48 protein-coding genes, 2 tRNA genes and 1 pseudogene (1 of these 51 running past the window's edge) are annotated in these 57,671 nt (G+C 64.4%); 26 read left to right on the forward strand and 25 right to left on the reverse strand.

Translation table 11 applies throughout. The features are described from left to right. The first annotated feature begins 81 nt into the window (after positions 1-81). Positions 82-1,662, forward strand: a complete 1,581-nt coding sequence (locus QQS14_RS08545) for an ArnT family glycosyltransferase (RefSeq protein ID WP_285906563.1) — start codon at positions 82-84, stop codon at positions 1,660-1,662. A 28-nt stretch (positions 1,663-1,690) separates the two neighbouring features. Here QQS14_RS08545 and QQS14_RS08550 read toward each other — a convergent pair whose 3' ends face one another. Beyond that, positions 1,691-2,581: an alpha/beta fold hydrolase gene (locus QQS14_RS08550; protein ID WP_285906564.1), complete on the reverse strand. Its 891-nt coding sequence runs from the start codon at positions 2,579-2,581 to the stop codon at positions 1,691-1,693. 16 nt (positions 2,582-2,597) lie between these two features. Beyond that, the gene (locus QQS14_RS08555) at positions 2,598-3,377 is read right to left on the reverse strand and encodes a prepilin peptidase (protein ID WP_285906565.1); all 780 of its coding nucleotides are present in this window, start codon (positions 3,375-3,377) and stop codon (positions 2,598-2,600) included. A gap of 134 nt (positions 3,378-3,511) precedes the next feature. Here QQS14_RS08555 and QQS14_RS08560 point away from each other — a divergent pair, with 134 nt between their 5' ends. The 3 genes from QQS14_RS08560 to QQS14_RS08570 are packed head-to-tail and all read left to right on the forward strand — an operon-like array spanning position 3,512 to position 7,079. Continuing rightward, positions 3,512-4,801, forward strand: a complete 1,290-nt coding sequence (locus tag QQS14_RS08560; RefSeq protein ID WP_285906566.1) for a phenylacetate--CoA ligase family protein — start codon at positions 3,512-3,514, stop codon at positions 4,799-4,801. A gap of 23 nt (positions 4,802-4,824) precedes the next feature. Beyond that, on the forward strand, positions 4,825-6,360 hold the full coding sequence (locus QQS14_RS08565) for a sialidase family protein (protein ID WP_285906567.1): 1,536 nt from the start codon (positions 4,825-4,827) through the stop codon (positions 6,358-6,360). Further along, entirely contained in the window at positions 6,357-7,079 is a 723-nt protein-coding gene (locus QQS14_RS08570; protein WP_285906568.1) for a dienelactone hydrolase family protein, read from the forward strand. Before QQS14_RS08565 ends, QQS14_RS08570 begins: the two co-directional genes overlap by 4 nt. Here the strand turns inward: QQS14_RS08570 and QQS14_RS08575 are convergent. Both QQS14_RS08575 and QQS14_RS08580 read right to left on the reverse strand, forming a co-directional pair. Then, on the reverse strand, positions 7,058-7,921 hold the full coding sequence (locus QQS14_RS08575) for a tetratricopeptide repeat protein (RefSeq protein ID WP_285906569.1): 864 nt from the start codon (positions 7,919-7,921) through the stop codon (positions 7,058-7,060). The genes QQS14_RS08570 and QQS14_RS08575 overlap by 22 nt on opposite strands. A gap of 79 nt (positions 7,922-8,000) precedes the next feature. Next, a complete protein-coding gene (locus QQS14_RS08580; protein WP_285906570.1) occupies positions 8,001-8,501 on the reverse strand; it encodes a hypothetical protein in 501 nt (166 codons plus the stop codon). Between the two features lie 100 nt (positions 8,502-8,601). On the opposite strand from QQS14_RS08580, the gene QQS14_RS08585 reads away from it, so the two are divergent. From QQS14_RS08585 to QQS14_RS08620, 8 genes are all read left to right on the forward strand, one after another. After that, positions 8,602-8,901, forward strand: a complete 300-nt coding sequence (locus QQS14_RS08585) for a hypothetical protein (RefSeq protein WP_285906571.1) — start codon at positions 8,602-8,604, stop codon at positions 8,899-8,901. 240 nt (positions 8,902-9,141) lie between these two features. After that, positions 9,142-9,405 carry an RNA-binding regulator gene (locus QQS14_RS08590; protein ID WP_285906572.1) on the forward strand — a complete coding sequence of 88 codons (264 nt, stop codon included), beginning with the start codon at positions 9,142-9,144 and terminating at the stop codon, positions 9,403-9,405. A gap of 87 nt (positions 9,406-9,492) precedes the next feature. Then, complete coding sequence (gene infA, locus QQS14_RS08595) at positions 9,493-9,711, forward strand: translation initiation factor IF-1 (RefSeq protein WP_013513878.1); 219 nt, start codon at positions 9,493-9,495, stop codon at positions 9,709-9,711. Positions 9,712-9,854: 143 nt separating this feature from the next. After that, positions 9,855-11,510, forward strand: coding sequence for a DEAD/DEAH box helicase (locus tag QQS14_RS08600; RefSeq protein WP_285906573.1), 1,656 nt, complete (start codon positions 9,855-9,857; stop codon positions 11,508-11,510). A 644-nt stretch (positions 11,511-12,154) separates the two neighbouring features. Beyond that, the gene (locus tag QQS14_RS08605) at positions 12,155-14,584 is read left to right on the forward strand and encodes a methyl-accepting chemotaxis protein (protein WP_285906574.1); all 2,430 of its coding nucleotides are present in this window, start codon (positions 12,155-12,157) and stop codon (positions 14,582-14,584) included. A 193-nt stretch (positions 14,585-14,777) separates the two neighbouring features. Next, entirely contained in the window at positions 14,778-18,521 is a 3,744-nt protein-coding gene (locus QQS14_RS08610; RefSeq protein ID WP_285906575.1) for a DUF748 domain-containing protein, read from the forward strand. Positions 18,522-18,530: 9 nt separating this feature from the next. Next, a complete protein-coding gene (locus QQS14_RS08615) occupies positions 18,531-21,356 on the forward strand; it encodes an ABC transporter substrate-binding protein (RefSeq protein WP_285906576.1) in 2,826 nt (941 codons plus the stop codon). Next, positions 21,353-22,906, forward strand: coding sequence for a response regulator (locus QQS14_RS08620; RefSeq protein ID WP_285906577.1), 1,554 nt, complete (start codon positions 21,353-21,355; stop codon positions 22,904-22,906). Before QQS14_RS08615 ends, QQS14_RS08620 begins: the two co-directional genes overlap by 4 nt. Here the strand turns inward: QQS14_RS08620 and QQS14_RS08625 are convergent, their stop codons facing one another. The 4 genes and pseudogenes from QQS14_RS08625 to ispH all read right to left on the reverse strand — a co-directional run. Continuing rightward, positions 22,907-25,783 carry a bifunctional diguanylate cyclase/phosphodiesterase gene (locus tag QQS14_RS08625; protein ID WP_285906578.1) on the reverse strand — a complete coding sequence of 959 codons (2,877 nt, stop codon included), beginning with the start codon at positions 25,781-25,783 and terminating at the stop codon, positions 22,907-22,909. It abuts the gene before it with no gap. Between the two features lie 135 nt (positions 25,784-25,918). Beyond that, entirely contained in the window at positions 25,919-26,911 is a 993-nt protein-coding gene (moaA, locus tag QQS14_RS08630) for a GTP 3',8-cyclase MoaA (RefSeq protein ID WP_285906579.1), read from the reverse strand. Next, entirely contained in the window at positions 26,904-27,284 is a 381-nt protein-coding gene (locus QQS14_RS08635) for a molybdenum cofactor biosynthesis protein MoaE (RefSeq protein WP_285906580.1), read from the reverse strand. The genes moaA and QQS14_RS08635 overlap by 8 nt, the downstream gene beginning before the upstream one ends. Before the next feature lie 430 nt (positions 27,285-27,714). Then, positions 27,715-28,560: pseudogene (ispH, locus tag QQS14_RS08640) on the reverse strand (4-hydroxy-3-methylbut-2-enyl diphosphate reductase); the annotation flags it as partial. Between the two features lie 124 nt (positions 28,561-28,684). Here ispH and QQS14_RS08645 point away from each other — a divergent pair. Next, complete coding sequence (locus QQS14_RS08645) at positions 28,685-29,314, forward strand: TetR/AcrR family transcriptional regulator (RefSeq protein ID WP_285906581.1); 630 nt, start codon at positions 28,685-28,687, stop codon at positions 29,312-29,314. Between the two features lie 125 nt (positions 29,315-29,439). Next, complete coding sequence (locus tag QQS14_RS08650) at positions 29,440-30,276, forward strand: glutaminyl-peptide cyclotransferase (RefSeq protein ID WP_285906582.1); 837 nt, start codon at positions 29,440-29,442, stop codon at positions 30,274-30,276. A 46-nt stretch (positions 30,277-30,322) separates the two neighbouring features. Here the strand turns inward: QQS14_RS08650 and lgt are convergent, their stop codons facing one another. Continuing rightward, positions 30,323-31,120: a prolipoprotein diacylglyceryl transferase gene (gene lgt, locus QQS14_RS08655; protein WP_285906583.1), complete on the reverse strand. Its 798-nt coding sequence runs from the start codon at positions 31,118-31,120 to the stop codon at positions 30,323-30,325. 119 nt (positions 31,121-31,239) lie between these two features. Here lgt and QQS14_RS08660 point away from each other — a divergent pair, with 119 nt between their 5' ends. The 3 genes from QQS14_RS08660 (at position 31,240) to QQS14_RS08670 (ending at position 33,413) form a co-directional block, all read left to right on the forward strand. Next, positions 31,240-31,986 carry a hypothetical protein gene (locus tag QQS14_RS08660; RefSeq protein ID WP_285906584.1) on the forward strand — a complete coding sequence of 249 codons (747 nt, stop codon included), beginning with the start codon at positions 31,240-31,242 and terminating at the stop codon, positions 31,984-31,986. A 14-nt stretch (positions 31,987-32,000) separates the two neighbouring features. After that, a complete protein-coding gene (locus QQS14_RS08665; protein ID WP_285906585.1) occupies positions 32,001-32,663 on the forward strand; it encodes a hypothetical protein in 663 nt (220 codons plus the stop codon). A gap of 138 nt (positions 32,664-32,801) precedes the next feature. Then, the gene (locus QQS14_RS08670) at positions 32,802-33,413 is read left to right on the forward strand and encodes a 3'-5' exonuclease (RefSeq protein ID WP_285906586.1); all 612 of its coding nucleotides are present in this window, start codon (positions 32,802-32,804) and stop codon (positions 33,411-33,413) included. An 11-nt stretch (positions 33,414-33,424) separates the two neighbouring features. On the opposite strand, the gene arfB is transcribed toward QQS14_RS08670, so the two are convergent. Next, the gene (gene arfB, locus QQS14_RS08675; RefSeq protein ID WP_285906587.1) at positions 33,425-33,847 is read right to left on the reverse strand and encodes an alternative ribosome rescue aminoacyl-tRNA hydrolase ArfB; all 423 of its coding nucleotides are present in this window, start codon (positions 33,845-33,847) and stop codon (positions 33,425-33,427) included. Positions 33,848-33,963: 116 nt separating this feature from the next. Between arfB and QQS14_RS08680 the strand changes: the two genes are divergently transcribed. Further along, a complete protein-coding gene (locus tag QQS14_RS08680; protein ID WP_285906588.1) occupies positions 33,964-34,452 on the forward strand; it encodes a YchJ family protein in 489 nt (162 codons plus the stop codon). A gap of 82 nt (positions 34,453-34,534) precedes the next feature. Here the strand turns inward: QQS14_RS08680 and dxs are convergent, their stop codons facing one another. From dxs to QQS14_RS08750, 14 genes are all read right to left on the reverse strand, one after another. After that, positions 34,535-36,436 carry a 1-deoxy-D-xylulose-5-phosphate synthase gene (gene dxs, locus QQS14_RS08685; protein ID WP_285906589.1) on the reverse strand — a complete coding sequence of 634 codons (1,902 nt, stop codon included), beginning with the start codon at positions 36,434-36,436 and terminating at the stop codon, positions 34,535-34,537. A 21-nt stretch (positions 36,437-36,457) separates the two neighbouring features. Further along, on the reverse strand, positions 36,458-37,351 hold the full coding sequence (locus QQS14_RS08690) for a polyprenyl synthetase family protein (RefSeq protein WP_285906590.1): 894 nt from the start codon (positions 37,349-37,351) through the stop codon (positions 36,458-36,460). Beyond that, positions 37,341-37,583, reverse strand: a complete 243-nt coding sequence (xseB, locus tag QQS14_RS08695) for an exodeoxyribonuclease VII small subunit (RefSeq protein ID WP_285906591.1) — start codon at positions 37,581-37,583, stop codon at positions 37,341-37,343. Before xseB ends, QQS14_RS08690 begins: the two co-directional genes overlap by 11 nt. Before the next feature lie 33 nt (positions 37,584-37,616). After that, entirely contained in the window at positions 37,617-38,603 is a 987-nt protein-coding gene (locus QQS14_RS08700; protein ID WP_285906592.1) for a M23 family metallopeptidase, read from the reverse strand. After that, a complete protein-coding gene (xseA, locus tag QQS14_RS08705; RefSeq protein ID WP_285906593.1) occupies positions 38,600-40,027 on the reverse strand; it encodes an exodeoxyribonuclease VII large subunit in 1,428 nt (475 codons plus the stop codon). Before xseA ends, QQS14_RS08700 begins: the two co-directional genes overlap by 4 nt. A 266-nt stretch (positions 40,028-40,293) precedes the next feature. Continuing rightward, entirely contained in the window at positions 40,294-42,033 is a 1,740-nt protein-coding gene (locus QQS14_RS08710; protein ID WP_285906594.1) for a proline--tRNA ligase, read from the reverse strand. A gap of 3 nt (positions 42,034-42,036) precedes the next feature. Further along, positions 42,037-43,107 carry a flavodoxin-dependent (E)-4-hydroxy-3-methylbut-2-enyl-diphosphate synthase gene (gene ispG, locus QQS14_RS08715; RefSeq protein ID WP_285906595.1) on the reverse strand — a complete coding sequence of 357 codons (1,071 nt, stop codon included), beginning with the start codon at positions 43,105-43,107 and terminating at the stop codon, positions 42,037-42,039. A gap of 164 nt (positions 43,108-43,271) precedes the next feature. Further along, entirely contained in the window at positions 43,272-43,712 is a 441-nt protein-coding gene (locus tag QQS14_RS08720) for a 4Fe-4S binding protein (protein ID WP_285906596.1), read from the reverse strand. A 12-nt stretch (positions 43,713-43,724) separates the two neighbouring features. Beyond that, the gene (locus QQS14_RS08725) at positions 43,725-44,804 is read right to left on the reverse strand and encodes a hydrogenase large subunit (protein ID WP_285906597.1); all 1,080 of its coding nucleotides are present in this window, start codon (positions 44,802-44,804) and stop codon (positions 43,725-43,727) included. 11 nt (positions 44,805-44,815) lie between these two features. Then, positions 44,816-45,184, reverse strand: a complete 369-nt coding sequence (locus tag QQS14_RS08730) for an NADH-quinone oxidoreductase subunit C (protein WP_285906598.1) — start codon at positions 45,182-45,184, stop codon at positions 44,816-44,818. A 24-nt stretch (positions 45,185-45,208) separates the two neighbouring features. Continuing rightward, positions 45,209-45,652 carry an NADH-quinone oxidoreductase subunit B family protein gene (locus QQS14_RS08735; protein WP_285906599.1) on the reverse strand — a complete coding sequence of 148 codons (444 nt, stop codon included), beginning with the start codon at positions 45,650-45,652 and terminating at the stop codon, positions 45,209-45,211. Between the two features lie 3 nt (positions 45,653-45,655). Further along, positions 45,656-46,504 carry a respiratory chain complex I subunit 1 family protein gene (locus tag QQS14_RS08740; RefSeq protein WP_285906600.1) on the reverse strand — a complete coding sequence of 283 codons (849 nt, stop codon included), beginning with the start codon at positions 46,502-46,504 and terminating at the stop codon, positions 45,656-45,658. Continuing rightward, complete coding sequence (locus QQS14_RS08745) at positions 46,504-48,396, reverse strand: NADH-quinone oxidoreductase subunit 5 family protein (RefSeq protein WP_285906601.1); 1,893 nt, start codon at positions 48,394-48,396, stop codon at positions 46,504-46,506. The genes QQS14_RS08740 and QQS14_RS08745 overlap by 1 nt, the downstream gene beginning before the upstream one ends. Before the next feature lie 330 nt (positions 48,397-48,726). Then, the gene (locus tag QQS14_RS08750) at positions 48,727-49,404 is read right to left on the reverse strand and encodes a phosphoadenosine phosphosulfate reductase family protein (protein WP_285906602.1); all 678 of its coding nucleotides are present in this window, start codon (positions 49,402-49,404) and stop codon (positions 48,727-48,729) included. Between the two features lie 84 nt (positions 49,405-49,488). Between QQS14_RS08750 and QQS14_RS08755 the strand changes: the two genes are divergently transcribed. The 4 genes from QQS14_RS08755 to QQS14_RS08770 all read left to right on the forward strand — a co-directional run bounded on the left by QQS14_RS08755 (position 49,489) and on the right by QQS14_RS08770 (position 52,214). Next, the gene (locus tag QQS14_RS08755) at positions 49,489-49,944 is read left to right on the forward strand and encodes a pyridoxamine 5'-phosphate oxidase family protein (protein ID WP_285906603.1); all 456 of its coding nucleotides are present in this window, start codon (positions 49,489-49,491) and stop codon (positions 49,942-49,944) included. Positions 49,945-49,995: 51 nt separating this feature from the next. Beyond that, positions 49,996-50,072, forward strand: a tRNA-Arg gene (locus QQS14_RS08760). 218 nt (positions 50,073-50,290) lie between these two features. Next, positions 50,291-50,377, forward strand: a tRNA-Leu gene (locus QQS14_RS08765). Between the two features lie 151 nt (positions 50,378-50,528). Then, entirely contained in the window at positions 50,529-52,214 is a 1,686-nt protein-coding gene (locus QQS14_RS08770) for a site-specific integrase (RefSeq protein ID WP_285906604.1), read from the forward strand. A gap of 152 nt (positions 52,215-52,366) precedes the next feature. Here the strand turns inward: QQS14_RS08770 and QQS14_RS08775 are convergent, their stop codons facing one another. Then, positions 52,367-53,128 carry an integrase domain-containing protein gene (locus QQS14_RS08775; RefSeq protein ID WP_285906605.1) on the reverse strand — a complete coding sequence of 254 codons (762 nt, stop codon included), beginning with the start codon at positions 53,126-53,128 and terminating at the stop codon, positions 52,367-52,369. 235 nt (positions 53,129-53,363) lie between these two features. On the opposite strand from QQS14_RS08775, the gene QQS14_RS08780 reads away from it, so the two are divergent. The 4 genes in view from QQS14_RS08780 to QQS14_RS08795 are tightly spaced (at most 1 nt apart) and all read left to right on the forward strand, a layout consistent with a single transcriptional unit that may run on beyond the window. Then, complete coding sequence (locus QQS14_RS08780; RefSeq protein WP_285906606.1) at positions 53,364-55,319, forward strand: type I restriction-modification system subunit M; 1,956 nt, start codon at positions 53,364-53,366, stop codon at positions 55,317-55,319. Then, positions 55,319-56,311, forward strand: coding sequence for a virulence RhuM family protein/type II toxin-antitoxin system death-on-curing family toxin (locus QQS14_RS08785; protein ID WP_285906607.1), 993 nt, complete (start codon positions 55,319-55,321; stop codon positions 56,309-56,311). The genes QQS14_RS08780 and QQS14_RS08785 overlap by 1 nt, the downstream gene beginning before the upstream one ends. After that, entirely contained in the window at positions 56,311-57,657 is a 1,347-nt protein-coding gene (locus QQS14_RS08790; protein ID WP_285906608.1) for a restriction endonuclease subunit S, read from the forward strand. Before QQS14_RS08785 ends, QQS14_RS08790 begins: the two co-directional genes overlap by 1 nt. A 1-nt stretch (position 57,658) precedes the next feature. Further along, positions 57,659-57,671, forward strand: the start of a protein-coding gene (locus QQS14_RS08795; protein WP_285906609.1) for a hypothetical protein. It continues 749 nt past the right edge of the window; the window shows 13 of its 762 coding nt (coding positions 1-13); it begins with the start codon at positions 57,659-57,661; the stop codon falls past the right edge of the window.

Raw genomic sequence — 57,671 nt, forward strand, 5'->3', positions numbered from 1 at the left:
CCCGCTCCCTTCCCCCGGCCGCCGGAGGCATGTCCACACTTGCCATGGGGGCGGAGGTATTATACCTGACTCTTCACAATCATGCAGCCCATCAATGAATCATATTCTCCGCGCCTGGACGTGATCGCCTTTGTGGTGATCGCGGTTTCGTTCGTGGTCCGGTACTGGTTTGTGGCCACGGGGCAGCTCAATCTGGTGCAGGACGAGGCCCAGTATTGGGACTGGATTCGCAGGCCGCAGCTTTCGTATTATTCCAAGGGGCCGCTCATCGCCGGGATCATCGGGCTGTGGTGCAAGGTCTTCGGCAGTGTCGAGCTTGGGGTCCGGTTTGGCGCGGTGATCGGCATGAGTGCCATTCAGGCGGCGTTGTATGTGGGTGTTTCGCGGGTCTGGCGCGAGTATCGGCTGGCGGTGTATGTGCTTTTCGTGGCTGCCACCATGCCCTTGCTCAACGGACTGGGCATCCTGATGACCACGGACAACCCGCTCATCTTGTGCTGGACCGTCGCCTTCTTCGCCCTGGCCGCAGCCACGCGCAACAGGCCGGACCGCGTGCCTTCGAACGTGCCCTTCGTGGTTCTCGGGGTGTGCGTGGCCGTGGGCATTCTGGCCAAGTACATGATGCTCGCGTTTCTAGGGCTGGCCGTGGTGTATGCGGCGATTCTTCATCTGCGCGGCCAGTTGCCGCCCCGGTTCTGGCTCCGGTTCGTGCTGGCGGGTGTGGCGGGCGCGGCGGCGGGCATGCTGCCCATTGTCCTCTGGAACATGCAGCACGACTGGGTGGGCTTCAAGCATGTGGCCAAGCTCTCAACGGGCGAGCCCAAGCCCTTTACGCTGCGGGTGCTGCCCTTCCTTGAGATGCTCGGGGCGCAGATCGGGCTGATGGGGCCGTGGTGGTTCGTCTTCGTGATGGTGGGCGGCTGGCGCGCGGTGCGCAAGGGCTTTTTCGGGCCCATCGGCTCGTTCGATCACGCATACCGGCGCGATCTGCAAGCCGCGCTCTTCTTCTGGCCGCTATGGGGGGCCATCACCCTGTGGGCGTTCAAGACCAAGACCGAGGCCAACTGGACCGCCGCCGCCTTCATGGGCGCGAGCGTGCTGGGCGGCATGGCCCTCAAGGGCTGGTGGGAGAACCCGCACCGCTCGCGCAAGGCGCGGCTGGCCCTGGCCGCCACTGCTGCTTCCGTGACCCTGCTCATCTTTGCCTCGCCCCTGATTCCGATTCCAGACGCCTGGAACATCACCAACCGGCTCAAGGGCTGGGACGACCTGGGCCTTGAAACGAGGCGGTTGATGGAAGCGGAGTTCGAGCACCCGGACCGGGCCTTTCTGTTCAGCGACAAGTACGACATCACGGCCGCCCTGGCCTTCTATGCCCCGGGCCAGCCCATCACCTTCTGCCTGTGGGGCTCTGACCGGCGCATGAACCAGTACGACATCTGGCCCGGCCCGGGCCTGGAGCGCGCCGGGTGGGACGCTGTCATGGTCCGCAAGAATTTCCAGGGCGAGGCCCCGGAGCCGGTCCACGCCCTGTTCGAGTCCGTGAGCCCGCCCATCCATTACACGTCCACCTTCCGGGGCAGCCCGGCCAGGGAATTCACCCTGTACCTGTGCCGGGGCTACCGGGGCGAATGGCCGCGCGAGCCGTCCGGCCGGTACTGATTCGAGAGGCCCCTCCGAGTCTGACGAATCAGTCCAGCAAGTCCTGTCTTGTACCCAGAAACGTCTCCACCACCTCGGCCATGGCATCGGGATTCTGGTACATCAGCCAGTGCCCGCCGCCGTCGAAGCGGACCAGCCATGCCCCGCGAATCAACGCGGCCATGGTCACGCTCTGTGCCACCGGGGTGACGTTGTCCTCCTCGCCCACAAGCAGCAGCACCGGGCCACGTAGTTCGGGCAGCCTGTCGGCCGTGCCGGGCCACTGGCGCATGCCCTGACGCTGGCGGGCCATGGCCTCTGGCGAAGACGGTAGGGCCGGGACCGGCAGTCTGCCGTACACGCCGGGGTTGCGTCGCACCCACTCAGCCGGAAACAGGCTGGCCAGCAACTGCTCATGGCTCATAGCGTCCATGCGGTCCAGGGCGTCGAGCACCGGGCCGGGCTGGCAGGCCGAGCCGTAGAGCACCAGCTTGCCCACCGCATCGGGCCGGGCCAGGGCCATCTCCTGGGCGATGATGGAGCCCATGGACCAACCCAGGACATCGGGCCGGTCGAGATTCAGGGCCTGGATGAGTCCCAGGGTGTCCCGGGCCATGCGCTCCATGGTCGCGGGTGCGTCCGAAGCCGAGGAATGGCCCATGCTCCGGTTGTCGAAGAGAATGACCCGCCGGGTCTTGGCCAGCCGGTCCACGAGGGTGGCGTCCCATATGTCCATGGTTCCGGCATAACCCATGATCATGAGCAGCGGCGGACCGGTGCCGATGGTCCGGTACGCGAGGCGCACGTCCTCCACCTGCGCGAAGTGGACAGGCAGGGCCGTGACCGGCGCCACGCGATGCTGGCCGCAGGCGGCCAGCAAAACGAGCAGGGCCAGAATCGCCAGCGCGGAGCGGAGAAGCGGGGAATGGCGGAAAATCATGAAACGGTTTCCCTGATCACAGGCCGAGCCAGCGCATGACGTACTGACCGTAGAGGACATGGAGCATGCAACCCAGGCTCAGGAACGGGCCAAAGGGGATGCGGGTGCGGAGCCCCTTGCTCCCCGGCCGCAGCAGATACACGGCGCAGGCCGCGCCCGAGGTCACGGCCGCGGCCAGGATGACCACGGGCAGCCCGCTCAGGCCGGTGATGGCCCCGATCATGAGCATGAGCTTGACATCGCCGGTGCCTATCCCCTCCTCCTTGCGCCACAGCCGGTAGACGTGCTGCATCAGCCAGAAGAATCCGGCCCCGCAGGCCGCCCCGGCCATGCTCTCGCGCCAGCCCGGCTCGGGCAGGATGAAACCCGCGGCCAGGGCCAGAACCGCGCCGCCCAGAGTGATGCGGTCCGGCAGCATCATGGTCTCGAAGTCGATGAAACTCCCGGCCACCAGCATGACCCCGAGGACGAGATACACGGCCCATTCCAGCCCGGGGCCGAAGTGGTGGGCCAGGGCCAGGGACCAGGCCAGGCACGACAGTTCCACCAGCATGTACTGGCCGCCGATGGGCGCATCGCAGTGGCGGCACCGCCCCTTGAGCACGAAAAAGCTGACCACCGGAATGGTGTCGCGCCAGGACAGCCCGTGGCCGCAGGTGGGGCAGGCCGAACGCATCGGCCTGAGCATGGGCCGCTCGTCGATCCACCGCTGGATGAATATGGTGGCCATGCCCCCCAGCTCCAGGCCCGCCACGCCTGCCACCAGGAAGAACAGCCAGCTCGGTACGCTCTCCATGATTCTCCTTTCCAGGCTTGATGATCGGCCGCTTTTGCTGCATGAATACCCACTGGGCGGCCACCCCAAGAGCTACCGGATTCTCGCGCCCCGCACAAGGGGCGCGGCCGTCGAACGCACCCAAGGAGTCAGCAATGCGCCATCGCTTCATACCGGACCTGACAGAGGACCAGATCGCGGACATCCAGCTTGAGGGGCTTGTCTGGACCGTGAACCACGCCTTTGGCGGCAGCCCCTTCTACCGCTCGCGCCTTGAGGCCATGGGCATCGCGCCCGGCGACATCGCCTCCCTGGACGACATCCGCAAGCTGCCCTTCACCACGGCCGATGACCTCAAGGACGGCTACCCCATGCCCCTGCTCTCGGTGCCCGAGACCGAGGTGGTGCGCATCCACGGCTCAAGCGGCACCACGGGCAAGCGCAAGATCCTGGCCTACACCCAAAACGACATCGACACCTGGAAAGACATGTTCGCCCGCTGCTACGAGCTGGCCGGGCTGACCAGGGAAGACAGGGTGCAGATCTGTGTGGGCTACGGATTGTGGACAGCCGGAGCCGGATTCCAGCTTGGCTGCGAGCGCTTCGGGGCCATGGCCCTGCCTGTCGGCCCCGGTCTGCTGGAAATCCAGCTCCAGATGCTGACGGATCTGAAATCCACCTGCCTGTGTTCCACCGCGTCCATGGCCCTGCTCATGGGCGAGGAGGTGCAGAAGCAGGGGCTGGCCGACCGCCTCGCCCTGAAGCGGGCCATCTTCGGCGCCGAAACCCACACGCCCAAGATGCGCCGCCAGTTCGAGGAGTCCCTCGGGCTTGAGCACAGCTTCGACATCATCGGCATGACCGAACTCTACGGCCCGGGCACGGGCCTTGAGTGCGAGGCCCACGAGGGCATCCACTACTGGGCCGACCTCTTCATCCTCGAAATTCTGGACCCCGAGACCCTCGCCCCCGTGGCCCCGGGCGAGGTGGGCGAGATGGTCGTCACCTCGCTGCGCAAGGAGGGATCGCCCCTCATCCGCTACCGCACCCGCGACCTGACCCGGCTCATCCCCGGTCCCTGCCCCTGCGGGGTGTCCATGCCGCGCATCGACCGGATCATGGGCCGCAGCGACGACATGTTCATCTTCCGGGGCGTGAACATCTACCCCGGCCAGATCGGCTCGGTGCTCGAAGGATTTCCCGAGCTCTCGGCCGAGTACCAGATTTCCCTGACCCGCCGCGATGGCCTGGACCACATGGCCGTGCGCGTGGAGCGCACCTCGGACGCCAGCGATGGCAACGACGAGGGGCTGGCCCGGGCCGTGGCCACCGGCATCCGCAAGCACATCCTGGTGCGCAGCGAGGTGGCCATCCTAGGCCCTGGCGAACTGCCGCGCAGCTTTGCCAAGACCAAACGGGTCCAGGACGAACGCGGCGAGGATTAGCCCGGCTCTGCCGCCTGTAAATCATGCCCAGCCTGACCAACGCCACGGACCGCCACACGGTCATCGACCGCCGCGAAGGCCACTACCTCTGCTTTCCAGACGTGGTCCGCACCGGCGGCCAGCGCCTGCTCGTCGTTTACAACGAATACGACCAGCATGTGGGCACACGCCGCGCCCTGCTCATCAGGGAGAGCCTGGACGGAGGCCGCAGCTTCGGCGAGGCCATGCGCATGGACGTACCCCGGAGCCACTGCCCGCGAATTGCCTCGCTGCGCGATGGCCGACTGATGATGACCGACGACTCCGGGCCGCGCCTCTACACCAGCCACGACGCGGGCCGTACCTGGGACACGATCACGCCTCGCAAACTGCAGCACGGCCTGCTGGACAGGCCCATCGAGCTTGAGGATGGCGCGCTGCTGACCACGGGCCACCTGCACCGGGGCAGCGTCGCCCATCCGGCCATCCGGCAGGCCAACACCGAGCAGATGGTCTACCGCTCCGAGGACTCGGGCCGCACCTGGACCGCCCTCTCGGTCATCACCCGCCAGCGCAACCTCGTGCTCTGCGAGGCGTCCATGCTTCTGCTGCCCGATGGCCGCCTGCTGGCCCTCATGCGCGAGAACAGCTTTGTCTACGAGCCCATGTACCTGTGCGTCAGCCTTGATCTGGGCCGCACATGGTCAGACCCGGTCCCCACCCCGCTCATCGGCCACCGCGCCACCCTGGGCCTGACCGAGGGCGGCAGGCTGCTCGTCACCTACCGCAACGTCGGCCCTGACAGCGGCACCTGCGCCTGGCTCGGCTCCGAGTCTGAACTGGCCGGGGATTTCAGGGTCCACGGCCGCCACCCGGACCCGGCCAATCCGATCCTCTCGCCCGATGGCCTGCGCGTGCTCGGCCAGGCCGGGCCGGACAGCGTGGTCCGCTACGCCCTGCGGCCCATGACCGATCCCCGCTCGGCCACGGCCACCCTCACGGCCGAGGTGCGCGTGGACCAGGCCGGGCCAAACGGCTGCGGCCTGCGCCTGGGCGTCTGGTTCCGGCTCTTTCCCGACCGCATCGAACCGGACGGCGAATCCCCTGCGGTGGCCATCGAGCCGGGACGCTTCCACACCATCCGTCTGGACTACGCCCAAGGGCGCGTCGCCCTCTCGGTCAACGGCCAGCGCCGGGCCGAGCTGCGCGTGGACGAGGACCACGCCGACACGCGGGCCATCCTCTTTGGTGCACCCTATCCCTTTGAGGACAACGCGGTGGACTGCACCTGGAAACGAGTGACGCTGCACATCGACGAACCGGCCATGCAGCGCGCCCACGCCTGGGAGTGGGACGCCCGGGACGGCCTGCCCGATCAGTGGGCCCGGGACCATGTGCTGGAACTGATGAACGACCGATACGCCGCATCGCCGGACTTCGGCTACTCGGGCTGGGTGTCCCTTGGCAACGGCGACTACTTCTGCGCCTTTCACCACGGCGGCGGCCACGAGCCGGGCTACCAGCCCATGCACTCGGCCCATGTGCTGGGCACACGCTTTTGCGCGGACGATTTCAGGTGATCACGCGCACCCCCCTGCCATATGCCCACGGCCCGGTCCGGCTCATGGGCAGGCTGGTCCATGACCAGACCCTGGCCCGGGTCGCCCCACTGCCCGGCGTGCTGCTCGTCCACGAATTCACCGGGCCGGGAGAGTACATGCTCCCCCACGCCGAGTTGCTGGCCCGTCACGGCTACGCGGTCCTGCTGGCCGACATGTATGGAGAGGATGTGCGCCCGGGATCGCGGGCAGAGGCCTCGGCCACGGCGAGGATATACCGGACGGATCGGCAACTCATGCGCCACCGCGCCCGGGCCGGGCTCGATGCCCTGGCCGGGCTCGCCTTGGTGGACCCGGCGCGGCTTTATGCGGCCGGATTCTCCTTTGGCGGCTGCGCGGCCCTTGAGCTGGCCCGCTCCGGTGCGCCGCTGCTGGCCGCGGCCAGCTTCTACGGCTATCTGAACACGCCGCTGCCCTGCGCGGCCGGGGATGTGAAGGGAAGGATACTGGTGCTCCACGGCGTCCACGACGCGGTGGTGCCCATGGCCGAGATACCGGTCTTCGAGGATGAGATGCGCCGGGCCGGGGTGGACTTTCGCGTGGTCACCTACCCGGACGCTGGACACGGCTTCGCCAACGCGGGCCAGCCTGCCGACCCGTCCACCGGGTCATGGTATTGCCGAAAAACCTGCGACGCCGCCTGGAACGCCGCCCTGGCCTACTTCAGCGTCAGCACGTAGCTCCGGGAATCGTCATCCCGCCCCGAGGCGCGCTCGCGGTTGCGCTCCATGGCAGCCCGCTCCCCCTCGGCCCTGGCCCCGTCGCGCTCGCGGCGTTCCCGCTCATCGGCCTCTGCCTGCTCCGCGTCAAGGGAACGCAGGAAACACCGCGCCTCGGTCATCCCCGCATTGAGCTCCATGCACCGGGCGAGATGCTTGCGGCACTCCTCGCACCGCCCCCTGCCGTGCAGGGCGCGGGCCATGTTGAAATGCAGGTTCTCGTCGTCCTCGTTGACCTCAAGGGCCTTGGCATAGAAGCGGATGGCGTCGTCGAACCGCCCCTGCTTGCGCAGGTTGATGCCGAACTCGTTGAAGCGGTGGCGTTGCTCCTCACGAAAGACCTCGTCGATGTTGAGCAGCTTGTCGAGGACTGTCCGCAGCTTGGTGAACTCCTGCTGCTCGGCATAGACCTCGGACAAGGCCATGTTGGCGTCCACCGAATCCTCCTGCATGAGCACGGCGTTGCAGAACTCCTGTTCCGCCCGGTTTATCTGGCCGAGATTGAAATAGCGCCGCCCCATCCGAACCTTCTTCTGCAATGCCTCCAGGCAGGGCAGGGTGTTGTCCTGATAGTAGGATAGCTCGGGGGTGTAGTACTTGAGGAACTCGTCGCGGTCGATGAGCCGGGTGACGCCGGATGGGACATGGTTGGCGTTGAGCGGCCTGACCTCGTACAGGTCCTCGCTGCGCTTGCGCACGAACCAGTAGGTACCATGCCGGTAGCGCGAGCCGCGCTGGCCGATCTTGTACTCGTATTTGGTACTGTGGGAGTAGACCCCCATGATCTCGTAATCGCCGCTCACACGCCCCCCGGACAGAAAGATGCAAGGGGAGACCATAGACGGTCCCGACCCGGCGGGCAAGATGAACCGTGTACGGAACTCATGGGGCTGGGGAGGCAGACCCGGGCCGGTAGACCAGTTCGTAGGTCCGCAGGGGGCTGCCCGTGGTCACGTCGTAGCGGCTGTCGCAGGTCAGGGAGTGGAGCATCTCCCGGGCGATGAACAGGCCCATGGCGTCGAAGCTGGTCCGCCTGATGGGCGGGCTGGCGTCAAGCTGGAGGCATTCGTCCCACTCCCCGGCCGGTCCGCAGTGCTGGATGAGCACCCGCAGGTCGTCGCTGGCCCGGAACAGGCTCACGGCGATTTCGCCGCCGCCCCCGCACGACCGGATGGAGCCCACGCAATAGGAGAACACGCCCTCCACGCACACCTGAAGCCGACGCGAATCAAGGGAATCGTAGCCCTCGACCGCCATCCAGGCCCCAAGCCCCGCGTTGACGATGCCAATGTCGCGACGCCTGGGCAGGACCGCCCATCTGACAACTGCCTGCACATCCACCTCCGGGAGCCGGGCCGGATTCGCGCCGCCCCGTATGCTCATGTCGCGGAAACTACAGCATAATCGACTCGCTGGCAAACATCGGTCCAGGCTTGGCGCGCCCACTGCTTTCTGGCATGATGGGGAAAAAGCGAGGTGGGGAATGGAACGGGCGGATATCGAGAGGATTTTCGAGGCATACCACGACAAATACAAGAAAACCGAGGGCGACAGGTCGTCATGGTCCGCAGTCTGGACCGACATGACCCCGGCCGGGGTGCTCGAACTCAACCTGACCAAATGTCCCCGGGGCACCATCTTCAAGGTGTTTGTGGACAAGCGCAAGGTGGCCGAGGTGACAGGCTGGGACGCCTATTTCGAGACCATGGACGCCCTGGCCGTGAAGCACCCGGGCCTCTACGATCCCGACAGGCTTTTCGAGGAAATGACCTCGGTCATCTGAAGAAACATGGGGCTCCCAGGCAGTTTTCCCTTGACTGGACTATCTTCAAAGCGTAAGGCCACTTACTACGGTAGTCGGCGTCGTCCATGGGGACACGTCGGGTCATCGTCGGCCAGCGCTGACGATGGGTGAACAAGCTTGAGGTATTTTGGACGCTTGCGCGATTCGTATGGCCTCGATCCGGTTCACCGGGCGACCGCCAATGGATCACTTTTCTTACATTTCTGGAGACCTGTACGAATGGCCAAGAACATCTATGTGGGCAACCTGCCCTGGAGCTGTACGGAAGAAGAACTGCGCGCAGCCTTTGAAGCCTACGGTGAAGTGCACTCCGTCAAACTTGTCAATGATCGCGAGACCGGCCGGCCCCGCGGCTTCGGCTTCGTGGAAATGGAAGACCAGGGCGCGCTGGAAGCCATCAAGAACCTGGATGGCAGCGACTTCGGTGGCCGCAACATCAAGGTCAACGAATCTCGTCCCCGTCCCGAGCGTCCCCGCTGGTAGTCACCGATCATACGCCGACAAACGGCAACCCGAGCCCGCCCCCACTGGGCGGGCTTTTCCCGTCCCCTTAAGGAGGATACAGCATATATGGCCAAAGAAGAAGGAATCACCGTCCAGGGCACCGTCGAAGAGGCGCTGCCCAACGCCATGTTCCGCGTCGAACTCGAGAACGGCCACTCCGTCCTCGCCCACATCTCCGGCAAGATGCGCAAGTTCCGCATCCGCGTCATGCCCGGCGACACTGTCACCGTCGAACTCTCCCCCTACGACCTGACCCGCGGCCGCATTACCTTCCGCCCCCGCTAATTTCCCGCTCTCGGGCCGCGCCATGCGGCCCCGGAGCACGGCGTCTCCGGTTCGCATCCCCGCCGCAGCATGTGTCTGCGGCGCGGTTTCGCGCGCCTCCACCGCCATCGACCGCCCGGGCACAGCCCGGAAACAAGGACATCATGAACGAATTCAAGGAACTGGGCCTCTCCGAGGAAACCCTCGCGGCCCTGGAATCCAAGGGCTTCACCAGCCCAACCCCGATCCAGGTACGAACCATCCCCCTGCTGCTTGGCGGCACGGTGGACATTGTCGGACAGGCCCAGACCGGCACGGGCAAGACCGCTGCCTTTGCCCTGCCCATCATCGAGACTGCCAAGGCCAATGCGGGGCACGTCCAGGCACTCATCCTGGCCCCCACCCGCGAGCTGGCCATCCAGGTAGCCGAGGAGATCAACTCCCTGAAGGGGAGCAAGCGGCTGCGCGTCCTGCCGGTTTACGGCGGCCAGGCCATCCACATGCAGCTCAAGGCCTTGAGGGGCGGGGTTGACGTAGTGGTCGGCACGCCCGGCCGGATCATGGACCACCTCTCCCGGGGCACCCTGCGCCTGGACCGGCTCGACTTCGTGGTTCTCGACGAGGCCGACGAGATGTGCAACATGGGCTTTGTGGACGACGTGCGCGAGATCCTCAAGGCCACCGGCCCGGACCGCCGCACCCTGCTCTTCTCGGCCACCATGCCCACCGAGGTCATGCGCATCGCCAAGGAATTCATGGGCGACTACGAGCTGGTCACGGTCAAGGCCGAGAAGAACGACACCCCCCTCACCCGGCAGGTCTTCCACGAGGTGGCCGATTCGGACCGCTTCGAGGCCCTGTGCCGGGTGGTGGACGCCGAGCCGGACTTCTACGGCCTGGTCTTCACCCGCACCCGGGCCGATGCCGACGAGGTGGCCGGACGGCTGACCGAGCGCGGCTACCCGGCCGAGCCCATCCACGGCGACCTCTCCCAGGCCCGGCGCGAGGAGATCCTCGGCCGCTTCCGCAAGCGGCTGGTGACCATCCTGGTGGCCACCGATGTGGCCGCGCGCGGCATCGACGTGCCCGACCTGAGCCACGTGGTCAACTTCGCCCTGCCCCAGGACCCGCAGACCTTTGTCCACCGCACCGGCCGCACCGGCCGGGCCGGCAGGGAGGGCGTGGCCATTTCCCTGATCGCCCCCGGCGAATTCCGCCGCCTCATGTACATCACCAAAAGCTCTGGCATCGACATCGCCAAGGCCAAGCTGCCGTGCATCCGCGACGTCATCCATACCAAGAAGAGCCGGATGATCGACGGACTCGACGCCATCATGGCCGATGAGACCCACCATCCCTATCTGCCCATGGCGCGCGGTCTGCTCGACGGACGCGAGGCCGAGGACGTGGTGGCCGCCCTGCTCAAGCACGCCTTTGGCGACGAGCTGATGGAATCGAGCTACCGCGAGATCGACACCATCACCCCGGCCACCCGGGGCCGCGCCGACCTGGTCTGCTCCCTTGGCCGGGTGGACGGCATGAACCCCAGGGATTTCGTGGAGTTCATCGCCAAGACGGCGGACATCAAACCCTGGTCCATCCAGCATGTGCGCGTGCAGGGCGAGCGGACCACCTTCACCGTGCCCGGCGCCGAGGCCCGGACCATCATCGAGCGGGTTCTCAGCCGCGATGGACGCCCTCTGGTCAGCCTGGGCGAGCCATCGAAAATGCCGCCCTACCGCCGCGAATTCTCCAATAAGGGCGCACCCGGCGCGGGCAAGCGCCCCTTCAAGAAGCCCTTCAAGCCCAGAAAGGGCTGATCCTCCCGGCACAAACACCAAGGCCCGTGCCCGAGACATCTCGGGCACGGGCCTTCTCGCGTTTCGCCACCCCCGGGCTTGGGAAATCCCGAACAAGCCGTAGCCCTGTTTGCCCTCCAAGTGCGAGGCAATCCGCGCGACTCTCTACACCACAGAACAATGATGGACCACGTCCATGACCACGCCACTACAAAGCAATACTACCAATATGGATAAAATTTTGTATCATGCCTTGTTGAAAACACCGAACAGGCTTAATAGATGGCGCATATATCATTGCATATCAAGCTGTTAAAAATATTAAAATTTGATTTCAAACAATACAAAACCGGAAATAAGTGCAGAAACGACTTTTCAGATAAAAAAATCATGCAACAATTCAAATCACCAGATTCGTCACTGTTACATAAATGAATACACTGCTCGCAAAGCGTAATTGTAACATTTTGCACAAGGGTGCCAATGTTGCACCAAAGGTTGTCATTGAAGTCGCAATTCTGTAACGATCGCCAGATGGCATGTCCTGTCGCTGTCCGAGCCGCCTCAGCTCCGGCCGAATCTCCGGCCATCCCCTGATCGGTGGCCCGGTCGGTCCCTGTTGGGTCGTCATAGACACCGCTTCGCTGAAACAAGGATTCCACATCATGAAGATGAGCATTCGTCTGAAAGTCCTGCTGCCCGTGCTGGCCACCGTGCTGGTTCTTGGCGGCGCAAGCCTGTATCTGCTGCGCACGGACCTGGGGTTGCTCCGCGACAATTTCGTCAGGAGCATGGTTCACGAGAAAGAGGCCGAGCTGAACCACTCCATCGCCTCCACCTCCAGCCGGGCCAAGCAGATGGCCTCGCTGTTTTCCACCACGCCGGAGGTGATCCGCGCCTTTCAGATGGCCCACGAGGGCGACATCAACGACGAAAACGACCCGTCCGCCCAGGAGGCGCGCATCTTTCTGCGCGCGGCCATGGCCCCTGTCAACATCGGCCACGCGGCGGCCATGGAGGGCGAGCTGCTCCAGCTCCACTTCCACCTGCCCAACGCCCGCAGCCTGCTGCGCGCCTGGCGCAAGCAGCAGACCCAGCGCGACGGCGTGTGGGTGGACGTCTCCGACGACCTGAAGTCGTTTCGCCAAACCGTGCTCGACGTCAACCGCACGGGCCAGCCCGTGGAGGGCATCGAGCTTGGCCGGGGCGGCTTCGCCATCCGGGGGCTGACCCCGGTGCGCGACGAATCGGGCAGGCCCCTGGGCTCGGTGGAGGTGCTTCTCGACTTTGATCCCATCCTGAGCAGCGCGGCCGAGGGCGAGGGCAGGCAGCTCCTGCTCTACATGAACGCCGACCGCCTCACCATCGCCCGCGGCCTCAACGATCCGGTCAAATACCCGGTGACGGACGGCCGCTTCGTCCTGGTCTCCAACTCCGGTGATCCCCAGGTGGCGAACATGGTGCCCCTTGATCTCCTGGACCAGGGCACGCGCGAACTTGGCATGCGCATCATGGATTCCATGGCCATGGCCGCCTTCCCGGTGCGCGACTACAAGGGCAGCCAGATCGGCCTCATCGTCTACGCCATGGACACCTCGGACACCGCAGCCATCATAAACTCGGCGGGCATGACCATCGGCTCCCTGCTCCTGGCCATCCTCATCCTGCCCGCCCTGGTCACCTGGCTGTTCATCAGCCGCAGCGTCATCCGGCCGGTGCAGGCCATCATCGGCAAGATCCGCGACATCGCCGAGGACCGGGCCGACCTCGACGAGCGGCTGGACGACTCGGCCAATGACGAGATGGGCAACCTCGCGAGCTGGTTCAACGTGCTCATGGGCAAGCTCGGCGACATCCTGACCGAGGTCAGGACCTACATGTACATCGTCAACGCCGTGCCCGACCCCATCTTCACCGTGGACGACGACATGCGGATCATCGTGGGCAACGAGGCCACGGCACGGTTCGGCAACAGGAAGCTCGAAAGCCTCAAGGGCACCCACTGCCGCGACATATTCAACACCTCCATCTGCGGTACCGAGAAATGTCCCATCCACAAGTGCCGGGAGCGCGACGGCCACTACGAGGGCGATGTCATAAACATCATCAAGGATGGCAAGGAAATATCAATCAAGCCCACCTCGGACGTGCTGCGCGATCCCTCGGGCCGGGTCATCGGACGCATGGAAGTGGCGCGCAACGTCACCGAACTGGTGGAAAAGGAGCGCGGCATCCAGGCCAACCTGGAGCGCATCAGCGAGGTCAACGACCGGATCATGAACGTGGCCGGGGCCATCGCCGAGACCTCCTCTACCCTGCGTGACCAGGTCACCGAGGCCTCGGACGGTGCCGAGCTGCAGAAATCACGGGCCATGGAAACGGCCACGGCCATGGAAGAAATGAACGCTACAGTCATAGAGGTGGCCTCCAACGCGGCCAACGCCGCCAGTCAGGCGGACGAGACGCGCAGCCGGGCCGACAAGGGCGCGGCCGTGGTCGAGCGGGCCGTGGAAGCCATGGGCGAGGTCCGATCCCACTCGCACAAACTGCGAAACAACATGGACAGCCTGGGCACCAAGGCCGACGGCATCGGCAAGGTGCTCGGCGTGATCACCGACATCGCCGACCAGACCAATCTGCTGGCGCTCAACGCGGCCATCGAAGCGGCCCGGGCGGGCGACGCAGGACGCGGCTTCGCCGTAGTGGCCGACGAAGTGCGCAAGCTGGCCGAAAAGACCATGACCGCCACCAAGGAAGTGGACGAGGCCATCCGGGCCATCCAGCAGGGCACCAGGGAAAACGTTGCGGCCGTGGGCGAGTCCGAAGCGGCCGTGGAGCGGGCCACGCAACTGGTCAACGAATCCGGCGCGGCCCTTGAGGCCATCCGCGCCCTGGTGGACAGCAGCGCCGATCAGGTGCGGGCCATCGCCACGGCCGCCGAGGAGCAGTCAGCCACCAGCGACGAGATCAGCAACTCCGTGGGCGAGGTCAGCCGCGTGGCCGAGGACACGGCCGAAGGCATGGAGCGCGCCCGGGACGAGGTCCGGCGCATGGCGGAACTGGCCGAGGAGCTGCGCACCATATCATCCCAATAATCACACCTCCTCCATGCCCCCCGAAACGCCGGGCGCGACCGTACGCGCCCGGCGTTTCACTGTTTCCAGCAAGGAAGACACCCGGAGCCATTGAAAAAGATACCGAAAATCATGCGCCGCATATGGCATAGCGCGACAGAATCGGCTATCCTTGATTTTACAAGTGAAACTTCGAGACTTTGCGGACCCGAGCATGATGGCATTCCTCGACAAAATACCCCTTGCCACTCCCCGGATACGGCGCGTGGCCTTTGGCCTGCTCTGCGGTCTGGTCGCTTACGCCCTGGCCGGGTTCCTGCTGCTCCCGACCATCATCAAATCCACCATCGTCGGCCAGGGGGCCGCCGCCCTGGGCCGGTCCACCCATCTCGGCGAGGCCGCCTTCAACCCATTCACCCTGCGCCTGACCCTGCGCGATTTCCGGGTAGACGCGCGAACGGACGGGACCGAGAACGCAGAAGCGCTGCTTTCCTTTGACGAACTGTCCGCCTCGGCCTCCATCTCCTCCCTGTGGAAGATGGCCCCGGTCATCAACGATCTCGCCCTGGGCGGCCTCGCCGTGTCCGTGACCCATTACGGCGACGGCCATTACTCCATCTCGGACCTGCTCGACGGGCCGGGCGGGCCGGACGAATCCCCGGACCAGGTGGGCACGCCCTTTCCCTTTGCCCTGTACGGGTTCGAGATGAGCAACGCCACCATCGTCTTCGACGACAGGCCGCACGGCAAGCGCCACGTCATCTCCGAAATCAACCTGAGCGTTCCCTTCACCTCGAGCTTCGAGGCCCTGCGCGGCGAATTCACCCAGCCCACCTGCTCGGCCGTGATCAACGGCGACCCGATCACCCTGGACGGACAGACCCTCCCCTTTCACGACTCCCTGCGCACCGAGTTCCGCCTGGGCGCGGTCAATGTCGATCTGAGCAAATACTGGCCCTACGTCCAGGCAGACACGCCGCTTTCCCTGACAAGGGGCCGCTTCTCCTCGGATATCTCCCTCAACTTCGAGCGGCCGGACGCCCGGCGCATCACTGTCTTCATCAGCGGCGGCGGCAGCCTGACCGGGCTGGAAATCGCCTCGCCCGACGATGGCACCGTGCTCTCGGCAGAGCGCCTCGGCTTTCGCCTGGAGCGTTTCTCTCCGGGCGACATGCGCCTCGCCCTCTCGGAACTCAGCGTGGACAAACCCGTTGCCCGGGTCATCCGCCATGAGGACGGACAGCTCAACTGGGAGCGGTATTTCCCGGCCTCAGGCGATGGAAACGGGAACGCGGCCACCGCAGACGAGGCCATCCAGGCCGTGATCCGCGCCCTGACCGTGAACTCCGGCCGCGTGGAGTGGATCGACCGGGCCGTGCCCGGCGGATTCACGCGCGCCGTGACTGACATGACCATCACGGCCCAGGGGGTGAACACCGGGGCCGAGCCAGCGCCCTTTGCCGCGTCCCTGACCATCGGCCCTTTGGCCGAAGGAAACGCCACGGCCGATGGCCGCGCCACCATCACCGCCAACGGCCGTTTTGCCCTCTCGCCCCTGTCCGCCTCGGCCGCCGTCACCGCAGCCGGAATAGCCCTGCCGGACTATGCCCCCTATTTCGCCCAGGCCCTGCCCCTGACCGTGGACAGCGGCGTGGTCGGCTTGAGCGGCACCGTCGCCCTGGCGGACTCGGCGACCATCACCCTGCGCGACGGGACCATGGCCCTGACCGACCTGCAACTGCGTGCCCCGGACAGCGACACCCCGGTCGTCACCGCCTCCAGGTTGGACGTGGACGGCATCGCTCTGGACACCGGGACCCGAGTTGTCACCGTGGCCGAAATCCGGCTGGAAGACCCCGAGGCGCGGCTGCGCATGGACGAACCGGGCCGGGTTGACCTTGTGACCATGTTCGAGGACAGGGACGATCTCCCTGACAGCGACGTGGCAGCCGAAGACGACCTGGACTGGACCGTGGAGGTGAACGTTCTGCGCCTGCACCGGGGCAGCGTGACCCTGGTGGACGCCAGCGCGGTACCCGCTTCCGGGGTGGACGCCAGCGCGCCCCACGCCTCGGGGCCGCCCGCCGCTCTGGCCCTGACCGGCATCGGCCTTGAAGTCCGCGATATTTCTACCCGCCGCGACGGGTCCGCAGACGCGCCCGAATCCACGCCCCTGACCGGCGACCTCACGGCTGACTGGGGCGGCGGCGGGACCATTGGAATAACGGCCAAGGCCACCCTCGCGCCCCTGACCGCCAGCGGAACCGTCACCCTGGCCGGGGTCGGGCTTCTCCCGGCCAATCCGTATCTCTCACGTTTCGCGGACATGGCCCTGACCCGGGGCGCGGCCTCGTCCACCATGGACTTCGAATTGGCTGAAGACGGACGGCTGACCCTCTCCGGCAACGCTTCCGTGACCGACACCTCCGTAATCGACACCGCCGTCGCGCAAACCACGGAAACAGGTGGCCAAGGCGCCGAGTTGGTCGGCTTCGACACCCTCGGCCTGACCTCATTTCGCTTCGAGAGCGAGCCAGCCCGGTTGGCGGTGGAGGCCATCCGCCTGACCGGCCCGCGCGGGCAAGTGGAGTTCGACGAGAAGGGACACGTCAATCTGCTCACGGCTCTGCGCATCGCCCAGCCCGACCCCCTGCCTGATTCGGAAAACAGCACAGGACTGGCCACCGTGGCCGCAAGCCAGGCCGTACCGGAGGCAGCCAACGCCGATGCCAGCCCCGAACCTGCCGAGCCGGGCTTTTTCGAGACCATGCGCATCGGCACGGTGATCATGGACAATGGTTTGATCCGATTCCGCGACGCCTCGGTCACTCCGGCCTACGCCACCGAGGTCAAGGACATCCGGCTCACCCTGACCGACATCGCCCAGACCGACGAGGCCCGCCCCAAGGTGGACATGCACGCCAGCCTCGGCCATACCCCCCTGTCCGCCAAGGGGGTGATCAACCCGGTGGTCGTGCCCCTGTATTCAGACATCACTGTCAACCTGGGCGGCCTGGAGCTTGCGCCGCTGACCCCTTACACCCTCAAGTACCTCGGGTATCCCGTGGAAGGCGGGCGGCTCTATGCCGAGGTCGTCTTCAGGACCGAAAACAACGTGCTTGATGCGGACAACGCCTTCCACATCCGGCAACTGGCCCTCGGCCCCAGGGACACCCGGCCCGACGCGCCCAACGTGCAAGTGCGCTTCGGCCTCTCACTGCTTGAGGACGCGAACGGCGATGTGCGGATCAACCTGCCCATCCGGGGCAGGCTCGACGACCCGAACTTCCGCTTGAACGGCATCGTCTTCAAGGCCTTGGCCGGCCTGTTCACCCGGGCGCTGACCTCGCCGTTTTCCATCATCGGCTCCCTCTTCGGCGGCGCTGGCAAGGACATCGACACCCTGGTCTTCGAGCCGGGACGCAGCGACCTGCGCGCCTCCGCCCTGCACAAGCTCGATACCGTGGCCGCCGCCCTCGACGCCCGGCCACGGCTCACACTGGAGGTGGTCGGCGTGACCGACCCGGAGGCCGACCGCCAGGGCCTGGTCGATATCCATATCCAACACCGGCTCAAGGAGCGAAAGCTCCGCTCCCTGCCGCCCTCGCAGCGGGCCTGGACCACGGTGGAGGCCATGACCATCGAGCCGGACGAATACGAAGACCTGCTCTACGAGGCGTACAAGGCCGAGCCGGACGAGACCGGCACCCGCCCCACCACCTTCTTCGTGGCCGACAGGCAGCCGCCCGAGGTGATGCGCAAGTACCTCGAAGACGCCATCGCCGTGACCGAGGACGACCTGCGCCAGCTTGAGCGGGACCGGGCCGAGGCGGTCAGGCTCCATCTCGTGGAGCGGGACCCGGCCCTTGAAAAGCGCGTCACCCTGCCCGATCGACGCGGCGTACGCACGGCCAGGACCGGCGTCCCGCTGCACCGGGCCGACCTGGGGCTTCGATAGGAGAAAGCCATGAAACGCTCCTTGGACCATGCCGCCGCACCATCCCCCGGGTTCCTTCCATTGGGGAGCGCGTGGCTGGTCCGGGCCACCTCCCTGGCGGTGCTCATGGCCGCCCTGGCCAGCATCGCGGCAGCCCCGGCCTGGGCCGGACCGCGCCCGGTCACCCTCCAGCTCAAGTGGTCCCACCAGTTCCAGTTTGCCGGATATTACGCCGCCCTGGACAAGGGCTTTTATCGCGACGAGGGACTGGCCGTGCGCTTCAGGGAACATCGGCCAGGAATCACCGTCGAGGCCGAGGTGGTGGCCGGTCGCGCGGACTTCGGCGTCAGTTCGGCCGAGGCCCTGATCCATCATCAGCAGGGCGCTTCGGTGGTGGTCCTGGCCGCCGTATTTCAGCGCGCGGCCAACGTGCTGCTGCTTCGCGCCGACCTTGGCGCGGCCAATGACGTCCTCGACCCCTCCGATCTCGCCGGGCGGCGCGTCATGCTCCCGCCCACGCCACCGCCCTCCATCCGGGTCATGCTCGCCCGCCACGGCATCGACGAGTCCGACATCATCGTCCAGCAGCTCACCGGCAATCTCGACGACCTCATCCACGGCGAGACCGACGCCGTGTCCGCCTACCTGACCTGCCAGCCCCGCGCCCTGGCCGAGGCGGGCGTGGCCGCCAGGGTCATGAATCCGGCGGACCACGGGGTGGATTTCTATGGCGACTGCCTGATCACCTCGCGCCGACTGGCCGGGAGCGAACCGCAGCTGGTGGATGGATTCCTACGGGCGAGCCTGCGGGGCTGGACATACGCCATGGACCATCCCGAGGAGATCATCGCCCTCATCCGCGAGCATTACGCGCCGGGAAGGAGCCTTGAGGCGTTGCGCCACGAGGCCGACGTCATGCGCGAACTCATTCTGCCGCAGTTGGTGGACATCGGCACCATGAGCCGGTCCAGATGGGAGCGCATGGCCGAGGAATGCCGCGCCGCCGGACTCATCGACCGGGTTCGGCCCCTGGACGATTTCTTCCACACCCCCACGGATCAGCGCAAACTTGGCTGGATGAACCAGGGCCGCCCCTACCTGATCGGCGGTGCGACCCTGGTCGCCGCGGCCTTCCTGCTGCTGGCCCTGGTGGCCCGCAGCCAGCACCGCAGCATCCGGGCCAGGACCAGCCAGCTCGAACGCAACCGCGAGAGCCTGCGCCAAGTCATCGACCTGGTGCCCAACATGGTCTACGCCAAGGACCGCGAGGGGCGGTTCCTGCTCGCCAACAGGGCCATGGCCGATGCCCTGGGCAGCACAGTGGACAACCTGACCGGCACCCTGGAATCCGAAATGCATTCCGACCTTGAACAGGCCCGGCGCAGGCTGGCGGACGACAGGATGGTCTTTGACTCAGGCCACCCCATCCTCACCCTCGAAGAGCCCTTCCGCCACCACGACGGCACCCTCCACTGGCTCCAGACCACCCGGCTGCCCTATCTCTCGGCCGATACCGGCGAGCCTGCCGTGCTCGGACTGGCCGTGGACATCACCCAGCGCAAGCTGGGCGAGGAGGCGCTGCGCAAGAGCGGGGAGCGGTTTCGGGCCATCTTCAACCAGACCTTCCAGTTCACGGCCATCCTCGCCCCGGACGGCACGGTGATCCATGTCAACGACAGCTCCCTTGAGCAACTGGGGAGAAAGCGCGAAGAGATGGTGGGCAAACCTTTCTGGCTGGCCCACTGGTTCGAGACCGGCCCCGACACCCTGACCTGGATCAAGGACGCCGTTCTCCGGGCCGCCCGGGGCGAGGTGGTCCGGCGCGAGGCCACAGCCGTGCGCTCCGATGGAGAACCCATGATCATGGACTTCTCCCTCAAGCCGGTGCGCGGCGAAGACGGCACCGTCATCTTCCTGGTCCCCGAAGGCCGCGACATCACGCTGCTCAAACGCACCGAGGCCGAACTGCGCCGCCTCAACGAACAATTGGAAGAACGCGTGGCCGAGCGTACCCGCAATGTGGAACAGGCCAAGGCCGAACTGGAACGCTCGCTGGAGGAACTGAGCCGGACGCAGGAGGAACTGATTCTCTCGGAAAAACTGGCCGCCCTGGGCGGTCTGGTGGCCGGAGTGGCCCACGAGATCAACACTCCGCTGGGCATCGGGGTCACGGCCAGTTCCTTTTTGACCGACAGGATCGTCGAGTTGGACGAGGCCTTTGCCGCAGGCACCCTCAGGAAATCGGACCTGGAACAATTCCTGGCCGATGCCCGGGACTCCTCGGCCAGCATTGAGGCCAATCTTGGCCGCGCGGCCGGGCTGATCAGCAGCTTCAAGCAGGTGGCAGCCGACCAGTCGTCTGAGATGCCGCGCCTGTTCAACCTGCGCGGCTACGTGGATGAGATACTCTTGAGCCTCGGGCCTCAGTACCGCCACACCGGCCACACGGTGGAAAACCTCTGCCAGGATGTGGAACTGTACAGCTATCCCGGCGCCTTTGTGCAGATCATCGCCAACCTGCTGACCAACTCGCTGACCCACGCCTACGCCCCGGGCGAGACGGGCCATATCCTCATCGACGGCCGGGTCGAGGGCGAAAATATCGTCTTCACCTTTTCCGACGACGGCGCAGGCATTGCCGAATCAATCCGCGACAGGGTCTTCGAGCCCTTTGTCACCACCCGGCGCGGCAGCGGCGGCACGGGGCTCGGACTGCACATCGTCTTCAATATCGTCAACCAGGTGCTTGACGGCGCCATCCGTCTGTCCACCGGACCGGGAGAGGGCACCACCTACACCATCTCCATCCCCAGAGAACACGTCACAGGCACGGAAAACCCGGAGAGGGAAGCATGACCGACACTGAGCGCGACGAACTGCGCTTCGCCGCAGAAGAGGAAAAGGATCAGGCCACGGACACCAGCAGGAACTGGAAGCTGCTCGTGGTGGACGACGATGACTTCGTGCACCGGGTCACGGCCATGGTCCTCAAGGGATACCGGTTCGAGGGCCTCGGGCTGACCATCCTCTCGGCCTACTCGGCGGCCGAGGCCAAGCGGCTGCTCGAAGAGCACACGGACATCGCGGCCATGCTCCTCGACGTGGTCATGGAGACCCCGCAGGCCGGGCTGGAACTGGCCGACTGGGTCCGCAACGAACTGAAGAACAAGCTGGTGCGCATCATCCTGCGAACCGGACAGCCGGGTGAGGCTCCCGAGCAGGAGGTGATCTTCAGGTACGACATCAACGACTACAAGGAAAAGGCCGAGCTGACATCCCAGAAGCTCTACACCGCCATCACCACGGCCATCCGCAGCTATCGCGACATGCGCTCCATCGAGTGCAGCCGCAAGGGACTGGCCCGCATCCTGTCGGCCTCGCCCGATCTCTTTCGCGCGCAATCCCTGGGCGAGTTCGCCTCGGGGGTGCTCACCCAGCTGGCAGCCACCGTGTGCCAGGGCGACGACACCCTCATGGCCCGGGCCTCGGGCGTGGCCGCGGCCAAGCGCGACGGCCAGTTCCGAGTCATCGCCTCCACCGGCAAGTTCGAGGCGGCCAGGGGCCGCGCCGTGGCCGAGACCGGGGACCGGAACGTCATCGCCTGCATCGAGCGCGCCGCCGCCATCAAGCGCAGCTTCTTCCACGACGACGCCTTCGTCGGCTACTTCCGCACCGCCAGCGGCTCGGAGAACGTCATATATCTGCAAGGCACCCGGCCCATCACCGAGGAGGACAGGTCCCTCATCGAGATTTTCTCGGCCAACATATCGGCCGCCTTCGACAACATCGACCAGAACACAGCCATGGGCGACACCCAGCGCGAACTGCTCTTCAGCCTGGGCGAGGCAGTGGAGACCCGTTCGGCCGAGACGGCCAACCATGTGCGCAGGGTGGCGGAATACGCCCGGCTACTGGCGCTCAAGGTCGGCATGCGGGACGATCAGGCGGAGAACCTCCGGCTGGCGGCCACCATGCACGACGTGGGCAAGATTGGGGTACCCGACGCGGTGCTGCTCAAGGCCGGACCGCTTTCGGAATCGGAATTGGGCATGGTCAAGGAGCATCCGACCATAGGGTACGAGATTCTCAAGGGTTCGGGCAGCCCGGTCATACGGCTGGCCGCCATGGTGGCCCTGCAACATCATGAGCGGTGGGACGGCCTAGGATACCCGCAGGGCCTCAAGGGCGAGACCATCGACCTGGTCGGCCGCATCGTCATGCTGGTGGATGTGTTCGACGCCCTGGGATGCGACCGGCCCCACAGGCGGGCGTGGCCCGTGAGCGACATCCTCGCCTTCATCGGCGAGCACCGGGGCACCATGTTCGACCCGGCCCTGACGGACCTGTTCCTCGAACATCGCGACGAGTTCCTGGCCATCAGGGAGCGGTGGACCTCGGACGGCTGATCAGCCCCGCAGCGAGCAGACGCCGCCTTCGCCAAGGAGGAACCTGACCACGTCCTCAAGGGGCAGGGGCTTGCTGTAGTAGAACCCCTGCACCGTGGCACAGCCGAAGGAGGCGAGCAGGTCGAGCTGCTCCCGGGTCTCCACCCCTTCGGCAACCACATCGATGCCCATGGTCCGGGCCATGAGCACCACGGTTTCCACGATCTTGGCATCGCTCTCGTCCTCGGTGATGTCGCGGACAAAGGAGTGGTCGATCTTCAGGGCGTTGATGGGAAAGGTCTTGAGGTAGTACAGCGACGAATACCCGGTGCCGAAATCGTCGATGGAGATGGAGATGCCCTGCTCCACCAGCCGGTCGAGCTTGGCCACCGAGGAGTCCACGTCGGTCATCAGGGTGGATTCGGTGATCTCAAGCTCCAGGCGCGAGGCGGGCAGGCCGTTGCGTTCGAGGTTGGCCATGATCATTTCCACCAGATCATCCTGACCGAACTGGATGGGGGAGAGGTTGACCGCCACGGTCAGGGCCGAACAGCCCATCCCGTCGAGCACCTGCATCGCCTTGCAGGATGCGTCCAGCACGAATTCGCCAAGGGGCACGATCAGCCCTGTCTCCTCGGCCAGGGGGATGAAGTCGCCCGGGCTGACCACCGTGCCGTCGGGCTTGACCCAGCGCACCAGCGCCTCAAGCCCGGAGACAATGCTCGTGGCCAAGTCCACCTTGGGCTGGAAGTAGACCGTGAACTCGCGCTCCTTCAGGGCGCGGCGCATGTCGTTCTCCAGTTGCAGGCGGTGTGAGATGCGCTCGTTCATCTCCTCGGTGAAGAGAAAGAACCCGTTGCGGCCTCTCGCCTTGGACTGGGACATGGCGATGTCCGCGTTCTTGACCAGCACGGCCGGATCGTCGCCGTCATCCGGGTACAGGGCCACGCCGATGCTCGTACTGACGTACACTTCGTGCCCGCCGACGACAAAGGGCTCGTCAAAGACGCGCAGCAACCGCTCCGCCCGGGCCACCACCTCGCGCTCCTCGCGGATGTTGGCGGCCACCACGAGGAACTCGTCACCGCCCTGACGGGCCACCGTGTCCTCGGTGCCGCGCATGGCCACGAGCCGCTCGGCCACGGCCTGGAGCAGGGTGTCGCCCCGGGCATGGCCCAGGGAGTCGTTGACCTTCTTGAAATTGTCGAGGTCGATGAAAAAGACGGCAACCCTGGTTCCGGCCCGCACGGCCTGGGAGATGGCCATCTTCAGCCGGTCGAGCACCAGCATGCGGTTGGGCAGGCCGGTCAGCGAGTCGTGATAGGCCTGATGCTCGATCTGCATGTCCCGCTGCTTGAGGTCCGAAATGTCGTGGAACACGGCCACGTAATTGACGGGCTGGCCGTTGTCGTCGCGGATAGAGCTGATGCTCAGGATCTCGGGGTAGGCCTCGCCGTTCTTGCGGCGGTTCCATATCTCGCCTTGCCACGACCCCCTGGCCTTGAGGCTCTGCCACATTTCGTTATAGAAATCCGGTTCGTGCCGGTCCGACTTGAGCACCCGGGGATTCTTGCCGATGACCTCCTCGGGCGTGAATCCGGTGATGGTGGTGAAGGCGGGGTTGACGGCCAGAATGACCCCGGAGATGTCGGTGATGGAAATGCCCTCCAGGGCGTTCTCGAAGACCTTCTCGAAGAGCCGCAGCCGCCGCTCGGCCCGGATGCGCTCGTCGATCTCGCCGCGCAGTTCGTCGTGAAAGTCCTCAAGCCGGGCCATGTAGCGATTGAAATGCCTGGACATCTCGCCCAGTTCGCCCCGGGCGTTTTCGTCGGCGCGCACCGAGGTGTCGCCGCCATCAGCGTCGCGCATGCGATCCATGAGCGAGGTGATGGGCCGAGAGATGGAAAGCCCCAAGAAGTAGCCCAGGGGCAGGGCCATCAGCAGGGTCAGGAGCACGGCGGTGAGAATGATGCTGCCCAGGGTGCGCAGCGGGGCGTAGACCTCGTCCAGGTAACTCGACGAGACCACGATCCAGCCCAGCTCCGGCAGCGAGCGGAAAAGCATCAGCTTGTCGCGGGGCTCCTTGGCACCAGGATCGAGCCAGGAGTAAGTCAGCTCCCCGTTGGCAATGCGCCGGATGTCCTGAAACAGGGTGCGGCCCGAGGCATCGACCATGTTGGTCACGTTTCCCGTGAGCCAGGGATGGTAGACGATGGTGCCGTCGGTCTTCAGGATGAGGGGATAGCCGGAATCCCCGGCCCGGATCGTCTCGACCCCGCCGCGAAAGTCCTCCACCTCGACCAGGGCGGCGAACTCGCTACGGTAGGCCGAGACCGACACGATCCAGCCCCACGGCTCGAAGAACTCCATATGCATGGCCTTGGGTCTGGCCCGCACCTCGCCCGGGTTGGCCCATTCATACTCCATGTACCCCTGAAGCCGTCGCGTCTGCTCCTTGCCTATCCACTCGCCTCCGTAGTCCCGGCCCACGAGGGCGGCGTTGGGATGGGCCACCACCACACCCTGGCTGTCCATGACAAAGACGTACCCCGACTCGCCGACCGACTGGCTGAGCATGAGGGAACGCGCCTTGGCCTGGGCCTCCTCCAGGGTGGTGCTCCCGGCGCGGACCTCGGCCTGAAGCCCGGCCAGGATGCTCCAGTTGGCCTCGGCGATGGCTCGCAGCCTGTTGCGCACCGAGACCTGGGTGGCGGTCTGAACCATGGCCCGAACCGCCTCGGTGGAACTTTCCAGCTCGCGGTGGATGTTTTCGAGCAGGGTGGCGCGCATCACCGAATAGACCGCCCCGCCGAACACGGCCATGGACAGGGCGAAGAACAGGGAGAAATACCCCATCAGGCGATATTTGATTCCGATTTTTCTCAACGAATGCGGCACGTGGGCAGTATCCTGCAAATTCAGTCTGTTAAGGCATCATTGCGGCACGGTTCCGAAACACGAAACGATAGAATAAATCGGATCGTTGCGCTTTGGAAGCCCATTATAATGGAAATAATGTGGGGGAGGAAGGCATCAACCGCCGATGGAGGCCATGCGGGTCTTGCAGACCCCCTGCCCGGCCATTCGCTCCAGGAGCTTGTAGCCCATGGGCTTGTGGCGGCTGGCCCGGGCGATGATGCGCTCCACGGCGGGAATGCCCAGGCGCGGATGGCGCAGCACCGGGCGCAGGCGGTACACCTTGTCGGAGAAGAGACAGGTGCGCAGATCGCCGTCCGAGGTCAGGCGCAGCCGGTTGCAGGTGTCGCAGAAGTGGTTGGTGTAGGGCGAGATGAGACCGATGCGGCCCAGGCCGCCCTTGATGTCGAAGGTGCGGGCCGGGCCGCTTCCGTTGTGTGACGTGGGCACCAGCTCGGCCAGGGCCGAGGCCTGGGCCAGGATGTCGCGGGCCGACCAGACACTGGCGTCGCTCCAGCCGGTTTCCAGCCCCACGGGCATGAACTCGATGAAGCGCATGTCAATGTCCCGGGTGCGCGCAAACTCCACAAAGGCGGGCAACTCGTCGTCGTTGACCCCCTTCATGGCCACGGCATTGACCTTGACGACCATGCCCGCCTCCAGACAACGGTCGATGCTGGCGCGCACGGTGTGGAAATGATCGACCCCGGTGATGCGCCGGAATTTTTCCGGGTCCAAAGTGTCGAGCGAGATGTTGATGCGGCGGATGCCCGAGGCGGCCAGCCTGTCCACATGCTCGCCGATCAGCGTGGCATTGCTGGTCACGCACATGTCCACGCCCGGAAAGCGGGCGGCTGCGGCGATCATGAAGTCGGCGAACCCCTTGCGCACAAAGGGTTCGCCGCCGGTGAAGCGGAACTTGACCACCCCCAGCCGGGCGGCCATGTCCATCAGGTCCAGAATCTCCTCGTAGCGCAGGATGTCTGGATGGGGGATGAACTCCCGCCCCTCCCCGGCGCAGTAGGTACAGCGCAGATTGCAGCGGTCCGTGACGCTGATGCGCATGTAGTTGGCCTTGCGGCCGTGTCCGTCCTCCAGAAGGCTACGCATCGGGCATCCCGGCGGCGAAGACCTCGCGTTTGGTCACGGCCTCGGCCTTGACCCTGTCGAGGAAGTCGGCCAGGGCGGCCTTGACGTTTTCGCGGATGTCGCCCGCCACGATGAGGAAGAGCACATCGTCGCCGGGCTGCATCAGCCCGCTGTTGGCGTGGGCCACGGCCCTGAAGATGCCCTCGCGGGCCTCGATCTCGCGCCGGATGGCCTCGATCCGCTCCAGGTCAGGAGTCACCTCGATGGCCGTCACCTCGGCGCGATCCTTGCGCGACCAGGCGCGCACCACGCCGTTATGCACGAGGATCATGCCCACGTTGTCCGAGAATCCGGGTTCGCGCTTGAGTTGTGCTATGGCCTTGCTGATGTCCATGGACCCTCCTGGCTTGGTGGTGTTTAGCGCTGGGGCGCGGTTATTCCAAATAATCACTCCCGGCCCGCCCGGCAACCCCGGGCCTTTTGCCCCTGTTCCGACACAGCGGCCCTGACAGGGAAATCTTCCCACCGACGCTGCTGCGCGAAATAATAATACCAGCGCCCGCGCCATGGGGTATGATCAGGGCAAGGACAGAATGCAGGCATTCCCGACGCACCAATCCCCCAGGTGCCGTCCGTCGCGAGCCAGACCGCAAGAACACGCAAACGCCGCCGCTTCGCCGCCGAGAACCCTCCACACCACCGGCTGCGCAGCATCGGCAATCCCAACCAAGGCCACGGCGGGCATCCTGTCAGGGGCCAGGGTCAGCTTCCGGCACACCGTCGGGACCGCCTGGCCCCTTCTCACGCGCCCCGGCCGGGCGCTCCATGCACTCAAGGGCCCGCAGTACCTCATCAATGAGTGCCCTCGGGGTGGACGCCCCGGCTGTCACCCCGATGCGGCCATGGCCGCGCAGAGATGCAAGGTCGAGATCGGCCGCTGTCTCCACATGGACGCTCGGCGTGCCGCGCTCGATGGCCACCTGGGCCAGCCGCCGCGTGTTGCCGCTGTTGAGCCCGCCGACCACCACCATGAAATCCACCTGACCGGCGAGCTGGCTGGTCTCGGTCTGGCGCAGTCTCGTGGCGTCGCAGATGGTGTGCAGCACGACAACCTCAAGGGCCGGATCACCCTCCATGCCCGCCGCCATGGCCTCGAAGGCGGCGCGATCCTGGGTGGTTTGGGCCGCCAGCACGTAGGGGGTGCCGGGCAGCAGCGGCAGCCGGGCCAGTTCCTCCCCGGAGCCGAAGACGTGATGGCCGTTGCCCGCGTAGCTGACGAGCCCCCGGACCTCGGGATGATCGGCCTCACCATAGAGCAGCAGCACCTCGCCCCCGGCCGTATGGCGGGCGATGAGCAACTGGGCCTTCTTCACCCTGGGGCAGGTTGCGTCCTTGATGATCACGTTGCGCGCCCGAAGTTCCTGCTCCGCCTCGCGAGTGATGCCGTGGGCGCGGATGACCGCGTAGGCACCGTCCGGTATCTCGGCGGGCACAGCGGCGATGCGCACGCCCTGCTCGGCGTATTTGGCGAGTACCTGGGGATTGTGGATGATGGGCCCGAGTATGTGAATGGGCCGCCCTTCGGCCGCTGCCACGAGCTTGTCGAGCCGCCGCAGGGCCAGATCCACCCCCATGCAGAACCCCGCCGTGCGGGCCAGGATGACTTCCACGCGATCTATCTCCTTCGCCCGGCGCGCCGGACGGAAATAACGCTTGACTTTCGCCCCGGGAATAAGGGTATATATTCAAACAAATGTTTGAATCGCATACACCGGAGTCGCCGCCCGTATCATCATGAACGAGAAACCTGACGTCAACACAAAAGACGCCCTGCTCGCCGCCGCCATTGAGGTTTTTGCGGACAAGGGCTTTGACGCGGCCACGGTGCGCGACATATGCGGGCGCGCCCGGGCCAATGTCGCGGCGGTCAACTACCACTTCGGCGGCAAGGACGCCCTGTATGTGGCCGTGCTCCGTGAGGTCTTTCCCAAGGACGAGTATGATTTCGTCACCAACCGGAGCGACTCGCCCGCAGACAGGCTGCGCGCCTTTCTGGCGGCGCTGGCCCGGGAGATATACGAGCGCGGCAACGGCCTGGTCGCCCAGCGCTGGGCCATATTCCTGCGCGAGATGGCCAAGCCCAGCGCCAACCTCGACTTCATCGTCCAGCGCCAGGTGCAGCCCCGGGCCGACGAACTGCGCGACATCGTGGCCGCCATCCTCGGTCCAAACACCCCGGAGCGGATCATGGCCTTCTCCTGCTCCAACATCTGGGCGCTGATGCTCGACCACCTGCTCACCCAGCCCATCCTCGACCGGCTCACGCCGCAGCGGCCAGCGGTCCAGACGAGCATGGAGGACTTCATCGGGCATGTGGTGCAATTTTCCCTTGGCGGACTGCACGCCGTCAGGGAGAACCCGTAAGGTCGGAGACCGGGGTCACCCTCCCCTTGACCCCAACCCGGTTTCCTGCGACCTTCCCCCAATGGCGGGGAGGACCATCCTCCGATGGTTCTCCCCGTCCTGTCGTCTGCCTGGAGAATCGCGAAATGCACCCGCTTCGACTCGCCTTTGCCTTGGCCCTGTGCGCCCTGATCGCGCCCGGACTCGCGGCCACGGCCTCGGCCCGGGCCATGGTGCTGGAATGCCGGGTGGTGGCCGAGTTCCCCCACGATCCGCAGACCTCCACCCAGGGGCTGATCTACAGCCAGGGCCTGCTGCTGGAGTCATCCGGCGGCTTCGGCCAATCCTACCTGACCATCTCCGAGCCCGAGACCGGCCGCCGCCTGCTCACCCGGCACATCGAGGGGCGCTACTTCGCCGAGGGCATCGCCCTGCACGACAACAAGCTGTACATGCTCACCTGGCTCTCGGGCACGGGTTTCATCTTCGATGCGCAGTCCCTGGAGCTGCTGGCCAGCTTCGCCTACCGGGCAGACGGCGAGACCACAGAAGGCTGGGGGCTGGCCCACGACGGCACGCGCTTCATCCTCAGCGCGGGCACGGACACGCTACGCTTCCACCGTCCCGGCGATTTCGCCAGGACAGGCACCCTGACCGTGCGCGACGGCGACGAGCCCGTGCGCCTGCTCAACGAACTGGAATGCGTGGGTGGGATGATTCTGGCCAATGTATGGAAATCCGACCGGCTGGCGATCATCGACCCCCAGTCCGGGCAGGTCGCGGCCTGGATCGACCTGACGCCGCTTCGGGAGCGCATCGCGCCGGAATCGGGCTCGGCCAACGGAATCGCCTACGACCCGGAATCAGGCAGGCTCTTCGTCACCGGCAAGCACTGGGACAAGCTCTTCGTCATCGAAGTGGACACCGCCCTGTGGCGCATGCCCGTCAGCCGCGAGACCGTGTCCGGCACCCCGCTCCCCTGACTGACCCCGGCGTCGGTCAGCCACGCCAACCCATCACGGTTGGTAGCTAGACCGCGCCGCCCGCTCTCTCCTTGGCGTAGCCCCACCAGATCAGGCCGCCGCCAAGGGCGATCATGGGCAGGCACAGAATCTGCCCCATGGACATCCACTGTAAGGCCACAAAGCCGAGATGGGCGTCCGGCTCGCGGGCAAACTCCACCGCGAAGCGGAAGACGCCGTAGCCGAGCAGGAACAGGCCGCTCACGCATCCGGCCGGACGCGGTCGGGCCGAATACCACCAGAGGATGGCGAACAGGAGCAGCCCCTCAAGCCCGGCCTCGTAGAGCTGCGAGGGATGGCGCGGCGCGCTGCCCGCGCCCGGAAAGGGCATGCCCCAGGGCAGGTCCGTGGGCCGTCCCCACAATTCGGCGTTGATGAAGTTGCCGATGCGCCCGAAGAAAAGCCCGGGCGGCACCAGCGGAGTGATGAAGTCGCCCACTTCGCGCGCGCCAAGTCCCTTGGCCCTGGCAAAGAGCAGGCACACCGCCACCACGCCCAGCGCCCCGCCGTGAAACGACATGCCCCCCTCCCACACCGCGAAGATCTTGAGCGGATGAGCCAGGTAGTATTCCGCATTGTAGAAGAACACGTAGCCCAGGCGGCCGCCAGCCACCACGCCCAGGATGGCCCAGGTGATGAAGTCGTCCACCATGGCCGGGGTGAAGCGATTGGCAGGGCTCGCCGCCCGCCAGCGGCCCAGGAGCCAGCCCGAGCCCACGCCGAAGACGTACATCATGCCGTACCAGCGCAGCGCCAGCGGGCCTATGGAGATCATGATCGGATCAAACTGCGGATAACTGAGCATGAACATCGCTCCAGGCGCGACACGCCGCCTTTGTTTTCTCGTGGGATTCTGGTATGCTGACGTTTGCCGAACACGGTGTGCCTTTTTGGAACGCACGTCAACCCCGGGACGGAAGGGACATGGAAACGACGCAGGAACTCGACATTCTGGAGATGCCCCTCGAAGGACTGGCCGCCTATTGGCTCTCCATCAAGAAGATCATGGACGCCAGAAAGGGCCGGGCCATCATCGACGAGGAGATCGCCAACACCGACGAACCCTACATCCTGCACCTGCTCGAAACGGCCTTCTCCTCCCTGCCCCCGGACATGATCCGGCGGCTGACAGCGGTCAAGCGCGAGCTGCTCCTGGAGGACTACGGCCGCAAGATCGACCTGATGCGTCTGGCCGTCTTCGCCATCGCCTCGGGCGAGAATCCCCGCATCACGCTGGTACGCATGGATTCCAAGTTCGCCGTGCCGCTTATGCGCGAGGACACGGCCTTTGAGATGGCCACGGCCATGTTCGACGCCATCCGGCCCAAAGGAGTGGACCTGTCCATCCTGCTCTCGGTGGATCACAAGCTCAAGGCGGACAGGCTGCTGGTCAAGCTGCTCTTCTACGTCATGTTCGCCCGACGCGAGGGGCGGCAGAGCCTGGATCGCTTTCTGCCGCACATGGGCTCGCGCTTCTTCTCCGAGGGCGTATCCCTGGCCATCGACAACTTCGAGGCCGATTTCCTGGCCCATCATCTGGAAGGCATCCGCGACCAAACCATCGTCCACACCGGCCGCAAGATGGACATGGCCCTGGAAATGGCCCTGGCAATCCGCGACAAGCTGCCGTATGATGATATATTCCGTATCGCTCGGACCTACATGCTCTGACCAACGAGGCTGCCATGAAAAAAACACGGATAATCCTCCTCATCGCCCTGCTCGTCGGCACGCTCCTCGCGCCCGCGCAGGCCACGGCCTGGACCTCGGTGCGCACGGGCCAGAAGAATTTCGAGCGGGCCTGGCTGGCATACACCTTCCGTCGCTTCGATCAGGCCAGCCAGCACTTTGCCAAGGCGGCCGACGCCTTTGGCGCGGGTCTGGCCGAAGATCCGCCAAGCCGCACCACCATGTTCGCCTCCAACCTGACCATGGCGGGCATGTCCCTCTATTACGCGGGCCGCCACGCCGAGGTGGCCGCGCCCATGCGCAAGGTCATGGACAAGGAGAACCGGGTCTGGGAAGCTCCGCTCTATGCGGCTCTGGCCGCAGCCCGGCTTGGAGACAGGGCGGCCACCGTCGATCTCCTGACCCGCTATCTCAAGACCAGCCCCACCCAGCCCATCCTCTCGGCCGAGGTGCGCCGCCAGCTCGACGCGCTGGACTCGGGCGCGCCAGCCCTGGCCCAGGTGGCGGACACCATCGAGGGCGCGGCCTTCGAGCAGTTCGACAACAACATCAACCTGGTCGGCAGCAGAGGGGGGGAGATGCGGGACTACTGCGACGGCAACTACTGGTGGCGCTCCAACAGGCAGCCCTGCCTTGAACGCTTCAAATACACGAACTAGACATCGGCCCGACGCCACCCCGGCATCGGGCCGCCTTTCGTCGCCCGTTCCTTCACTATGGACTTGACGGACGCGGCGAAATATTGAACCATCCGACGTTTTTCATGGGGCCACGCTCCGCAACACAATCGAAAACTCATGACCAAGGCCCCCGCCATACCCGACCAATATCTGAGGCCCTTCACCAAGGACGACATCAACACCTTGCCCCTGCGCCGCTACGAGGGGCCGGTGGCTGTCGTGCGCACCGAAAAGCAGCGCACCCAGGCCCTCAGGGAGATGGAAGGCGAGACCCTGCTCGGCTTTGACACCGAAACGCGCCCGGTCTTCAAGAAGGGAAAACGGCCCGGCCCGCCCGCCCTCATCCAGCTGGCCACGGCCTCCTGCGTGTATGTATTCCAGATCAACCTGCTCCCCATGTGCAACGGATTGTGCGATCTGATGGAGGACAAGCGGGTGCTCAAGACCGGCGTGGCCGTGCGCGACGACATCCTGGGCCTACAGAAGATGGCCGACTTCGAGCCCAAGGGATTCATTGATCTTTCGGAAATCACCACTGCGGCCAACATGCAGACCCACGGGCTGCGCAACATGGCCGCCAACCTCCTTGGATTCCGCATCTCCAAGTCCGCCCAGTGTTCCAACTGGGCCAAGGATCACCTGACCCCCCAGCAGATCAACTACGCCGCCACCGACGCCTGGATCAGCCGCGAACTCTATCTCGCCCTGGAACGCATCGGGCTGTTCTGATCCCCACGCCCCTACTCGTCCATGCCCGGCGTCCTGCGCTGGCGCTTGCGCTCGGCCGTGTGCCGCTTGCGCACCAGCCGCTTGCGCCGGGCGCTTCTGGGCACTGCGGTATCCTTGCGCGGCGTCACTGGCGTGAGCGCCCGGCGCATCAGCTCCACGAACCGCGCGATGGCCGACTCCTTGTTGGATTTCTGGCTGCGGGAGGTCTGGGAAGACACCCGGAGCACGCCGCGCTTGTCGATCCTGCCCGCAAGGGAGCGGGTGACCATCTCCTTCTGATGCCGGGTCAGGCTGGGGCTGGCAGCCACGTCAAAGAGCAGGGTCACGCGACTGTCCGTGGTGTTCACATGCTGGCCGCCCGGCCCGGAGCTGCGCGAGGCGGTGAAGGCGACCTCGTCATCGGGAATGGTCACCGTGTCGGTTATCCGTATCATCCCCGATCAGTGCCACGCCTCGGGCCGGGCCGCAACCCCACCACTTGCGCATTGACACCCGCACCGCTTTCTATACAATCCGCCGCATCGCAAACTCCCCTGCAAAGGACACGATCATGACCAAACCCTGCCCCTGCGGTTCCGGCAAGGAACACATCGATTGCTGTGGCCCATATATATCCGGCCAGACCCCGGCCCCCACGGCCGAGGCCCTCATGCGCTCCCGCTACAGCGCCTATGTGCTCAAGGAATTTGACTATCTCAAGGAAACCCTGGCACCCGAAGCCCTCAAGGACCACGACGAGGCCTCGGTCCGGGAGTGGGCGGAATCCGCCAGTTGGCTGGGCCTTGAGATTCACGAAACATGGGCAGGCGGCGAGGACGACGACAAGGGCATGGTGGAATTTTCGGCCATGTACGCCATCGACGGCGAAGAGCGCACCCACCGCGAGCGCAGCCAGTTCCAGCGCCTGGGCGGGCACTGGCGCTATCTGGACGGGGCCATGGTCTCGGGCCCGCCCATCCGCAAGGAGCCCAAGATCGGGCGCAACGAACCCTGCCCCTGCGGCTCTGGCAAAAAATTCAAGAAGTGCTGCGGACGCTGAGCGCGCCCCGAAGCATCGACGCACAAAGGCCCGGCTGTCCCTGAAGGATGGCCGGGCCTTCGCGCGTCCAAGGACATGGACGCTACTTGGCGCACATGGCGCGCAGGGCCTGCTTCATGCCCTCGGCATCAATGCCGAGCATGGCCCGAAGCTCCTTCTGGGTGCCGTGCTCCACGAACTCGTCAGGGATGCCGATCCGCCTGATCTGCTTGCCCGAGAGGACTCCCTCGTCTACGAGCAGCTCAATCACGGCCGAGCCGAAACCGCCCGCCAAGGCGTTCTCCTCCACCAGCAGGATAGTCTCGAACCGGGCCGCGAGGTCGAGCAGTTGCTCGCGCGGCAGCGGCTTGACGAAGCGGGTGTTGAACACGGCCACCTCAAGCCCATCTTCCTCAAGCTGCATGGCCGCCTCCACCGCCGGATAGACCCGGGAGCCAAGCGTGATGACCACGGCGTGGGTCCCGTCGCGCATCAGCTCGCCCTGGCCCAGCGGGATGGGCTGGGGATCGGGGCTGACCGAAGCGCCCACTCCAGTGCCGCGCGGGTAGCGCATGGCGCACGGCCCCTCGTGGGCAAAGGCCGTGACCATCATCCGGGCCATCTCGGCCTCGTCCTTGGGGGCCATGATCACGAGGTTGGGAATGTGGCGCAGGTAGCTGAAGTCAAAGGCCCCGTGATGGGTGGCCCCGTCCTCACCCACCAGGCCGCCCCGATCGAGGAAGAAATTGACGTTGAGGTTCTGCAGGCAGACATCATGCACGATCTGGTCGTAGGCGCGCTGGAGGAAGGTGGAGTAGATGGCCACGGCGGGTTTGTAGCCCTGGGTGGCCAGCCCGGCCGCAAAGGTCACGGCATGCTGCTCGCAGATACCCACATCCACGAACCGCTCGGGATAATTCTTGCGGAAACACTCGGTGCCCGTGCCCTCGGGCATGGCAGCGGTGATGGCCACGATGGTCTTGTCGCGCCCAGCCAGATCGCACAGGGTGGAGCCGAAGACCGAGGTGTACGAGGGCAGACCCAGGCCCGAGAACTTGCGCGCCAGCCCGGTCTCGGGCACGAACTCGCCCACGCCGTGAAAGTGTGTCGGGTCGGACTCGGCCGGTTCGTATCCCTTGCCCTTGGTGGTCATCACATGGACCAGCACCGGCTTGTCTATCTGGCGTATCTCCTCGAACACCTTGATCATCTGCGCGGTGTTGTGGCCGTCGATGGGGCCGACGTAAGTGAAATGGAAGGCCTCGAAGAGAATGCCCGGGGTGAAGAAGCTCTTGACCGAGTCGCCGTAGCGCTTGGCGTACCCGGCCAGATCGTCGCCGATCTTGGGGATGGTGGCGAGCAGGTCCTCCACATCGCTCTTGAGGCGCTGCAGGAAGGGGGTAGTCATCTTGCGGCTCAGGAACCGGGAGAGGGCGCCCACGTTCTTGGAGATGGACATCTCGTTGTCGTTGAGCACCACCACCATCTTGCGGCCCAGGTCACCCGCCTGATTGAGCCCCTCGAAGGCAAGCCCGGCGGTGAGTGACCCATCGCCGATGACCGCGATGACCTCATGGTCAAGCCCCTTGAGGTCGCGGGCCACGGCCATGCCCAGGGCGGCGGAAATGGAGGTGGAGGAATGGCCCACCCCGAAATGGTCATAGGGATTCTCGGCCGGGCGCGGAAACCCGCTCAGGCCGCCCTTCTGGCGCAGGGTGTGGAACTGCTCAACCCGGCCGGTCAGCAGCTTGTGGGCATAGGCCTGATGGCCCACATCCCAGATGAGCTTGTCCTCTTCAAGGTCAAAGGCCCGGAACAGGGCCAGGGTCAGTTCGATCACTCCCAGCGAGGGAGCCAGATGCCCGCCGTGCCCGGCCACCTGACCGATGATCACGTCGCGCAGCTCCTGGGCCAGGACTTCCAGTTCGGCCACTGACAACGCCTTGACGTCGCCGGGCTTCCTGATCCGCGATAGAATGGTCGTGTTCATGAGCGCATCGGTCATAGGGCGGTCACACTAAGCCAATCAGCACACTCTGTCCACAATGTACCGGGCCAGGTCGGCGAGCAGGGTTTTTCCCGCGCCCTCGTAGTCCACAAGCCGCTGCACCGCCTCGTCTGCATGGCCCGAGGCCAGCTCCTTGCTCTGCGCAAGGCCGATGAGGGCCGGATAGGTGGACTTGCCCATGGCCGCGTCGCTCCCGGCGGGCTTGCCCAGGGTGGCGGTATCGCCCTCCACGTCGAGCACGTCGTCCACGATCTGGAAGGCCACGCCCACGGCCCGGCCATACTCGCGCGCGTTCTCCACATCGCGGTCCGGTGCCCCGGCCAGCACGGCCCCGCACTCGCAGGCCGCCGTGATCAGCGCGCCGGTCTTCATGGCGTGCATCCGGCGCAGCTCCTCAAGGGTCACCTCGGCCCGGCCGGTGAAGGCCATGTCCACGGCCTGACCGCCAACCATGCCGCCACCCCCGGCCGCCGCAGCCAGCACACCCACGGCCCGCAGCACCCGCTCGGCGGGCAGGCCATGCTTGAAGGATGCCTCGGCCATGAGGGAGAACGCCTCGGTGAGCAGCCCGTCCCCGGCCAGGATGGCCGTAGCCTCGTCAAACTGTTTGTGGTTGGACGGCCGCCCCCGGCGCAGGTCGTCGTCGTCCATGGCCGGGAGATCGTCGTGGATGAGGGAATAGGTGTGGATGCACTCCAGGCTGGCGGCAAAGGACATGACCCGCGCCGGGTCGCCGCCGAGCATGGACGTCCAGGCCAGGGTCAGCACCGGCCGCAGCCGCTTGCCGCCCGCCAGCAGCGAATATTCCATGGACGCAAGCAGCCTGTCGGGTATCCCGCGCCCGCGCAGACAGCCTTCGAGATACGCCTCCACCTCACGGGCCCGTTCGGCCAGCCTCGCCTTAACGGTCATCGCCATCCTCCGCCGCCATGGCTTCCAGCGCCTCGAACTCGCGCACCAGCCCATCACTGACGATGCGCACTTCCTGTCGGGCCGCCTCCAGCTGCTTGCCGCAGGCCTGGGCCAGGGCCAACCCCTCCTTGTACAGGGCCACACCCTGCTCAAGGGGCAGATCGCCCCGTTCCAATCGGTCCACCACGTCCTTCAGCCGCTCAAGCCGTTCTTCAAAGGATTCCCCGGTCACGATTCCTCCAGGCTGATTTGAATCAAAAACCAATCAATTCAGCATGTCATCAACAGTCATTTTCAATAAAGGTTCCGGGTCCACCAGCCGCCCCAGAACTGATATCGACAGGTGCAGATGCGGCCCGGTGGAACGCCCGGTCATGCCGGTGAGACCGACGACCTGCCCGCGCTGCACGGTGTCGCCTTCCTTGACCATGGGCTTTTCGAGATGAAAATAAAGCGAGATCACCCCGTTGCCGTGGTCCACGTAGACCGAGTTGCCCGCGTAGTAGAAATCGCCCACCAGGATGACCACGCCGTCTGCCACACTCTTGATGGGATTGTTCATGGGCGAGCGGAAATCCAGCCCCCGGTGCGGATTCTTCGGCTTGCCGTTGAGAATGCGCTGCGCCCCGTACGGGCTTGACACCTCGCCTCCCACCGGGCGCTCCAGAGGCAGCCGCCACATCCGCGCAGACGACACGGTTTCCAGGGCCGCCCGGGTCACCTCGCGCTCGGCCCGGATGCGCTCCAGGACCTCGGCGGGCGGGGTGACCATCTTCTCGGGCAGGGTCAGTTCCTGGCGCTGGTACTCGACTGGCACAAGCTGGACGGTGCGCCGCAGAGTGTTCTCCTTGCCGTCGATGGACGCCATGACCACCAGTTCCTCCTTGCCCGGCTTGGCATTGAGCACGTCGGTGCCGAGCATGACCAGAGCCACATGGCGATCATTCCACACCGAGATGGTCGGCACCACTTCCTTCCCCAGCCAGTGGACGGAAACGGTATCAAGGGGCTGATCCGAAGTCAGACGCACCAGAAACGGCTGCCCCACTCCTGCCTGACCGGGCGCGGCCAGCACCAGGGCCGACCCCGGGGCGGATGCCGCCTCGGTTTGGGCCGCCTGGGCCTCGACCGTCTTGGTCAGGGGCACGCCATCCCCTTCCTCCAGGCCGAACCCCTGGGCCGTGACCGTGAGGGGAAGCATGGGCAGAACCAGTGTCGCCAACAGAAAAACCAAGGATGCAAGCCGCTTCATTCCTTCTCCCGCGTTTGTATCGACGCATCGATGACCACGGCCGCAACCCGGCCGTCCCGAACCCTGATATCAAGCGCATCGCCCGGCGTCACCTCTTTCGGGCCGCGCAAAAATTCTCCGGTGCGCCCGACGCGGATCAGGGCGTAGCCGCGCTCAAGGGGTGCCTCGGGGTCAAGCCCGCGCAGCACGGCGGCAAGCATCGCCAGATCGCGCTCGCGCCTTTGGTGCAGGGCCAGCATGGCCCGCTCCATGCGGCGGCACAGGCTCACCACCTCGTCACCCCCCCGGTCCACCCGGGCAGGGCCAAAGGCGCGGGCGAGCCTTTCTACACTCGCGGCAAGCGTGCGTCCGGGAACACGATACACGCCGCGCCCGGCCGCTTCGAGCCTGGGCAGCAGGGAGCGGTGGCGATCCTCCATGCGTCCGAGCCGCTGCGCCGGGGAAAGCCACACCAAGGCGCGGCGCAACTGGCGGAAGGCATCCTCCCTGCCGCGCAGCCATGCCCCGTAGGCCCGGCCAAGGGCCAGTTCCAGGGCGTCCACCCGCTGGGCCAGGGTCTCGCGCCGGGGCCACAATTCCTGGGCCGCGTGGCTCGGCGTGGCCGCCCGTTTGTCGGCCACGAAATCCGCGATGGTCACGTCCGGCTCATGGCCCACACCGGTGAGCACCGGGAGCCGCGCCCGATGGATGGCATCGGCCACTTCCTCGGTGTTGAAAGCCCACAGGTCTTCCAGCGAGCCGCCGCCCCGGATGAGCACCGCCACCTCGGCCCAGCCCTCGGTGTCCACCTGATCAAGGGCTGCCGCGATCTGCCCGGGGGCGCGCTCACCTTGCACCAGAGCCGGATAAATACGAATCTCTCCGCCCGTGCCCCGCTCGGCCGCGATGCGCAGGAAATCGCGGATGGCCGCGCCCGAGGGCGAGGTGATCACCGCCACCCGGGCCGGATTGCGCGGCAGGGCCAGCTTGCGGTCCTCGTCGAAATATCCCTTGTCCGCCAGCTTGCGCTTGAGGGCCTCGAAGGCCATGGCCAGATCGCCCACGCCCTGCGCCTGGACCAACTCGGCCACCAGCTGATACTGGCCGCGCGGCTCGAACACATTGAGCCGCCCGGCGCACAGCACCTCCTGGCCCCCTTCCAGCGCATCCCCGGCCAAGGCGGTCGCCTCGCCCTCCTCCACCTCGCCGGTCAGGGGGTTGACCCGCTCGCCCTCGCGCTCCACCGGCTCGGCCGACCGCTGGGCCGACTTGAACCAGACCACGGACAGGGCGGCGTCGCCGTCGGTCAACGTAAAATACACATGCCCGCTGGCCGGGCGCGCCAGATTCGTCACCTGCCCGCGCACCCAGACAAAGGGAAACTCCGCCTCAAGCAGATTCTTGACGGAGCGCGTCAGTTCGGAAACGGTAAAGATGACGGACAAATCACTGCCTCCAAATCACGTCCATGAACGCCTCCCGGGACATCCGCCACCCCGGAGGCACTGCCCGGCCAATGTGCGCTTCATACCATCCCGCCCCACCACCGCACAACCGCCAATCTCCTCCCCAAAAAAAACACCCGTCGGCCAGCCTGTCCCGAAGGGCAGGCTGGCCGACATACTCAGCGCCGCAGGCTCGCCTGGGGTCCAGGGGCCTTAGGCCCCTGGCGGGTCCAGGGCAGCGCCCTGGCCGCCGGAGGCATTCCCCTCTACGCTTCCAGGCCCCAGCGGGTCCAGATTTCCTTGCGCCAGGCGGTGAAGGCCTCGGCAAAGCCGTTGATGGGCAGTTCGATCTTTTCGCCGGTCTTGCGGTCCTTGGCTTCGACGATGCCGTTTGCCAGCCCCTTGCCGCCCAGGACGAGCTGCATGGGGTAGCCGATGAGGTCGGCCTCGGCGAACTTGACGCCGGGGCGCTCCTTGCGGTCGTCGAAGCAGGCGTCCACGCCCAGGGCGATGAGCTGCTGGTAGAGTTCGTCGCCCTTGGCGTCCACGGCCTCGTCCTTGCCGCCCAGGGAGATGAGCACGGCCTCGAAGGGGGCGATGGAGGGCGGGAAGCAACAGCCCGCGTCGTCGTGATTCTGCTCGATGGCCGAGGCCACGATGCGCGAGACGCCGATGCCGTAGCAGCCCATGACCATGTATTGGGTCTTGCCGTTCTCGTCGAGGAAGGTGGCTTCCATCTTCTTGGAATACTTGGTGCCGAGCTTGAAGACATGGCCCACCTCGATGCCCTTGGTGAACTCGATTGCGCTGCCGCACTCGGGGCAGGGGTCGGTGGGCTCGATGAAGCGCAGGTCGGCGAACTTCTCGATTGTGCAGTCGCGGCCCAGGGAGAGGTAGCGGATGTGGGTGTCGGCGGCGTTGGCTCCGGCCACCCAGTCGGTGCCGAGGCACAGTTCGGCGTCGGCGTAGACAGGCACGCCCTCGGCCAGCCCGACCGGTCCGGCAAAGCCGACGGGCGCGCCGGTGAGCTTGCGCACCAGGGCTTCGTCGGCCATCTCGATCTCGTTGCCGCCGATGAGGTTGCGCAGCTTGACGTCGTTGAGCTCGCGGTCCCCGCGCACCAGGGCGGCCACGGGGTCGCCGTCCACCACGAAGAGCAGGGTCTTGACGAGCTTGTCCGGCGTGATGCCGAGGAAGGCGCAGACCTCGGCCACGGTGTGCTGGCCGGGCGTGTCCACCTGCTCGATGGGCGGACACGGGGCGTCGCAGCGGCAGTCGCCAGCGGGTGGGGCCACCATGGCCTTTTCAAGGTTGGCCCCGAACTGGCAGGATTTGCAGGAGGCGATGGTGTCCTCGCCGGTCTCGGCCAGGACCATGAACTCGTGAGAGAAGTCGCCGCCGATGGCCCCGGAGTCGGCCTGGACCGGCTTGAAGCGCAGGCCGATGCGCGAGAAGGCGGCCTTGTACGCCTCGAACATGGCCCAGTAGGACGTTTCGGCCCCGGCCTCGTCGCGGTCAAAGGAGTAGGCGTCCTTCATGATGAATTCGCGGCCGCGCATGAGGCCGAAGCGGGGGCGGATCTCGTCGCGGAACTTGGTCTGGACCTGATAGAGATTGACCGGCAGTTGCTTGTAGGACTTGATCTCGCCGCGCACGAGGTCAGTGATGACCTCCTCGTGGGTGGGTCCGAGGCAGTAGTCTCGGCCGTGGCGGTCCTTGAGGCGCAGCAGTTCCTTGCCGTAGAAGTCCCAGCGGCCGGTCTCCTGCCAGAGGTCGGCGGGCTGGACCATGGGCATGGACACTTCCATGGCCCCGGCCCGGTCCATTTCCTCGCGCACGATGCGGGCCACCTTGTTGATGGCGCGCAGGCCAAGGGGCAGGTAGTTGTAGATGCCGCTGGTCAGCTTGCGGACCATGCCCGCGCGCATCAGGAGCTTGTGGGACACGACCTCGGCATCGGCCGGGTCTTCCTTGAGGGTCGGAATGTAGTAGCGGGAAAGACGCATGTATTATGATCTCCTTTCGTGTAGGAACGCTTCGATTTCTTTCATGAATTCAGGCAGCAGGCGGTCATCGCCCCGCACCTTGCGCACCACCTCGCCCTTGCGGAAGATGATGCCCAGGCCGCGGCCGCCTGCAATGCCGATGTCCGCCTCGCGGGCCTCGCCGGGTCCGTTGACCACACAGCCCATGACGGCCACGGTGAAGACCTCCTCCACCCCGCGCAGGGCTTCCTCCACCTGCTCGGCCAGGGTGATGAGGTTGATCTCGGTGCGGCCGCAGGTGGGGCAGGCGATGATCTCCGGCCCGCGCTGACGCAGGCCCAGGGCGCGCAGGATCTCATAGGCCACACCGATCTCCGCCACCGGGTCGTGGGTCAGGGAGACGCGCAGGGTATCGCCGATGCCCTCCCACAGCAGGATGCCCAGACCCACGGCGGACTTGACCGTGCCGCGCACCAGGGTTCCGGCCTCGGTGATGCCGATGTGCAGTGGGTAGTCCACCCGCGCGGCCATGAGCCGGTAGGCGGCGATGGTGTTGAGCACCGACGAGGTCTTGAGCGAAATCTTGATGTTCGAGAAGCCGCGCCGCTCCAGCATGGCCACGTGGCGCAGGCCGGACTCGACCATGGCCTGCGGCGTGGGGCCGCCGTGGCGGTGCAGCAGGTCTTTCTCCAGCGAGCCGCCGTTGACGCCGATGCGGATGGGCACGCCCCGCTCCTGGGCGGCGCGGACCACGGTGTCCACCTTGGACTCGTCGCCGATGTTGCCGGGGTTGATGCGCAGGCCGTCCATGCCCGCTTCAAGCGCGGCCAGGGCCAGCCGGTGGTCGAAATGGATGTCCGCGATGAGCGGCACGGGCGAGTCGGCGCGAATGGCCGCAAGGGCGGCAGCGGCCTTGTCGTCGGGCACGGCCAGGCGCACGATCTCGCACCCGGCTTCTGCCAGGCGGGTGATCTGGGCGACAGTGCTCAGCACGTCGCGTGTATCGGTGTTGCACATGGACTGGACGCGGACCGGGTTGTCGCCCCCGATGCCCACGCCGCCCACGTCCAAGACCCTGGTGCGCTTTCTCTCCATAAGGATTGGAAAGGTACGCGATTTCCCGGCGCAAGCCAAGAGGGGCGGCCCATGCCCTTTTTGGCATGAGCACCGTTGTGACCGGACAGCCTTGGCATGGCCAGCACACAGGAACGCCCCGGCCTCAGGCGAGACCGGGGCGTTTTTCATTGCCGGTATTTCCGCTATTTCTTCTTGGCGTCAGCCTTTTTGGACTCGCCCTTGTCGGCGTCGTCAGCCTTCGGCTCGGCCTCGGCCTTGGGGGCGGCCTCGGCGGCCTTCTTCTTGGGCTTGGGCGGCTCGCCCTTCTCGACCATCATGATCCGCTCGGTCATTGGCTTGCGGTGCACATCCTTCATGTGCAGGCACTTGGTCGGGCAGGTGTCGCGGCAGATGCCGCAATAGACGCAGGCGTGGGGATCGCAGGACCACAGGCCCTGCTCCTTGTCCACCTCGATGCACTGGCTGGGGCACTTGCGGGCGCAGGTGCCGCAGAAGATGCAGGCGTCGATGTCTATGTACAGCTCGCCCCGGTAGTTGGGGAACGGCTCGCGCACGGTGAAGGGATACAGGCGTGTGGCCGGTTTCTTCAGCAGGTTCTTGATGACCGTGGGTGTGAACAGCATATCGGTCCCTCCTTAACGTTCGGTGCAGCTGATGCACGGGTCAATGGCAAGGACGATGACCGGCACGTCGGCCAACTCGCAGCCGGGCAGCATGGCCAACAGCGGCGGGATGTTGGCGAATGTGGGCGTGCGGATGCGCAGCCGGTCAAGATGCTTGGTGCCGTTGCCCTTGATGTAGTAGACGCACTCGCCGCGCGGCTGCTCCACCCGCATGTAGACCTCACCCTCGGGCGGGTTGCCCTTGACCTTGGCGGCCAGCTCGCCCTCGGGCAGCTTGGCGATGGCCTGGCGCACGAGGTCGATGGATTGCAGGGTCTCGCGGAAGCGGACCGTGGAACGCGCCCAGCAGTCGCCAGAGGTCTCGACCACGGGTTCGAAGTCGAGCTCCGAGTAGCCGCCATAGCCGAGCATGCGCATGTCCTGGGCCACGCCCGAGCCGCGCAGGGTGGGACCGGCAGCGCCCAGAAGGTAGGCGTTCTCCTTGGAGAGCACGCCCACGCCCACGGTGCGGGCCTTGACCGTGTAGTCATTCATGATGGTGTCCTGTAGGGCGCGGACTTCCTTCTCCACGATGTCGATCTCGCCGAGAATCCAGCGGATCTGTTCCGGGGAAAGGTCGGCGCGCACGCCGCCGATGACGTTCACGGATACGATGACGCGGCTGCCGGTGGTGGCCTCGTTGATGTCCATGATCCGCTCGCGGACCTTCCAGAACTGCATGAACAGGGACTCGAAGCCAAAGGCGTCGGCAAAAAGGCCCAGCCACAGCAGATGCGAGTGGGTGCGGTGCAGCTCGGACCAGATGACGCGCAGCATCTCGGCGCGCTTGGGTACCTCCACCTCCATCAGCTCCTCGATGGCCTGCGAGTAGCAGACCGCGTGGATCATGGAGCAGATGCCGCAGACGCGCTCGCACACCTGAATCATCTGGTGGTAGTCGCGGATTTCAGCCAGCTTTTCCAGGCCGCGGTGGACATAGCCCAGGGCCGGGATGGCCTCCTTGACGATCTCGTCCTCGACCTTGAGGGTCAGGTGGACGGGTTCGGGCAGGACGGGATGCTGCGGGCCGAAAGGAATAACAGTGGTAGCCATGTCAGCCTCCCTTATTTCTTGGGCTCGATCTTGACGTTGGAGACCAGCGGAACCTGGGTCACCTCCGGGTCGAGATAGAGCGTGCGGTTGAAGTCAAGGACCAGGCCGTCGAACTTGACGTCCCACTGGTCGCGGATCTCGTTCTCCACCAGCAGCGCGGCGAAGTAGACGCCGGAGACGCTCGGAATGGGCGCATCGCGCTTGACCGTCAGCCGCAGGTGGGTGGTTTCGAGGTTCTTGTCGAAATGATACAGGATGCCAAGCCCGTCCTCGTCCACCTGATAGGTGGAAAACGTGACCAGCCTGTGGCCGTCGTTCTTCATTTTCATGACTTCGCCGACAACGGTGTCGGTCGTCACATTGATCACTTTACCTTTCACGATATATCACCTCGTGCGGACAGCCTATTCGGCTTCTTCCACTTTTTGAGCGAACTTGCCCAGGCCGACGACAACGCCGTCGATGATGGCCTCGGGCTTGGCCGGGCAGCCGGGAACATAGACATCCACGGGGATGACCTTGTCGATGCCACCGACCACATTGTAGGCATCGCGGAACACGCCGCCGGTATTGCCGCAGGCGCCGATGGCGATGACGGCCTTGGGCTCGGGCATCTGGTCGTAGATGTTCTTGAGCACCTTCTTGTTGCGGTGGTTGACCGTGCCGGTCACCAGCAGCACGTCGGCGTGCTTGGGGTTGCCCACGTTGATGATGCCGAACCGCTCCACGTCGTAGAGGGGGGTCAGGCAGGCCAGAACCTCGATATCGCAGCCGTTGCAGCTACCGCAGTCAAAATGCATGATCCACGGGGACTTGGCGCGAGATTTCTTGATGAATGAACCGAACATGACTTACCCCGCGTACAGCCAGATGAGGTTAACAACGGACATGCCCATGCCAAGCAGCCAGACGCGCTTGAGCATCCAGCGCCAGGTCATGCGGGCCATGGTGTTGTCCACAAGGATTTCCAGGGCGTAGGTGCCAAGCAGCAGCGCCGCCATCCAGAACACGTTGGTGGACCAGAACAGGGCGCACAGGCCGAGTATCAGCACGGTCTCGTACCAGTGGGCGATCTCGACCAGGGCCAGATACGGCCCGGAGTACTCGGTGAGCACACCCTTGACCAACTCCTGGTGCCCGTGATGGGAGGTGGAGAAGTCAAAAGGCGACTTGCGCAGCTTGATGGTCAGGGCGTAGCCCAGGGCCAGGTACAGGAGCGGCATCTTGGCCAGCAGAGGCTGTTCAAGCTCCCACACGGCGCTGATGGAGAAGCTGCCCGTGACCAGATAGATGCCCACGAACACGAGGATGAGCACCGGCTCGTAGGCCAGGATCTGCATCAGCTCGCGCTGCGCGCCCACCTGGGAAAACGGCGACTTGGCAGACATGGCACCCATGACCAGGAAGACCGCGCCCACGGCCTGGACAAAGAAGATCACCAGCAGGTCGCCCTGGGCGAAGAACAGGCCCACGGACACGGCGGCCGCGATGAGGTAGACCCAGGCGCAGAGGATCTGCCACTGGTTGACGACCATCTTCTCTTTGCCGAGCAGCTTGGCCACGTCGTAGAAGGACTGCATGATCGGTGGGCCCTGGCGGGACTGGAACCAGGCGGTGACCCGGCGATCCAGACCGGCGACCAGACCGCCGATGACCGGACCGGCCACAAGGCCGATGATGACGAGAATAAGCGTATCCATTAGAGAGCCCCCCCCAGCATGAGCACGATCAAGGCGACCGCCAGCGCGTTGAAGACGGGCGTGAGCTTGCCTTCGGCGAACAGCTCGCCCAGGTACATGTTACCAGCCGAGAACGGAACAGGGCCGTTCATGGGTCCGATGTAGGTTCCTTCCTCGCCCGCATTGGAGCCGGAGAGATAGGGAGCCACGATCTTGACCTTGCGGAACCCGCTCGCCGCCTTGACCGCGTAGAGCGCGCCAAGACCCAGGGCCAGGAACAGCGGGACCACTGCAAAGGAGCCGGTGGCCGCGTTCAGGGAGCCGAAGCTCAGGGCAAAGGGCGGCGCGTTGAACATGGGGGCCAGCATGGAGTTGTATATCCACGGCGAGGCCAGGGAGAGGACCACCGCGCCCAGGCACAGGGTCATGAGCGGCAGGCTGATGAGAGCCGCCTGCTTCTCGCGGGCCGCGCCCGCCTCGCGGGAGGCCATAAGCAGGCCGCCCCAGCGCGCCCAGTAGACCATGGTCAGGGCCGAGCCCATGGCCAGCATGATGATGACATAGATGTTGGCGGCTCCAGCCTCCAGAGCCATCCACTTGCCCATGAGCACGCCAAAGGGCGGCAGGAGCATGGTCAGGATGCCGATGATGGTGATGGTCGCGGTGCGCGGGAACTTGGCATACAGCCCGCGCATGTCCTCGATGTCGCGCGAGCCGATGGCCTGCTCGATGGTGCCCACGCACAGGAACAGCAGCGACTTGGAGATGGCGTGGAAGAGGATGAGCAGCACGGCCGCAGTGATGGCCAGCGGAGTGTTGAGGCCCGCACAGCAGATGATCAGGCCCAGGTTCGAGACCGTGGAGTAGGCCAGGATCTTCTTGCCGTTTGATTGACCGATGCACAGGGCGGCACAGGCCAGGAAGGTAAAGGCACCACACACGGCCACGCCGTCTGAGAGCAGCGTGCCCGAATAGGCCGGAGCAAAGCGCAGCACGACATAGACACCCGCCTTGACCATGGTCGAGGAGTGCAGCAGGGCCGAAACCGGGGTGGGCGCGACCATGGCACCCAGCAGCCAGCTCTGGAACGGCACCTGGGCCGCCTTGGTGAACCCGGCCAGGCACAGGAAGCCGACGCCCGTGACCATCAGCGCGCCCTGGGGACCGCCCGCCAGGATGGCCGAGATGTCGAGGGTGCCCACCTTGGAGTAGACGAGCATCATGCCGATGACAAAGGACAGACCGCCCAAGGAGTTCATCCACAGGGCGCGGACCGAATTCTTGATGGCGATCTCGGTGCGGTCATGCCCGATGAGCATGAAGGAGCACAGGGTGGTCACCTCGAAGAAGAAGTAGAGCCACAGGATGTTGTTGGAAAGCACCAATCCGTTCATGGCACCCAGGAAGAGCAGCATGAAAAAGAAGAATTGCGGCTGGCGCGACTTCTTCAGGTGCAGATGCTCTTCATGTTCCTTCATATAAGGAATGGCGAAGATGCAGATCAGGGAACCGATGATGGACACCACCAGAACCATGATCAGAGATATCTGATCAACGGCAAAAGCGGGGACCTCGGCAGACTTGACCATGATCAGCTCGAACCAGGCGAGAAGCGCGGCCTGGGCCAGGGTGAAGCCCTGGATCAGCAGACTCTTGTGCTTCACACCATACATGAAGATGACACCAAGGAGTGCGAAATCCAGAACCGCAATCAGGAAATCGCTGGGGATGCCGAGGACCGACCCCACGGTCAACGGCTGGGTCTCCTGCCCGAGCAGCGCCAGCGACGCGGCCGTGAGGATCGCGCCGGTGGCCAGCACGGTCAGCGTCCGCACGGCGCTTGACCGTACGAAATAGCAGACCGCAGCTGCCACTGCGGGAAGAAGAATCAAAAGAAAGAGCAGATTCGACATGATGACCTCGTTTCAGAAGAGTGACACGAGTACACCGGTCGCCGGAAAACAGTTCACCTCCAACCGTTTTCGGCTACGAATGCACCAAACCCTTAGCCTAGTAACCAAGGGCTATTAGGTGAAGTGAAGTGATTGGTCAAGGTCCCTGCGACGAAAAATCGCCCGCCAAGGCGATTCTCTAACCGCCCTTACTTTTTTGTAAAATCAACTGAGCACAATTGTGTCAATCCAGGGGCGGCCGCAAGGCGCGAGTATCAGAAGAAAAAAAATCCCGGCCGAAACCGGGACTTTTTCCCGGCCATGGCCAGGGAGTCGATTCCGATGGTCCGCTCAAAAATATCCAAGCCCGGTCAGGGTGCGCATGACCCGTTCCTTGGCCTGGTCGCGTCCGCCCCGCTCGCCCTGGCCGGTGCCAGGCGCGGCAGTGCACGGGCGGCAACCCAGCGAGCGGTATCCCTGATCGTACAGCGGACAGTGCGGCAGGCCGAACTGGGCGTGGAAGGCCCAGATGTCGGTCTCTGTCCAGTCGAGAAGCAGGTTGACCATGATATGCGGGGGATCATGGCGAACCTCAATGGAGGCACGATCGTTCCTGTCCGGGTGTTCGTCCCGGCGGATGCCGCTGATCAGGTGGCTGGTGCCGGTCTCGCACAGGGCGCGGCCCAGCGGCTCGATCTTGAGGGCGCGGCAGCAGGCGACCACATCGCGGGCCACCCGATGATCCCCCACCTGGCCGGTTGGCCGGGCCACATGGAGGTCCACCCTCCACTCCCGGGCCAGCCTGTCGCGAAAGGCGATGATCTCCGGGAACTTGTGGCCGGTGTCCACAGTGATGGCCCGGGCCGGGCCCAGGCCGTGATGGGCAAGGACGGCCCGCCACAGGAACAGGGCCACGGTCGAGTCCTTGCCTCCGGTCCAGGCCACGCGGACACGGGCCGGGTCCGCCTCCCCGAGCAGGCCGGTCAGCAGGCCCTCGGCGGCGCGTATGGCATGGTCGAGCACGGGCATGGCATCTCCCCGGGCCGGGAAAAAAGCTCCCGACCCCATGGTTTTATAATGGCGGTCCTGCGTGGACTGCCCTACACGTTTTCCATGAGCAAGGACAAAATGCAACTCATCGACGAGCTGATCCTCGGGCAGGAACTGTGCGTGCTGGCCACCTCCGACGGTCAGGAGCCCCACGCCTCCCTCATGACCTACCTCCTGGACCACGCGTCCATGAAGTTCTTCTTCCTGACGCGCAAGGCATCGCGCAAGAGCCGCAACCTGCGCAAATGCGCCCATGTGAGCCTGCTCATTGACAACCGCGCCACCCACCTGCCCCACTCGCCCGACACGGCCCTGGCCCTGACCATCCACGGCGTCCATGTCCCTCTGCGCAAGGACCAGACCATTGACGCCATTGTCAAACGATTCATCATGAAATACCCATACATCCAGGAATTTGCCCTGCACCCTGATACCGAACTTATCCGCATCCAGGCCCGCAGCGCCACCCTGCTCCAGGGTTTTGAGGACAAATACGAAACCAAATTCGAGAATTCCTAAAAAATTGCTTGACCTCCCGCCGGGCTTGAGCATAAACAGGTCTTCCTTTGCGCGCCCGTAGCTCAGCTGGATAGAGTGCCGGACTACGAATCCGTAGGTCAGAGGTTCGAATCCTCTCGGGCGCGCCATAAAAGCACAGGAACCCCGGACAAACCCGGGGTTCCTTTTTTTGTGCGCGCAACTGCGGCCATCACGCTTCAGACACAGTCGCCAACCGCCAGGAACACGCAACAATTCAAGCCCATAGCCCCGGCTCCAAACCTATCACCCCTCCTTGGCGCAAATGAATGCACTCGCCTGTTGACATGCGACCCGGGTGCGGCTATTTCTACCTTCCTCTGAACGTGCCGAAGTGGTGGAATTGGTAGACACGCTAGGTTCAGGGTCTAGTGGGGGTTCCCCCGTGGAAGTTCGAGTCTTCTCTTCGGCACCAGAATGATCAAGGGTTGCGGCTAACAGGCTGCAACCCTTTTTCTTTTTTATCCGGCAAGTTACGCGATTGTCTTCTTTCGGCGTGATTTGACCCCTCTGGGTCAAAGTGGTGGGTCAAAGCACCCGGAATCGTCTGTCGCCGGAGACGTCACATGCCGCGAATCGCTCGCTCCCCGAATCACCTTTACTTGAAAGGCACGACCTACTACTTTCGTCACGTTGTCCCGAGCGCCCTGCGCCACTCGCTGGGCCGCTCCGAGATCAGGATGTCCCTGCGCACGGGATACCTGGCCGAAGCAAGGCCAAAGGCCCGAATCCTGGCCTCCGGCGTAAAACAAGTCCTGACCAGGATACAAGACGGTGAGCTCGCCATGGATGATTTTGACCGCATCAAGCTCTTTCTGCGGGATTTCCTTGAACGCTTCCTCAAGGAGAATGAGCAGATATCCATCAACAACCTGACCCCGCCCAATCCGATTCTGCAATACGTGCCGGGAAAGACGGAAGAACTCATCGACCACCTGAAAGGGCTTCTGGTCTCCCGCGACTACGACACCATGCGGGAATACATGGTTCTCGCCGCCGAGGGAGACGTTTTCGGGCCGCCCCAGTCCTTTGACCTGACGGATGAGTTCGCCCACGAATTCACGAAAGCCCTCATCGCCTACTACCGGATTATCAGCCATCGCGCCGAAGGCGACTATGCCTTTGAAAACACCATTCTGCAGCCTGAACCAGCGGCTCCACAGCCTGCACACGAAACCAAGTCCCAAATCGTGCTTTCCGAGGCCCTGAAACGCTACAAGGCGGACAGGATCGCCGCCAAACGCTGGAGTGAGGGCAGTGCCGATGACATCCTGTCCACGCTCAACAGCCTGACCGACATCCTCGGCGACATTCCGGTGGACGAAGTGGACCGGCAAGCTGTGCGCCATGTACGGGATACCCTGCTCCAGCTCCCCCGGTTCCGAAACAGCAAACGCTTCAAAGCGCTAACCATTGAAGAAATGGTTGCCCTTGAACCGGACAAGACGATTGCCGTCAGCACCGTGAATAACAATCTGACCAACATTTCATCATTTTTGACATGGTGCGAGGATGAGCAGCTTATTCCCGCCAACCCAGCTCACCGTCTGAAGATAAAAGAAGAAAAGCCGGAAACGGAACACCGCTCCCCGTACACGACCAAGGACTTGAAAAACATCTTCAACGCGCCTCAATATGTTGAAGACACATTCCTGCATCCGTCCGACTTCTGGTGCCCCATTCTTTCCCTTTTCACGGGCGCACGGCGTGAAGAGGTGTGCCAACTCCACATTGAAGATGTCCGTCAGGAAGAAGGGCTGTGGGTGCTGGATGTCAACAAGAAAAGGAATGTTCATGGGTTCGCCAACAAGAAGCTGAAAAACCCAAGCGCCAAACGCCTTCTCCCGCTTCATCCCTTCCTCGTTGAAACGTTGCGCTTCCCGGAGTTTGCCCGACAACAGGCCGAAAAGGGGCACCTGCGGGTCTTCCCCGAACTCGTCAAGATCAAAGAAAACTACGGCCACAAGCTTGGCGAAAGATTCAGCTATTTCAAAAAATCCATCGACCTGGAGGAAGCAGATGGTGTTAAGGATTTTCACAGCTTGCGGCATACGTTCTCCAACTTCTTCAAGCAGAAGAAAATGCAGGACGACCCGTTCGAACAAACCTTTGGCCACAAACTCAAGAAAATGTCCGCTGAAAGATATGGAGGACGTTTCCCGGCCTCCATGTGCTTCGAGGAGGTCATCGCCCACCTCGACTACGGGGTGGACCTGTCTCATCTGGCAAAATCGAAATTCGTTTCCAGGTAACGGACCTCATTTGGCGATAGTCCTTTCCTCCAGTCGGCCCCAAGCCGACTGGAGGAAAGGACGGTTCCATGGAGGAGACACAGCGCCCGAGCGGTGTGTCTCCTTCATGGAACCTCACACATAAGCGGAAACCCCGCCGAAGCGGGGTCTTGTTACTGACTGCTGCCAAGGTAGGCATCGGACACATCCCGCCGTCCTGCGGAATGTCCTGCGGTCACTTCAATGTCGTCACGGGCTTCAGCGTCGAGCCGGGGCCATTCGTCCCCTGCCGTGGTCTGTGCGGCCTTCTGGAAGGCTTCCAAGGATTCGTGCTGGTTGGGCGGCTGAAAACCCGTGTGCTCGACGTACATGCGGTGGAACCGTTCATGGCGGTTGCTGTGCAGGGTCCACCCGCTATCCTTCTTGGTGAAACCGCACAGTCTGGCCGCATAGGACAGCTTTTCCTGCCACTTGTCGCCCATCCCGCTCGGCATGAGATTATGAATCCCCGGCCTGTCGGATTGGCTGACCCAAGGCAGCGCACGCTCCAGAGCATCCTGCTGCTTGTCGGACAGATTGAACAGCGTCCTGGGCCGTCCCCCCTTGGTCCCGTACCGGACGAGAAGGCTGTGGCCTTCCCTGTCCCAATCCGCGACCAGATCGACTTTCGCCGATTCTTCCCGACGAAGCCCCAGTTCCCATTGCAGGCGGATTTGGGCGGCACACCGGGGACCATATTCATACCCAAGCTCGTTTTCCCCACCATATGACGCCGCAAAACCCTCGCGCAAGCTCCGGCGACAGGATATTTGCTCCTCCCGCCGTTTTTTCCGCGAGCGTGACGCAAGCAGCCGAGACAGCAAGGCCAGGCCCTTCGGGCGTCCGTCTTCGCCGGACGGCCTTGCCATCTCGACTTTGCTTACGTCGTCATCCACGCAGGCGACGGCGAGAGGGATGGCGGGGTCGACTCCGGCTCAAGGGATTAAGGGCATGCTTGATCTGCATTGGCTGGGAATAAACTAACTCGTTGATTTATGGAGTTCATGAACTTGTTACTTAACCGGTGGCCCTTCACGACAGGGAATAAACCCTTGCCCCGGACCTCGCATGGAGGGTACACAATCAGCCAACCGGTATTGATAGCAGACATTCCACCAACGGACAGTGCACATGACCAACTTCTCCGCCACTGCGGCCAACATCTGGGCCGTTGCGGACATGCTCCGCGGCGATTTCAAGCAGTCCCAGTATGGCCGCGTCATTCTCCCCTTCACCCTGCTCCGCCGCCTCGAATGTGTGCTAGAGCCGACCAAGGACGCTGTTCTCGACGCGGCAAAAAAGCACGCGCACATGGGTGACGCGGCCGCGCCGCTCATCAGGAAGGCGGCCAAGCAGCAGTTCTACAACGCCTCGCCCATGACCATGGCGTCCATCGGATCGACGCAGACCCTGGACAACCTTGAGGGGTACGTGCAGGGGTTCAGCGCCAATGCGCGGGAGATATTCGAATATTTCCATTTCTCGGACTATCTGGAGCAGCTCGACGCCTGCGACCTGCTCTACATGGTGACCAAAAAGTTCGCGACCTGGGACCTGAGCCCGGAGGCCATCGACAACCACACCATGGGCCTCGTGTTCGAGGAGCTCATCCGCAAGTTCGCGGAATCGTCCAACGAAACCGCCGGGGAGCACTTCACCCCGCGCGACATCGTGCACCTCGCCACCTCGCTGGTGTTCCTGGACGATGACGAGGTGCTGTCCAAGCCCGGCGTGGTCCGCTCCCTCTACGATCCCACGGCCGGGACCGGCGGCTTTCTCTCCGAGGGCACGGAGATCATGCGCACCCTGAACCCGGATGCCGTGATCAGCGTCCACGGGCAGGAGCTCAACCCCGAGTCCTACGCCATCTGCAAGGCGGACATGCTCATCAAGGGGCAGGACGTGGCCAACATCAAGTTCGGCAACACCCTGTCCGACGACCAGCTCCCGGCGGAGAAGTTCGACTACATGCTCTCCAACCCGCCCTTTGGCGTGGACTGGAAGAAAATCCAGCGCGTGGTGGAGGACGAGCACCGGCTCAGGGGCTTTGCGGGCCGGTTCGGCCCCGGCACGCCGCGCGTGTCCGATGGCTCGCTCCTGTTCCTGCTGCACCTCATCAGCAAGATGCGGCCGGTGAGCGAGGGCGGTTCGCGCATAGGCATCATCCTCAACGGCTCCCCGCTCTTCACGGGCGGGGCCGGGTCGGGCGAGTCAGAGATTCGCCGCCATATACTTGAGAACGATCTGCTTGAAGGCATTGTGGCCCTGCCCACGGACATGTTCTACAACACGGGCATCGCCACCTATGTGTGGGTGCTCTCCAACCGCAAGCCCGCCTCGCGCAGGGGCAAGGTGCACCTGCTCAACGCCACCGAGGTCTTTGCGCCCATGCGCAAGTCGCTGGGCTCCAAGCGGCGGCACATGACCGAGGAGCAGATAGAGGACATCGTCCGCGCCTATGGCGACTGCCTTGAGGACGACAACTGCAAGGTGTTCAACACCACGGCCTTCGGCTACCGGCGCATCACCGTGGAGCGCCCGCTCCAGTTGGCCTTTTTCCCGAAAGACGAGGCCCGCGTGGCCGCGCTCAGGGCGGACAAGCCGTGGGCCAAATGGGATGCCAAGACGCAACGGGCCCTTCTGGACGCCCTGGCCGCGCTGGATGAACGCTATCTCTCCCGCTCCGCCTTCAAGAAGGCGCTCAAGAAGGCCGGGGCCGATGTGAGCGCGGTCCAGTTCAAGCTGCTCCAGAAGCACCTTGGCGAGCACGACCCCGAGGCCGAGGTCTGCAAGGTCAAGGGCAGCCCAGAGCCGGACCCGAACCTGCGCGACAACGAGAACGTGCCGCTCAAGGAGGACATCCGGGAATACTTTGCCCGCGAGGTGCTGCCCCATGTGCCGGACGCGTGGATAGACGAGGCCAAACGGGACGGCAGCGACGGCGAGGTGGGCATCGTGGGCTACGAGATCCCCTTCAACCGCCACTTCTACAAGTATGTACCGCCGCGCCCGCTGGAGGAGATAGACGCGGACCTCGACAAGGTGTCGGCGGAGATCATGCAGTTTTTGCAGGAGGTGCACAGTTGATGCAGCCTGCCGAAGTGGAAGTCTACCAGAACGAGGAAGGGAGTCTCGAACTCCGGGTGCCCGTCCAATGGGAGAGCGTCTGGCTGAACGCCAACCAGATGGCCTTGCTTTTCGGGCGCGACAAGTCCGTTGTTTCCCGCCACATCCGCAATGTGTTTGGGGAAGGGGAGCTGGACGAAGCGGCAACTGTTGCAAATTTTGCAACAGTTCAAAACGAAGGCGGGAGAACGGTTTCCCGCGATATCGCCCACTACAGCCTCGATGTGGTCATCTCGGTTGGATACCGGGTGAAGTCGCAGCAGGGCGTTCGGTTTCGCCAGTGGGCCACGTCCATTTTGCGCGAGCATCTGGTCAAGGGGTATACGGTCGACCAAAAGCGGCTGGCCGAGAATGCGGATGAGCTGACCAAGGCTCTGGAGCTTGTCCGCCGCAGCGCCGGGAGCATCCGGCATATTGAAGAGGGGCAGGGGCTGGTGGATGTCATCAGCCGGTACACCCGGACATTTCTCTGGCTCCAGCAGTATGACGAGGGGCGGTTGGCCACGCCCGAAGGGCAGCGCGGCGGCAGGCTCATGGCCCTGGACGAGGCGCGGGCGGCGCTCGGCACGCTCAAGCGGCAGCTCATGGCCCGGCAGGAAGCCACCGACCTGTTCGCCATGGACAAGGGAGCTGGCCTTGCCGCCATCTGGGGCGCGTTGCAGCAGAGCGCGTTCGGCGAGGATGTCTACCCCTCGGTGGAGAGCAAGGCGGCGCACCTGCTCTACTTCGTGGTCAAGAACCACCCCTTCACGGACGGCAACAAGCGCAGCGCGGCCTTCCTGCTGGTCCATTTCCTGAACGCCAACGGGCGGCTCTTCGACGACAGGGGAGAGTTGGTCGTTAATGAGGCCGGTCTGGCCGCCCTGACCCTGCTGGTTGCCGAATCCGCGCCCAGGGAAAAGGACACAGTGATCCGGCTCATCCTCAACCTCCTGGCCCAGGGAGAACAGTGATGGGCAAGTATCGGGCGTATCCGGAGTACCGGGACTCGGGCGTGGAGTGGCTTGGGGAGGTGCCGAAGCATTGGAAGCGAGTCAGGGTGAAAAACGTGGCAACCTTGAATCCTTCGAAAAGTGCTGTTCGTGGCCTTCCGGAGGACATGGAGGTTTCTTTTCTGCCGATGGATGCCGTGGGCGAACAAGGCGAGTTGGACCTTGCACAATCAAAGCTCCTTGGTGCCGTAATTGATGGGTACACGTATGTCGGGGAAGGAGATGTCATCATTGCGAAGATCACTCCTTGTTTTGAAAACGGGAAAGGGGCTGTAGCCAAGAGTTTAAAGAATGGGATGGCCTTCGCAACTACTGAAGTCATCCCTCTTCGGTGTCATAATGAACGGGATCGCCAGTTCCTCTACTACCTGTTGAGCAGTCCTCCATTTCGCCCTCTTGCTGAAGGCTCAATGTACGGTGCTGGTGGACAAAAACGTGTCTCCGACAACTTTGTCGCCAACTACTCATTCGCCCAACCATCCGAAGAAGAGCGAACCCAAATCGCCACCTTCCTCGACCGCGAGACCGCTAAGATCGACCGGCTGATCGACCGGCAGGAGCAGTTGATCGAACTGCTCAAGGAGAAGCGGCAGGCGGTCATCTCCCATGCCGTGACCAAGGGCCTCGACCCGGATGCCCCCATGAAGGACTCCGGCGTGGAATGGCTCGGGGAGATTCCGGCGCATTGGGAGGTTGTTCAACTTGGGCATGTTGCCATATCTATGCAGACAGGCCCATTTGGTAGCCAGTTACATGCAGAAGACTATTGTGAAGGGGGAACCCCTGTAATCAATCCAGCGCATATGGTTGACGGAAAAATATGTCCCGATGAGAAGTGTGCTGTTGATGAGGAGATGCTCGAACAACTGGCTCACCATCAACTTCGTGCTCAAGACATTGTCTTTGCACGAAGGGGAGAATTGGGGCGGTGTGCTTTGGTAACGGATCATGAGTCTGGATGGCTGTGCGGGACGGGCAGTGTGAAGGTGACTTTGAATATGAGCCGTCTTGCGCCGAAATTCCTGCTGTTGTTCATGGGGACATCTTCGGCAAGGGATGCCTTGTCTCTTATGTCGAAGGGTTCAACGATGGAGAACCTCAACACTGAGATACTTGGCAAATTGAAAATTCCGCTGCCTCAAATGGATGAGCAGGTGCGAATTGTTGGTGTTCTTGGGGAACGCCTCAAAAAGATCGCACTCCTACGGGAAAAGGTCGAAAGCGCAATTGCTCTCCTCCAAGAGCGCCGCACCGCCCTCATCTCTGCGTCTGTTACCGGCAAGATCGACGTGCGGGTGGCGGTGTAGGGTGAGCCAGCCGC

It is taken from the genome of Pseudodesulfovibrio pelocollis (assembly GCF_030282845.1).
GTDB lineage: Bacteria > Desulfobacterota > Desulfovibrionia > Desulfovibrionales > Desulfovibrionaceae > Pseudodesulfovibrio > Pseudodesulfovibrio pelocollis.

What these genes read in the sequence shown, in the direction of transcription:
- QQS14_RS08605 (WP_285906574.1), top strand. Translation starts at nt 12,155, where the DNA reads ATGAAGATGAGCATTCGTCTGAAAGTCCTGCTGCCCGTGCTGGCCACC.
- QQS14_RS08610 (WP_285906575.1), top strand. Translation starts at nt 14,778, where the DNA reads ATGATGGCATTCCTCGACAAAATACCCCTTGCCACTCCCCGGATACGG.
- QQS14_RS08635 (WP_285906580.1), bottom strand. Translation starts at nt 27,284, where the DNA reads ATGGACATCAGCAAGGCCATAGCACAACTCAAGCGCGAACCCGGATTC.
- QQS14_RS08670 (WP_285906586.1), top strand. Translation starts at nt 32,802, where the DNA reads ATGACCAAGGCCCCCGCCATACCCGACCAATATCTGAGGCCCTTCACC.
- QQS14_RS08565 (WP_285906567.1), top strand. Translation starts at nt 4,825, where the DNA reads ATGCCCAGCCTGACCAACGCCACGGACCGCCACACGGTCATCGACCGC.
- QQS14_RS08725 (WP_285906597.1), bottom strand. Translation starts at nt 44,804, where the DNA reads ATGGCTACCACTGTTATTCCTTTCGGCCCGCAGCATCCCGTCCTGCCC.
- QQS14_RS08720 (WP_285906596.1), bottom strand. Translation starts at nt 43,712, where the DNA reads ATGCTGTTCACACCCACGGTCATCAAGAACCTGCTGAAGAAACCGGCC.
- QQS14_RS08700 (WP_285906592.1), bottom strand. Translation starts at nt 38,603, where the DNA reads ATGAAGCGGCTTGCATCCTTGGTTTTTCTGTTGGCGACACTGGTTCTG.
- QQS14_RS08555 (WP_285906565.1), bottom strand. Translation starts at nt 3,377, where the DNA reads ATGGAGAGCGTACCGAGCTGGCTGTTCTTCCTGGTGGCAGGCGTGGCG.
- QQS14_RS08690 (WP_285906590.1), bottom strand. Translation starts at nt 37,351, where the DNA reads ATGACCGTTAAGGCGAGGCTGGCCGAACGGGCCCGTGAGGTGGAGGCG.
- QQS14_RS08780 (WP_285906606.1), top strand. Translation starts at nt 53,364, where the DNA reads ATGACCAACTTCTCCGCCACTGCGGCCAACATCTGGGCCGTTGCGGAC.
- QQS14_RS08580 (WP_285906570.1), bottom strand. Translation starts at nt 8,501, where the DNA reads ATGAGCATACGGGGCGGCGCGAATCCGGCCCGGCTCCCGGAGGTGGAT.
- QQS14_RS08615 (WP_285906576.1), top strand. Translation starts at nt 18,531, where the DNA reads ATGAAACGCTCCTTGGACCATGCCGCCGCACCATCCCCCGGGTTCCTT.
- QQS14_RS08650 (WP_285906582.1), top strand. Translation starts at nt 29,440, where the DNA reads ATGCACCCGCTTCGACTCGCCTTTGCCTTGGCCCTGTGCGCCCTGATC.
- ispG (WP_285906595.1), bottom strand. Translation starts at nt 43,107, where the DNA reads ATGGAGAGAAAGCGCACCAGGGTCTTGGACGTGGGCGGCGTGGGCATC.
- QQS14_RS08750 (WP_285906602.1), bottom strand. Translation starts at nt 49,404, where the DNA reads ATGCCCGTGCTCGACCATGCCATACGCGCCGCCGAGGGCCTGCTGACC.
- arfB (WP_285906587.1), bottom strand. Translation starts at nt 33,847, where the DNA reads ATGATACGGATAACCGACACGGTGACCATTCCCGATGACGAGGTCGCC.
- QQS14_RS08745 (WP_285906601.1), bottom strand. Translation starts at nt 48,396, where the DNA reads ATGTCGAATCTGCTCTTTCTTTTGATTCTTCTTCCCGCAGTGGCAGCT.
- QQS14_RS08585 (WP_285906571.1), top strand. Translation starts at nt 8,602, where the DNA reads ATGGAACGGGCGGATATCGAGAGGATTTTCGAGGCATACCACGACAAA.
- QQS14_RS08620 (WP_285906577.1), top strand. Translation starts at nt 21,353, where the DNA reads ATGACCGACACTGAGCGCGACGAACTGCGCTTCGCCGCAGAAGAGGAA.
- moaA (WP_285906579.1), bottom strand. Translation starts at nt 26,911, where the DNA reads ATGCGTAGCCTTCTGGAGGACGGACACGGCCGCAAGGCCAACTACATG.
- QQS14_RS08790 (WP_285906608.1), top strand. Translation starts at nt 56,311, where the DNA reads ATGGGCAAGTATCGGGCGTATCCGGAGTACCGGGACTCGGGCGTGGAG.
- QQS14_RS08665 (WP_285906585.1), top strand. Translation starts at nt 32,001, where the DNA reads ATGAAAAAAACACGGATAATCCTCCTCATCGCCCTGCTCGTCGGCACG.
- QQS14_RS08770 (WP_285906604.1), top strand. Translation starts at nt 50,529, where the DNA reads ATGCCGCGAATCGCTCGCTCCCCGAATCACCTTTACTTGAAAGGCACG.
- QQS14_RS08660 (WP_285906584.1), top strand. Translation starts at nt 31,240, where the DNA reads ATGGAAACGACGCAGGAACTCGACATTCTGGAGATGCCCCTCGAAGGA.
- QQS14_RS08710 (WP_285906594.1), bottom strand. Translation starts at nt 42,033, where the DNA reads ATGCGTCTTTCCCGCTACTACATTCCGACCCTCAAGGAAGACCCGGCC.
- QQS14_RS08755 (WP_285906603.1), top strand. Translation starts at nt 49,489, where the DNA reads ATGAGCAAGGACAAAATGCAACTCATCGACGAGCTGATCCTCGGGCAG.
- QQS14_RS08735 (WP_285906599.1), bottom strand. Translation starts at nt 45,652, where the DNA reads ATGTTCGGTTCATTCATCAAGAAATCTCGCGCCAAGTCCCCGTGGATC.
- QQS14_RS08645 (WP_285906581.1), top strand. Translation starts at nt 28,685, where the DNA reads ATGAACGAGAAACCTGACGTCAACACAAAAGACGCCCTGCTCGCCGCC.
- QQS14_RS08785 (WP_285906607.1), top strand. Translation starts at nt 55,319, where the DNA reads ATGCAGCCTGCCGAAGTGGAAGTCTACCAGAACGAGGAAGGGAGTCTC.
- QQS14_RS08545 (WP_285906563.1), top strand. Translation starts at nt 82, where the DNA reads ATGCAGCCCATCAATGAATCATATTCTCCGCGCCTGGACGTGATCGCC.
- QQS14_RS08680 (WP_285906588.1), top strand. Translation starts at nt 33,964, where the DNA reads ATGACCAAACCCTGCCCCTGCGGTTCCGGCAAGGAACACATCGATTGC.
- QQS14_RS08600 (WP_285906573.1), top strand. Translation starts at nt 9,855, where the DNA reads ATGAACGAATTCAAGGAACTGGGCCTCTCCGAGGAAACCCTCGCGGCC.
- dxs (WP_285906589.1), bottom strand. Translation starts at nt 36,436, where the DNA reads ATGACCGATGCGCTCATGAACACGACCATTCTATCGCGGATCAGGAAG.
- QQS14_RS08560 (WP_285906566.1), top strand. Translation starts at nt 3,512, where the DNA reads ATGCGCCATCGCTTCATACCGGACCTGACAGAGGACCAGATCGCGGAC.
- lgt (WP_285906583.1), bottom strand. Translation starts at nt 31,120, where the DNA reads ATGCTCAGTTATCCGCAGTTTGATCCGATCATGATCTCCATAGGCCCG.
- QQS14_RS08590 (WP_285906572.1), top strand. Translation starts at nt 9,142, where the DNA reads ATGGCCAAGAACATCTATGTGGGCAACCTGCCCTGGAGCTGTACGGAA.
- QQS14_RS08550 (WP_285906564.1), bottom strand. Translation starts at nt 2,581, where the DNA reads ATGATTTTCCGCCATTCCCCGCTTCTCCGCTCCGCGCTGGCGATTCTG.
- QQS14_RS08740 (WP_285906600.1), bottom strand. Translation starts at nt 46,504, where the DNA reads ATGGATACGCTTATTCTCGTCATCATCGGCCTTGTGGCCGGTCCGGTC.
- infA (WP_013513878.1), top strand. Translation starts at nt 9,493, where the DNA reads ATGGCCAAAGAAGAAGGAATCACCGTCCAGGGCACCGTCGAAGAGGCG.